The following is a 56,285-nucleotide window of genomic DNA, read 5'->3' as shown; positions in this document are numbered from 1 at the left end:
CGATGGCAGCAAGCACGTGCTGACGGTCGATGTCGGCAAGACTCATGCCGATCACTCTATGGCGTGACACCGACAGTCTTGGTGTTTACCGTGATAGACGGCTAGGTGCCGCTGGGCTTGGGGATGTCGAAGTAGCTGCTGAAGCGGACGGCGGGGGCGTACTCGCCCTTGACCTTCACCTTGCCGGTCACGAACATGGCCGCCACCGCGGCGTTGCCGGTCGCCATCCGGATGAAGTCGTCGACGGAGAGGGTGATCGTGGTGTCCGGGGTACGGGCGAGGTCGACGCTGGAAACGCAGGTGCCGTCCTCGATGACCGTCTGGAAACGATCGAAACCGTCTTCGCCGTCACCGTCGGAAAAGCGCCAGGAAACCACGAAGTCGACGTGCCGGGCGCGGTCGGGGCGGAAATGCTCGGACATTCTGCGGAATATCTCGTCGAGGAACACCGAGCGTAACTCGGGGTGATCCGCGACGGCCTTGAGTTGTTCCCTCGAGGTCTGGCCGAGTATGTCGACGAGTGCCTGTGTCGACAGGGAGCTCAGCTCGATGCCCGCACCGCGGCTTCCCAGCATGTGCAGGGTTTCCAGCACCTGGATGAACTCGTCGGGGGTGAGTTTGGCGACCTCGAGGTGTGCGGCGAAACCGTCCAGCGCGTGTCCGGGGCCGTGGCGTGACACGGCCAGCCGGAGCGGCCGTGAAATGCGCAGCCGTTTCCGCCAGCGCCGGGGTGAAGAATTTCGGGACACGAGCGGGAAGTGTAATCGCTCAGGCGGGTTTCGGAAGGTCGAAAAAGCCGATCAAGCCCGCGGCGAATGCGAGGTCGCCCTTGACCTTGATCTTCCCGGTGACAAAAAGCACAGCCGGGGTCGCCTGATGGGTGATGAGCCGGAAGAAGTCCGTCGGCGCGATCGTGATGGTCACCTTGGGCTTCTCCCGCATCTCGCGGCTGACCGTGCAGGCACCGTGCGAGATGACCGTCTCGTAGCGGTCGTAGCCGCCGTCGCCGACACCGCCCGAGAGCCGCCAGTGGATGACGGCGTGGACGTTCTTCGCGCGCTCGTGCCGGATGTGCGCGCCCATGCGGTCGAAGATCTCGCCGAGCACGCGCTCCCGCAGCGTCCGCTCGGCGACGACGCGCTCCAACTGCACCCGCGACGCGGCCGCGACCAGGTTCGCGAAGCGGACAGGGTCGACCTTGCTCAGGTCGAACGCGGGGGCTCGCTCCGCGATCCGCAGCAACGCGGCCAGCAGCCGCCGGAAATCGTCCTTCCCCAGGTCGCGTGGGTTCACCACGTCGGCGAGCACGTTGACGTCGAGGGAGTGCGCTTCCGGGCCGGTCGGGTCGATACGCTCCAGGGCGTCGATCAGCGCCGCGCCACGCAACCCGCCCAGCCCAGCCCCCGGATCGGTGCTGGTCATCCCGGTGTTGTCCGCCATCGGCCTTCCTCTCCCTGCTGTCAACTAAGCCTACTCGCCAGTAGGTAAGCTGGGCAAGGGCGCCGGAATGCCCCTTCGACCTCGGCTGCCGGTAGCGTCTTCGCCGTAAGAGGGAGGTCTGGACGTGTCCGAAGAGTCCACTGAAGAGCAGCGTTCACCCGAGCGGGCGAGGCGCCTGCCCCGTGCCGTCCGCGAACGGCAGATCCTGGACGCCGCCGTGCAGGTGTTCTCACGCCACGGCTACCACTCCGCGTCGATGGACGAGATCTCCGACGTCGCGGGTGTCTCGAAGCCGATGATCTACACCTACCTCGGCTCCAAGGAAGACCTGTTCGGGCAGTGCATCCGCCGCGAGGCCACCCGGCTGCTCGAAGCCATCCAGGACGGCATCAAACCCGACCTGCCGCCGGACATGCAGCTGTGGCACGGCCTGCGCTCGTTCTACCGCTTCGTCGCCGAGTACCGCGAGTCGTGGACCGTGCTGCACCGCCAGGCACTGACGGTCGGCGGCAGCTTCGCTACCGAGATCACCGACATGCGGACCCGCGCGATCGAGCTCGTCGCCGCGCTCGTCGTCTCCGCCGGTACCCGCAAGGGGCTCGGCGAGCAGGCCGAGTTCTCCGGCGCCGGGCTCTCGGCGGCGTTGGTCGGGGCGGCCGAGTCGCTGGCCGACTGGGCGCTCGACCACCCCGACGTCTCGGACGGCGTGCTCGCCTCGTGGCTGATGAACCTCGTCTGGCTCGGGTTCAACGACCTGGTCGAGGGCGAGATCTGGAAGCCGTCTACTACAGCTGAGTGATCGTCCCTTCGAGGTGGGGCTTCGGCTTGCGCGAGGCCCACAGCTCGAACGACCAGCCGTCGTCGGTCTGCCAGGTCGTGAACGCGGCCTTGGCGGGCAGCAGCACCGGCTGCTTGAACCGGACGTCGATGGTGAACGCCTCGGGCAGCCTGCCCTCGAACGCCGCGAGCACGTGCGCCTTCGTCCACATGCCGTGCGCGATCGCGGCCGGGAAACCGAAGGCCTTAGCGGTGAGCGCGTGCAGGTGGATGGGGTTGCGGTCGCCGGACACCTCGGCGTAGCGGCGGCCGATGTCGCCGGGGATGTGCCACAGCGCGCTCGGCGACGGCGGCGTCAGCGCCGCGCGCGGCTTGTCCGAGCCCGAGCCACCGCCACGGCGCAGGTACGTGCTCACGTCCGTCCACACAGGACTGTCGGCCACCAGCAGTTCGCTGACGACGTCGAACTGACGGCCCTGCGGATGCGGCCGCAGGTTCTCCGCCCGCACGCGCAGCGTAAACGACTCGTCCAGGCGCAGCGGCCGGTGCTGGGTGATCGTGTTCCGCACGTGGACCATGCCGAGCAACGGGAACGGGAAGTCCGCCTCGGTCATCAGCGCCATCTGCAACGGGAACGCCAGGATGTGCGGGTAGGTCGCGGGCAGCTCGTCGGTCAGCCGGAACCCGCAGACCTGGTTGTACGCGGCGAGGTCCGCCGGGTCGATGACGACGCCGGCGCGCGCGAACTCGGTGTCGGGCAGTTTGTCGCCGCCACCCTTGTGCAGCAGGCCGCCGACCAGCGCCTTCGGATACAACGAGGACAGGCTCGGCGAGCTGTGCAGCTGTTTGACCGTCATCACGCCCCCAGAAGCGCTTGGCCGCAGACGCGGACGATGTTGCCGTTCACCGCGGACGACGCGGGGTTGGCGTACCAGGCGATCGTCTCGGCGACGTCGACCGGCAGGCCGCCCTGCCCGAGGCTGGACAGCCGCCGCCCGGCCTCGCGGATGAACAGCGGGACCGCCGCGGTCATCTTGGTCTCGATGAACCCCGGCGCGACGGCGTTGATCGTGCCGCCGTACCCGGCGAGCTGCTCGGCGCCGACGTTGACCATGCCGATCACGCCCGCCTTGCTGGTCGCGTAGTTGGTCTGGCCGACGTTGCCGGCGATGCCCGCGATCGAGGAGACGCCGACGATCCGGCCGTTCTCCTTGAGCACCTTGTCGCCGATGAGCTTGTCGTTGACCGCGAGCTGCGAAGCCAGGTTCACCGCGATCACCGAGTCCCAGCCGCCCTCGGTGAGGTTCCCGAGCGTCTTGTCCCGGGTGATGCCCGCGTTGTGCACGACGATGTCAACGCCGTCGTGGCGCGTCTTCAGGTACTCGGCGAGCTTGTCGGGAGCGTCGGCGGCGGTGATGTCGAGCTGCAGTGCCGAACCGCCGACCTTGTTCGCGACCTTCGACAGATCCGCCCCCTGAGCGGGGATGTCGAGCGCTACGACGTGGGCGCCGTCGCGGGCGAGCACCTCGGCGATCGCCGCGCCGATGCCCCGGGAAGCGCCGGTGACCAGCGCGACCTTGCCGTCGAGGGGCTTGTCCCAGTTCGCCGGGGCGGTCGCGGTCTTGGTGTGCGTGCCGATGCGGATGACCTGCGCGTCGACGAACGCGGACTTGGCCGAGAGCAGGAAGCGCAGCGTGGACTCCGTCGCGTCCTCGGCACCTTCTGCGACGTACACGAGCTGAGCGGTCGCCCCGCGCTTCAGCTCCTTACCGACGGAGCGCACGAAGCCCTCCAACGCGCGTTGCGCGATCCGCTCGCGGCCCTCGACGAGTTCGGGAGGCGTGCCGAGGACGACGACGCGGCCCGACGAGCCGACGCTGCGGATCACCGGGTGGAAGAACTTGTAGACCTCGCGCAGCTGTTTCGGGTCCGAAACACCGGTGGCGTCGAAGACCAGCGCGGCGTGCTTGCCCTGGACAGGAGAGGTGACGACCTCGATCCCGGCGTCGGCGAGCTGATCCTTCACGGTCTTCTCCAGCCGGCCGCCGGGCGCGGCGCCGAGGAGTGCGGGACCCTCGAGGGCAGGTTGACCCGGCTTGTAGCGGCGGAGCGTCGCGGGGTTGGGCAGTCCGAGCTTGGGCACCACGAACTTCCCCAACGGGGTCTTCGTGAACTGCTGGTACCTGTCAGCCATCGGATGCCTCCCGTGCCGTTTGCGTCACTTCGAAGTCTAACCTACTCCCGAGTAGGTTACAGTGTGAGAGGGATGACTCAGTTCGACTAGAGAGGGCGAGATCCAATGGCCACGAGGAAAGCGTCACCGATTCGCAAGGTCGCGATCATCGGTGGCAACCGGATCCCCTTCGCGCGGTCGAACGGTCCGTACGCGAAGGCGTCGAACCAGGACATGTTCACCGCGACGCTGGACGGCCTGGTGAGCCGGTTCGCCCTGCAGGGCGAGGTCATCGGCGAGGTCGCCGCGGGCGCGGTGCTCAAGCACTCCAAGGACTTCAACCTCGCGCGGGAGAGCGTGCTCGGTAGCAAGCTCTCGCCGGCCACCCCGGCGTCCGACGTGCAGATGGCGTGCGGCACCGGTCTGCAGGCGATCATCAACGTCGCCAACAAGATCGCCCTCGGCCAGATCGACTCGGCGATCGCGGGCGGGGTCGACACGACCAGTGACGCGCCGCTCGCCGTCAACGAGGACCTGCGGCAGATCCTGATCCAGCTCAACTCGGCGAAGACCGTGGCCGACCGGCTCAAGCTGGTCACCAAGCTGCGCCCCGGCCACATCGTGCCGGAGATCCCGCGCAACGCCGAGCCGCGGACCGGCCTTTCGATGGGCGAGCACGCGGCGCTGACCGCGAAGATCTGGGAGGTCACCCGCGAGGCGCAGGACGAACTCGCCGCGACGAGCCACCAGAAGCTGGCCGCGGCGTACGACCGCGGCTTCTTCGACGACCTGGTGACGCCGTTCCTCAAGCTTTCGCGGGACCAGAACCTGCGCGCGGACTCGACCGCGGAGAAGCTCGCCAAGCTCAAGCCGGTGTTCGGTGGCCAGGACGGCACGATGACCGCGGGCAACTCGACGCCGCTTTCCGACGGCGCCTCGACCGTGTTGCTGGCGACCGACGAGTGGGCGAAGGCGCACAAGCTCCCGGTGCTGGCGTACCTGACGTTCTCGCAGACGGCGGCCGTCGACTACGTACACGGCGAAGAAGGCCTGCTGATGGCGCCGGCGTACGCGGTGCCGCGGATGCTCTCGCGGGCCGGACTGACGTTGCAGGACTTCGACTTCTACGAGATCCACGAGGCGTTCGCGTCGCAGGTGCTGGCCACGTTGAAGGCGTGGGAGGACCCGGCGTTCGCCAAGGAGAAGCTGGAGCTGGACGCGCCGCTGGGCTCGATCGACCGGGCGAAGCTGAACGTCAACGGCTCTTCGCTGGCGGCGGGGCACCCGTTCGCCGCCACCGGCGGCCGGATCGTCGCGACGCTGGCGAAGCTGTTGAGCGAGAAGGGCTCGGGCCGCGGCCTGATCTCCATCTGCGCCGCGGGCGGCCAGGGCGTCACGGCCATCCTGGAGAAGTAGCTGAAGGGGACTTTCCTCTCACAGGACGCGCTGAAGGGGACTTTCCTCGCATCTCATGCGAGGAAAGTCCCCTTCAGCACGCTTGGGGTCAGCCGCCGGGCAGGGCCTTGGCGGCCTTCTTGCGAAGCTTCTTCGCGCGCTTCTCGGCCTTCTTGCCGAGGTCTTCCGAAAAGTCGCCCGCCTTCTTCGCGGCACGACGCGCACGCCAGCCCACGGACGGCTTGCCAGCGGTGTCACCAATCGCGAGCAGCAGCCCACCGGCCAGGCTCGCGTTCTTGACGAACTGGATCTGTTGCTGCTGCTTCTCCGCCGGATCCTTGCTCTCCCAGAACCGGTGCCCGGCCAGCGTCGTCGGTACGAGGCTGCCGAGCAGGGCCAGCGACGCCAAGCGCGGCGCCTTGCCCGCGGCCAGCGCGAGCCCGGCGGTCACCTTCACCACGGCGTCGATCCGGACGAGCGTCGCGGGATCACGCGGCACGGCGTCCGGGACGATGCCCTCGACCTTGTCGAACGTGTCGGTGAGGAACGGTTCGACGGCCTTCGCGTGCCCCTGGGCGTCCCTCAGCGCACCGATCCCGCCGAAGATGAAGATCGAGGCGAGCAGTGGTCTTGCCACACGGCGGAGTATCACGGTCCTTGCCTTCCTTGTTCCGAAGTCTGCAACGCGAACCTACGCCTTGAATGCCCCCACGGCCCGGCACCAAACCGGTACTAGCGGCCTATGTCCGAATATTGCTTCAGCCCTAGATAGCGGTAGACAGCGTTAGCGAGCGAGATAGAGCGATAGCGGCACGAGGGTTGACCTTGACGCTACGTCAACTTCTATCGTGGTTTTCATCGACGAGATCAGGAAGGAGGCGGGCAGATGACGCGGTCGGAGTGGTCCATCCAGGACCTCGCCCGGTCCGCCGGGACGACGAGCCGGACGTTGCGCCACTACGGCGCGATCGGCCTGCTCGAGCCCAGCCGGATCGGCGGCAACGGCTACCGCTACTACGACGAGCACTCGCTCGTCCGGCTGCAGCGGATCCTGCTGTTGCGCGAACTCGGCCTCGGCCTGCCCGCGATCGCCGAGGTGCTCGCCGGGGAACGGGACAGCGTCGCCGCCCTGGAAACGCATCTCGAGCTGCTGGATCAGGAACGCCGGCGGCTGGAGCGACAGATCGAGTCGGTACGCACCACGGTGAAGAAACTGAAGGGAGGTGAACGACTCATGGCCAACGAAGTGTTCGAGGGATTCGACCACACCAAGTACGAGAAGGAGGTCACCGAGCGCTGGGGCGCCGACGCCTACCGCAAGAGTGCCGACTGGTGGCGCTCGCTGAGCGACGAGCAGAAGAAGGCGTTCCAGCAGGAGCAGCTCGACATCGCGGCAGCGTTCGGCGAGGCGCACTCGACCGGACTGCCTGTCGACGGCGCTGAAGCGCAGGCGATCACGCAGCGCCTGTACGAGTGGCTGCGGCCCGCGACGTCCTCGGTGTCGAAGTGCTACTTCGCCGGTCTCGGCCAGCTGTACGTCGACGACCCGCGTTATGGCAACTACGACGAGAAGTACGGCGCCGGCACGGCGGAGTACATCCGCGACGCGATGCGCGTCTACGCGGAGCGGAACCTGACCGACTAGGTATCGACCAGGCCAGGAGGGCGGGGCTGCAGACCCGCCCGTCTCCCGCGCATGGCGGGACTCGTCCATCCGGGCCAACCTGGCCAACACGCGCTAGGTGTGTATCCGCAAATATCGGGCTCACGCTAGATACCCCGATAGCGTGGCAGAGTGGACCCGATCCGCAATCCCTTCGCCCCGGGCGCCGGTCAACGGCCGCCCGAGCTGGCAGGCCGCGAACGCGAGCTGAAGGCGTTCGAGGTGGTGCTGGAGCGGGTCGCGCGCGGACGTCCCGAACGCAGCCTGGTGCTGACCGGCCTGCGTGGCGTCGGCAAGACCGTACTGCTCGGCGAGCTGCGCTCGATGGCGATCAAGCACGGCTGGGGCGCGGGCAAGATCGAGGCACGACCGGACGCGGAGCTGCGGCGGCCGCTGTCGGCGGCACTGCACCGGGCGATCCGGGACCTCGCGGTACGGCACCGCGCACCGGACCGCGTCGAGGACGTGCTCGCCGTGCTCAAGGCGTTCGCGCTGCGCGCCAACAAGGCCGACGCGAAGCTCCGCGACCGCTGGCAGCCCGGCATCGACGTCCCGGCCGCGCAGGGCCGCGCCGACTCCGGCGACATCGAAATCGACCTGGTCGAGCTGTTCACCGACGTCGCCGAGCTCGCCGCCGACGTCGGCACCGGCGTCACCCTGCTCATCGACGAGATGCAGGACCTTCAGCCGGACGACGTCTCGGCGCTGTGCGCGGCCTGCCATGAGCTGTCGCAGTCCGGGGCGCCGCTGGTCGTGGTCGGGGCGGGCCTGCCGCACGTACCCGCGGTGCTCTCGGCGTCGAAGTCGTACTCCGAGCGGCTGTTCCGCTACGCGCGGATCGACCGGCTCGACCGCGAATACGCCGACATCGCGGTGATGGCGCCGATCGAGCGCGAGGACGCGGGGATCGAGCCCGAGGCGCTGGACGCGCTGTTCGACGCGTCGGGCGGCTACCCGTACTTCATCCAGGCGTACGGCAAGGCGGCCTGGGACGCGGCCCCGGCCGATCCGATCACCGTCGAGGACGTCCAGGTCGCCGCTCCCGAGGCCGAGGCCGAGCTCGCCGTCGGGTTCTTCGGCTCGCGTTACGAGCGCGCGACCCCGGCAGAACGCGAGTACCTGCTCGCGATGGCGGAGCTGACGCAGGGCCGCGACGAGGCGGCGGGTACCGCCGATGTGGCCGTCTACCTGGGCCGTAAGCCTTCGTCGCTGTCGCCGGCGCGGGACAGCCTGATGAAGAAGGGCCTGGTGTATTCGGCCGAGCGCGGGCACATCGCGTTCACGGTGCCGCACTTCGGCCACTACCTGCTCGGCCGCGACTGAGCTTCCGCACCTCGTTATCGCGGAGTATGCGCCTGCCTAAGGCTCTATAGCCCAAAACCTAGAGATCTGTAGACAGCTCTAGGGCGTTAGCGAAACGTGACCGGCGACACGAAGTCTCTCCGGCGATAAGCCAAGTTTGCCTACGATTCATCGGCGAGTGCGCCATGTCACCGTCGATTCGTTCGCTTCCTTGTGAAAAAAGGTGCATACTAGAGACACAGCAACCGAGACCCTCGAAGGGGATGCAGAAACCGATGAACAACATCGCCGCCAAGCTCCGTGCCCGCCGCGCCGAGGCTCGCACTCGCCGGGCGCTGAACCGGGCGATTGACACCGCGGCCACCGCGACCGTTCGTCAGGAACTGATCGCCATCGCTCAGGCGCGCCAGGGCTACATGCGCTGACGCGTCACCCACGTAGTCGTCGCCCATTCGAGTGACCTACACCACATAGTGCTCAGGGTGTAACGCCACGGAAAGTCGCGTCGATACCCCCTACGACCCCGTGATGCTGGCGGACCCCCGACCTGGCAGCATCACGGGGTTTCCATATGTCCGGCCACTGTGCAAGAAGCCAGCAAATGAGTTGCCCGCGGCCTCCTTTCGGAGTAATGCTTGACCGCGTCAACGAATTTGTTGAGGTGGTCAGTGAACGACACGCAGCTCGCCGACCGGGTCGCCACGGTCCGCGCCTTCAACCGCCTGTACACCGGGGTCATCGGCGTTCTCGACGAGGGACCCGCCGACGCCGAGTACTCGCTGAGTGAAGCGCGGGTGCTGTTCGAACTCGCCCAGCACGATCAGGTCTACGTCGTCGACCTGCGCAAACAGCTCGATCTCGACGCCGGGTATGCGAGCAGACTGCTCACCAGGCTCGAAAGCCGCGGGCTGGTCGTCCGGGAACGCTGCGACGAGGACGGCCGCCGCCAGCTCGTCCGGCTGACCCCGGCGGGCACCGACGCGTTCGCGATGCTCAACGAGCGCAGCTCCCAGCGCATCGGCGGGCTGCTCGAACAGTTCCCCGACGAGGACCAGCGACGACTGCTCGACGCGATGGACACGATCGCCGGCGTGGTACGCGGGCGGCCCACGGCACCCTCGTTGGTTTTGCGGTTCCCACGCCCGGGTGACCTCGGATGGGTGGTGCATCGTCACGGAGCGTTGTATGCCCGAGAGTACGGATTCAACGACCAGTTCGAAGCACTGACCGCGCGGGTCGTCGCGGATTTCGCCGACCGCCGCGACGATCCCGGCCAGGCCGGGTGGATCGCCGAGGTCGACGGCGAGCGGGTGGGCAGCGTCTTCTGCATGCGCGCCGAGGACCCGCAGGTCGCGAAGCTCCGGTTGCTGCTCGTGGAGCCGAGCGCGCGTGGCCTCGGCGCCGGCAAGCGGCTCGTCGGCGAATGTGTGGGCTTCGCACGGGCGACCGGATACGCGGCGATGGAGCTGTGGACCGTCTCGGTGCTCACGGCAGCCCGCGACATCTACCGCAAGAACGGCTTCCGGCTGGTCGGCGAGGAGCCGACCGAGAACTTCGGGCCGAAGCTGATCGGTGAGACCTGGCGGTTGGAGCTGTGAGATGTTCGTCGTCTACTGCGCCGAATGCGATCGCCGGACCCTGCTCGGCGTGGACGAGGTCGACTGGGTCGAGAACCTGACCCCCGGCATGATCTCGGTGTCCGGGCACTGCCCGCGCGGGCACGAGGTGGTCGTGCTGACCGGCGACGCCTTCACCCCGCATGAGGACCCGCGCTACTACGGCCCCGCACCACGGATCTGGACGAAACCGCTCAACCGCGTCCGCGCGCTCTTCGGCCTGCTCCTGGCCAGATTCGAGGTCCGGCGCGATCTGCCGGGCCCGTTCTACCGGTACTGATCCGGCTCACGACTCGCGCGGCAGCCTGCCCAGCAGATAGAACTCGGCGTTGGGCCGCAGTGCCGTGAGGTGCGCGAGCCGGTTCGACATCGCGAAGAGCGCCGTGATCGCGCCGACGTCCCAAATCTCGTCGTCCGTCAGGCCCGCCTCGCGCGCGGCGTCGATGTCGGCCTCGCCGAAGAGCGCGGAATCCTGGGCCAGCGCGAGCGCGAGGTCCACGATCGCCCGGCCGCGCTCGTCGAGTTCGACCTGCCACGGATTGCTGGCCACCCGGTCGGCGAGCTGCGGGTCCTTGGCGCGGACACGCAGGATCGCGCCGTGCGCCACGACGCAGTAGGTGCAGTGGTTGGCGCCCGAGGTGGCGACCACGACGAGCTCGCGTTCAGCCTTGCTCAGCCCGTCGGCGCGGTCCATGAGCGCGTCGTGATAGTCGAGGAAGGCCCGCAGTTCCGCGGGCCGGTGCCCGAGCGCGCGGAAGATGTTGGGCACGAACCCGGACTTCCGCGCGATCTCGCCGACCCGCTCGCGCAGGTCCTCGGGCAGGTCTTCGAGGTCAACCACCGGGAACCGGCTCACCGACTCGCTCATGGGTTCCACGCTAGTCAGGTCGGCACTCACCGTAAAAGTCCGTGGGGGCCTCCTTGAGGGACTCTGGGTCCCTCAAGGAGGCCCCCACGGACCGTCCTCTGTGGACTAACGGACTAGTGGACGCCGATGGGGCGGAGGTCCTTGTCGTGCTCGTCGGCGTGGTAGTCCTCCGGCTCGGTCTGGTCCGTGCCGTTGACCACCTTCAGCTGCCGCGCGATGACGGTGACGATCACGGCCACCACGATGTTCGCGATCAGCGCCACGAACCCGGGGTAGATCTGCACGGCCGAACCGGCGAACGGGTGCCAGCCGAAGATCGACAGGTCGCCCAGCGGCAGCGCCGAACCGCCGAAGTGCTTCTTGCCGTTGGCCGGGTTCGGGATGCCGTAGAGCATGATCAGGCCCCAGCCCATGCCGACGACCCAGCCCGCGATCAGGCCCCATCGGTGGAACCACCGGGTGTACAGCGAGAGCGCCACCGCCGGCAGGGTCTGCAGGATCATCACTCCGCCCATGAGCTGCAGGTCGATGGAGAACTGCGGGTCGATGAACAGGATGAACGCGACCGCGCCGAACTTCACGATCAGCGAAGCGAGCTTCGCCTGCTTCGCCTCCTGACCCGGCGTCGCGTTCTTCTTGATGTACTCCTTGTAGATGTTGCGCGTCCACAGGTTCGCCGCGGCGATCGACATGATCGCGGCAGGCACCAGCGCGCCGATCCCGATAGCGGCGAACGCGATGCCCGCGAACCACGACGGGAACTGGGTGTCGAACAGCACCGGGACGATGGTGTTGCTGTCCGGCTTGCCGGTCGCGTTGTTGTTGATCGGCTTCACCCCGGCGGTGATCGCGACGTAGCCGAGTAGCGCCAGCAGGCCGAGCAGCAGCGAGTACGCCGGGAGCGCGACCATGTTCCGCTTGATCACGCTGCGCCCGCGCGAGGCGAGGACGCTGGTGAGCGAGTGCGGGTAGAGGAACAGCGCCAGCGCCGAGCCGAGCGCGAGCGTCGCGTACTGGAGCTGGTTGTTCGAAGTCAGCAGGATCGATCCGGACGGCTTCCCGGTGGCCGGGTTCGGCTTGGCCAGCTTCGCCGCCGCGGAGTCGAAGATGTGCGACCAGCCGCCGAGCTTGATCGGCAGGTAGATGATCGCCACCAGGATCACGATGTAGATCAGGATGTCCTTGACGAACGCGATCAGCGCGGGCGCGCGCAGGCCCGACTGATAGGTGTAGAGCGCCAGGATCACGAACGCGATCAGCAGCGGCAGGTGCCCGACGATGCCGGAACCGTTGAGGCCCATCGTGCGCAGCACCGACTCGAGGCCGACGAGCTGCAGCGCGATGTACGGCATCGTCGCCACGATGCCGGTGATCGCGACGAGCAGCGCCAGCGTCGGCGAGCCGAACCGGCCGCGGACGAAGTCGGCGGGGGTGACGTACCCGCGCGACCGCGAGACCGACCACATGCGCAGCGCCGGGAGCAACACGATCGGGTAGACAATGATCGTGTAGGGCAGCGCGTACATACCGAGCGCACCGGCGCCGAACATCAGCGCGGGCACCGCCACGAAGGTGTAGGCCGTGTAGAGGTCACCGCCCAGCAGGAACCAGGTGATCCACGAGCCGAACTTGCGCCCGCCGAGACCCCATTCGTCGAGATGGTCGAGCGTGTTACCCGCCTTCCACCGCGAAGCGACGAAGCCGAGCACCGTCACCAACAGAAAAAGAAGGGTGAAAATGACCAGCTCCGGCCATTGCAGGTTGCTCATTCGCCGCTCCCCGCGTCGAGGTCGTCCACACTCAGCCGATCCGGTTCGTCACTGACCGGTTTTCCTTTCGTGGCCCAGTAGACGATCCCGGTGCTGAGCACGCCCACGAGCACCATCGCGAACTGGAACCAGTAGAAGAACGGCATCCCGAACAGCCGGGGTCCGTCCAGATTGAACAGTGGTGTGACCAGCACCAACAGCGGGATGATCAGGAGCAGGTTCCACGGGCTGAACTGGAACCCGCGCACCTTCCCGCCCTGTTTGGCAGACGACATCAGACCTCACCTAACACTCGCGCGACACCGCGTCCGCACGACCCTAGAACCTGGGTACGACATCGTCACCCCAGTCCGGTATCGATTCGATCAGTGATGGTGACGATGCCGACGAAGGGCGGTTGCCGCCTCTGTCCCCGACGGATATCAATAGCCAGAGATTCCGACACAAAGGGGCATCCGGATGACGAAACTCCGCTATGCGGTGGTGATCCCGGCCGTGGCCGGCACCCTGCTGGCCGGGTTCACGCCCGCCTTCGCGGGCGAGGAGGCGAAGCAGCCTCTGAACTCCACGAACATCCCAGCGCAGTACGCGAACCAGAAGCTGGCCTGGCACAAGTGCACGTCGAGCGAGCTGCCGACACCGCCGCCGCCGGGCGCCGAGGACATCGAGTGCGCGACCTACCAGACACCGCGCAACTGGTACCGCGCCGACGACAAGATCGACCTGACCATCGCCGTCAGCCGCCTCAAGGCGACCAGCGGCAAGGCGACCGACAGCGTGGTCACCAACCCGGGCGGTCCCGGCGCGCCCGGCCGCAACTTCCCCGCCCGGTTCCGCAACCAGGCCAAGCTGCGGGCCAACCAGGAAATCGTCGGGATGGACCCGCGGGGCACCGGCAAGAGCACGAACATCACCTGCGGTGGCGCCATCGGCACGGGCAGCGACCTCGACCCGCGGGACCGTCGCCGGGAAAACCTGAACCTGATCCTGGACGCCACGCGGTACGCGGCGCACTCGTGCCAGGTCAAATCCGGTGAGCTGGGTCCGCTCATCAACACCGACCAGACCGTGCGCGACATCGATCTGCTGCGCGTCCTGCTCGGCCGCGACAAGATCAACTGGGCCGGCTACTCGGCGGGCACCTGGCTGGGCGCGCACTACGCGCAGCAGTTCCCGGCCCGCACCGGCCGCTTCCTGCTGGACTCCTCGACGGAGTTCACCACCACCTGGCAGAAGTCGTTCGACTGGCAGCCGCTCGGCTTCGAGCGCCGCTGGCGGCAGGACTTCCTCCCGTGGCTGGGGAAGTACGACAAGCTCTACCACTTCGGTGCCTCCGGCGAGGAGGCCCGGCAGACCTACGAGCAGGTCCGCTACGCGCTGACGCAGCACCCGGTCACGCTGGACGGCACCACGGTGTCGGCCAACGCGCTCGACTCGTTCATCGCGAGCCAGCTCTACAACAAGCGGAACTTCATCCCGCTGGCCCAGTACCTGGTCAACGTCCGGACGCTGACCCAGGGCGGCGCCTCGCAGCAGCAGAAGGCCGAGGCCGCGAAGCAGGTCAAGGCCAAGGTCAACGACAAGGTGACCGGCCCGCAGCCGCTGATGGTGCCGAGCGACGGCGACGCCTACGACGCCAGCTTCTGGACCATTCCGTGCAACGAGGGCCCGTGGACCGGTAGCCCGAACAGCGCGATCCGGCAGTCGCAGAAGCTGATCGACGAGCAGAAGCCGCTGCTCGGCGCGGGCTGGTTCATCCAGCCGTGCCTGTTCTGGAACAACCCGCCCGCCCCGCTGCCGCCGATGACCGGCAAGGGCGTGCCGCCGGTGCTGATCGTCGAGTCGGAGCACGACCCGGCGACGCCGATCGAGGGTGCACAGCGCGCGCACAAGGCGTTCGCGAACTCGCGGATGATCACCGTGACCGGCGAGGGTGACCACGGCATCTACGCCGGCGGCAACGCGGGTGTGGACAAGGTGGTGGAGGACTACCTGGTGGACGGGAAGGTCCCGAACGACCAGAAACTGCCCGGTGTCCCACTTCCGGTGCCTGCCGGCGCCTGAACCCCCTAGGGATTGTGGCCCCGTCGAGCTTCGGCTCGGCGGGGTCTTTCCACATGGGCTTTTCACACCTGTGCACAGAGTTGTCCACAGGGGGTGGATAACTCTGGTGATCGTTGGGTGGTAGCGGGGGTGGTATTAGTATTGGCCCCATGGTGCGAGTACCGCTGACGAACGAAGAGCGCGAACGTGGCGAGCGGCTGGGGCTGGCCCTGCGTGCGGCGCGGGCCGGGCGCAGCATGGCCGACGTCGCGGCGGAGGCCGGGATCTCGGTCGAGACGCTGCGCAAGATCGAGACCGGACGGATTCCCACACCGGCGTTCTTCACGGTCGCCGCGATCGCGGACGCCGTCGACCTCTCGCTCGAAGCCCTGCGAGTGGCTACTGAGCCGCCGAGGCCGTCACTGTCCCAGGCGAGTTAGGCCGCAGCCGCTCCAGGATCTTGTTCCGGTCGTTCAGGAACGCGAAGCCGGGGAGCGGGATCTCGTAGGAGTAGAGGAGCCGTTCGAGGTCGGCGAACTCGTCGGTGTTCAGGTGCAGATCCACGCTGACGGCGTGCGCGGCGAGGACGTCGACGAGTTCCTCCCACTCGCCCGCCCACAGCAACGCGCGGTAGTGCGTGAAGTCCGCCGCCGGGATCCGGTCGGCGAGCTGGTTGAGCACGCGGTCGGCGTAGTAGGTGATCCGGCTGTCGGTCAGGTCCTCCAGCGTCGGGTTCGCCGGGTCCTTCGGGGTGTCCGGATTGCGCACGACGCCGGGGCCGCCGACCGGGTAGCCGGTCCGCACCTGGCCGTCCTCGTCGGCCAGCACCACGACGTAGACGCCGTAGCGTTCCCCGGCGCAACGCCACCGGCCGTTGTACTGGCGGCGTCGTGGCTCGCCGGGAACGTTCGCGACGTCCTCGATCACCGCGATGATCTGCCGGTCGCTCCAGCCGTACGGGAACTCGCTGGTTCCCCGGCGCCCGACGCCCGGTGCGTGCCCGCCACCCACGCGCTACTCCTCTCGTCGCAGAGAGGGTAGCCCGCGAACGGCCGTGAAGAATGCCCCGAAAGCGGGAACGGGGCGGGCCTAGCCCTTCACGGAGAGCACCAAAATGCCGATGACCAGCACATCGACACCGCGGACGAACTGACGCGCCATGCTGAAACCCCGGCCGTCGGTGTAGTCCATTTCCTTCCGGGTCACCGCACGGAGCACGGCCAGCACCGCCAGCGGCACCGCGAGCCACACGACAGCGGGCACGGTGGCACCCACCAGGAGACTCACCGCCGCGAGCAGCGCCGACCAGCCGAGCGCGAGGACCGCGAGCAGCAGCCCGTGCGTCAGGCGCAGTTCCCAGTCGGACGTCGCGAGCCAGCGACGGCGGCCGGGGTTGCGCCACAGCACCCCGAGCCCGCCGCCGAACGGCACCAGCGCGATGAACGCGCCGAGCCCGACCAGGATGGCCGCGGGCAGCGTGGGCACCGCGACCCGCGCGACGGCGACGCCGAGCGCGAGCAGGACCGCCGCGCCGAGATACCGCGTCCGGCCGGCGAAACCGGCCCACGCCAGGCGCAACGCGGTCGGCCGCCGCAGCGACAGCCGTCCGACCGGGGCCGACTCGGGCAGCACGAGCATCGGGTCCATGAACGTCACCGCGACGGCACGCAACACGCGGACGTTCCAGCCCTCGACCAGCGTCAGCCGTCCGGCTCCGGTGACCGGCTCACCGCCCAGCGCGAGACCGCACGCGACGATCAGGACTCCGCCCGCGACGTACTGCACGGTCAGCGGGCCGAGCGCGGCCGCGGCGATCACCAGCCCGGTCACCGCGAGCACGAGCGGGCCCGCGACGTCGGCACGGAGCGCGGTACGGCGCGCCGTCGCGAAGATCAGCACCGCGCACGCGGCCACCAGGGCGATACCGGCGGTCCACACGCCCCGGCCGCCGCCTCCCGCGGCGACGACCAGCGCGACGGCGTAACCCGCGGCGAGCACGACCGCCGACCACACGACGAGCAGCCGGGCGCCGACCACCCGGCGCCGATCGGCGCGGGCGAAGTCGAGCCAGGTCAGTTCGGCCGGTTCGGCCCAGACGAACCCGCGCCGCAGCATGACCCGCCACGCGAAGGCCAGGCAGATCGCGAGCAGCCCCAGCACCGCCGGGAAGTCCGCTGTGGACTGTCCGAAAAGGATTCGATGCCACCGGTCGAGATTGAAGAACGCGGTGAAGAGGAAGCCGAAACCGAACAACGCGTAGAAGGTCCCGTAGTCCCCGCTGAAGATCCCGCCGAACCGCCGCCTTCCCGGCACGCGCGTCCGGACACCGAGCGTCACCATCAGAACAGCTCGAGGACGCTGTCCGCGGCTTCGAGCAGCGGTGGATGGTGCGTGGCCAGCACGACGGCCGCGCCCGCCGCTGTCGACCGGCCGATCAGCTCGACCAGCCATTCCTTGCCCGCGACGTCCAGTGCGCGCTCGGGCTCGTCGAGGATGAGCACCTGGTGCGGCCGCGCTGTCGCGCCGAGCAGCAGGAGACGGCGACGCTGGCCCGCAGAGAAACTCCCGGCGGTCACCTCCGCCCGCTCCTCGAGCCCGGCGTCGGCGATGAGCGCGCCGAAGTCGCCGAGGTCCGCTCCGAACGTCCCGGCCAGCAGCTCCAGGTGCTGCACCGGGGTCAGCTCCGCGAAGAAGTCCGAGTCGTCGAGCAGCACGGACACCTTGCGGCGGAAGGCGACCTTGCGCTCGTCCGGCGGAGCGCCGTCGACGAGCACCCGGCCGCGCTGGGGTTTCTGCATCCCGTAGAGACAACGCAGCAGTGTCGACTTGCCCGCCCCGTTCGGCCCGACGATCACCGCGCATTCGCCGGCGTCGACGGAGAAATCCAGCTCGTCGAACAGCCAGACGTCGCCGGCGCGGACGCCGATCGCCCTCGCGTCGATCATCGGCCGCGCACCAGTTCGAGCACCGGCGCCAGCCTGGTGAAATGGCGTTCCAGCACGCTGACATAGCTGAACCCGAAGCGCGCGCGAGTGGCGACGAGCTGCTCGGCGATCTGCTCCGGCGTGCCGATCAGCGCGGTCGGCACGTCCGCCAGTTGTTCGATGGTCAGCTCTCCCTTGATCCGCTCGCGTACCTTTTCCAGCCCGGCCTTGCGATCCTTGGTCACCTCGACGTAGCGGGGAGGCAGGTTCAGCTCGGCATCGCGACCGCCGAGCTTGTCGCGGACGAACTCGACGCGCTCGCCGATCGTGGCCGCGTCGACCGGAATCAACGTCCGGGTGTCGGTCTTCCGCGTGCCGGTGAAGCCGATGATGTCGGCGTGTTCGGCGGCGAGGGTGAGCACGCGGTCGCCGAGCCCGGCGATCAGCAGGGGCGGACCGGGCGATTGGACGGGCGCGGGTTCGTGCTCCTGGTCGGCGAACAGCCGCTTGAGTGTCTTGATCGTGTGTTCCAGCGTGTCGACGCGGTTGCCCGCGCTCGTCCACGGGATCCCGGCGTCGTCGAATTCCGCCTTGACGTACCCCGCGCCAAGGCCGAGTTCGAGGCGGCCTTCGGTGAGCTGGTCGGTGCCGGCGACGTCCCGGGCGAGCAGGACGGGGTTCCAGAAACCGGCGTTGAGCACGAAGGTGGTGAGGCGCACCCGCTCGGTCACTTCGGCCGCGAGGGCCAGCGCCGGAAAGGGCGAGGCCATGCCGAGGTGGTCGGCAACGCCGATGACGTCGTAGCCGAGTTCTTCGGCCTTGCGGCACTTCTCGACCCACGCGGCACGCGATCCGGGCGCGGTCATGGTCACGCCGAATCTGAACGGTCTCACCCCAGCGTCGGACATGGTCCTCACGGTACTCACCCGAACGCGGGAGATGTCTACGACGGTAAACACCGGCGCCGCGACTTCAACCGGTCGGCAACGCGCGTTACGGCGTGCATCGCAATAGCGTGGTCACATGGCCGAAAATCCAATCGAACACGCCGAACGGCGGCGGCTCGAAGCCGCGCAAGCACTGGTCGACGCCTCGGCGGCGCGGGGTTTCCTGTTGCACAGCGAGGACGAGGTCTTCAGCTGGGGCATCGAATTCCGTGACCGGAAAGGAAAATCGCACGCACTGACCAGTTTCGCCGACAGCAGCGGCTACAGCCTGCACGATTCGGCGCTCAGCGCGGTGGCGAGGGAGAACATGTTCAGGCCGCTGAACCTGACCTACCTCGACGAAATCCATCGCTGAATCGGCTGGTAAAAGCACGAAGGGGACGTCCCTCGCGAAACGAGGCACGTCCCCTTCGATCGGAATCCGGATCAGCCGAGACGCTGGCGCAGGGCGTCGAGCTCGTCACGCAGCGAGCTGGGCACCTTGTCGCCGATCTTCTCGAACCACTCCTCGATCAGCGGCAGTTCCTGACGCCACTCCTCGGCGTGGACGTCGAGCGCGGCCTGGATGTCGGCGAGCGGCTCGGTCAGGCCCTCGGTGTCGAGGTCCTCGGCCTTGGGCACGAAACCGACCGGGGTCTCGGTCGCGTTGCCCTTGCCCTCGACACGCTCGAGCACCCACTTCAGCACGCGCGAGTTCTCGCCGAAGCCCGGCCACAGGAACCGGCCGTCGTCACCGCGGCGGAACCAGTTGACGTAGAAGATCTTCGGCAGCTTGTTCGCGTCGGCGTTCTTGCCGAGGTCCAGCCAGTGCTTGAAGTAGTCACCGGCGTGGTAGCCGAGGAACGGCAGCATCGCCATCGGGTCGCGGCGGACATTGCCGACCGCACCGGCCGCGGCGGCCGTGGTCTCCGACGACATGGTGGCGCCCATGAACACGCCGTGCTGCCAGTCGCGGGCCTCGTTCACCAGCGGCACCGTGGTCTTGCGGCGGCCACCGAACAGGATCGCCGAGATCGGCACGCCCTTCGGGTCGTCCCACTCCGGCGCCAGGATCGGGCACTGCGACATCGGCGTGCAGTAGCGCGAGTTCGGGTGCGCGGCCTTCTCCTCGGACTCCGGCGTCCAGTCCTGCTTCTTCCAGGACGTGGCGTGGGCGGGCTTGTTCTCCATGCCCTCCCACCAGATGTCACCGTCGTCGGTAAGCGCGACGTTGGTGAAGACGGTGTTGCCCTTTTCGATGGTGCGCATCGCGTTCGGGTTGGTGTGCCAGTCGGTGCCGGGCGCGACGCCGAAGAAGCCGAACTCCGGGTTCACCGCGTACAGGCGGCCGTCCTCGCCGAAGCGCATCCACGCGATGTCGTCGCCGAGGGTCTCCGCGCGCCAGCCGGGAATGGTCGGCTGGAGCATCGCGAGGTTGGTCTTGCCGCAGGCGCTCGGGAACGCGGCCGCGACGTAGTGGACCTTGTTCTCCGGAGAGATCAGCTTGAGGATCAGCATGTGCTCGGCCAGCCAGCCCTCGTCACGGGCGATGACCGAGCCGATGCGCAGCGAGTAGCACTTCTTGCCCAGCAAGGAGTTCCCGCCGTAGCCGGAACCGTAGCTCCAGATCAGCCGCTCCTCGGGGAAGTGCGAGATGTACTTGATCGGGTTGCACGGCCACGGCACGTCCTGCTGGCCGGGCTCCAGCGGCGCGCCGACGGAGTGCAGCGCGGGCACGAACTCGCGCTCGGTGCCGTCGGGCGCGACGAACTTGTCCAGCGCGGCCTTGCCCGCGCGCGTCATCACGCGCATCGAGGCGACGACGTAGGCGAAGTCGGTGATTTCGATGCCCAGTTTGGGGTTTTCGTCGCCGAGCGGGCCCATGCAGAACGGGATGACGTACATCGTGCGTCCCCGCATCGAGCCGCGGAACAGCTCGGTCATGGTGGCCTTCATCTCGGCCGGGTCCATCCAGTTGTTGGTCGGCCCGGCGTCCTCCGCGCGCTCGGAACAGATGAAGGTCCGTTCCTCGACACGGGCGACGTCATTCGGGTCGGACGCGGCCCAGTAGGAGTTCGGCTTCGCGTCCAGTTGCACGAAAGTGCCCGCTTCGACCAGTTCCGCGTTGATCCTGGCGGCTTCTTCGTCGGAACCGTCCACCCACACCACGCGGTCGGGGGTGGTCAGCTCGGCGACCTCCCTGACCCAGGACAGCACGCCACTGTGCGTCGTCGGCGCGTTGTCCAGTCCGGGGATGGCGACTGCGGTCATCTCTACTCCTGACTTCCGACGACAAAAGAGCCCACACCGGAACGACGTTGTCCGGATGCGGGCCTCATTGCCGGCGACCGAATGGCTTCGCACACCGGCGGGGAGACCGGTGTGCGGGTTTTGGGATTCCCCGAGAGTAGCCGGATGACCGGCAGGTAACCGAGAGCTGACCTGTCGGTTCTCTCACAAGAACGATAAGGGAATCGATTCAGTCGTCACCGGAACGGGCCATCCGCCGAAAATCCTTCGGTGAGCGAGGCCACAACGCCGGGGCCGGGTCACACATTCGATGCCGAATTGCACCCCGCCGGGTATGGCAAAGGCCCGGCACGCGTGCGCGCCGGGCCCTCGATGAATCGCGGGAATGTGACCTGGATTACATTAATTTGCCATTAGTTGGGGCTGATCCACTGTCCGGTGCCGGAGTCGATCTTGGCCACGCCCTCCAGCGTTTCGGTGCCGGGGCGGCCCCACGCGGCGTCGCTCGCCGGGTCGCCACCGGACATCGCCGCCGACGGCGCGGACTCGGAATCCATGAGGCCGCTGCCGGTCTGCGTCCACTGACCCTTGCCGGTGTGCTCGAAGGTGGTGGTGTGCCCGCTCGCGTCGGTTTGCACCGCGATGTCGGCTTCGCCGTCGCCGTTCTTGTCGGTGAAGGCGATCGTGCCGCCGTCCTTCGTCTGCACCACGGCGGTGTCGTTGTGACCGTCGTGGTCGGTGTCGATGGTGGCGACGCCGGCGTCGACCTCGCCGCTGGGCAGGTCCGCGTGGATGTGCCCGCCGGAACCCGAGTCACGGCCGGAGTCGTCCCCGCCGGTGTGGTGCCCGCCCGAGTGGACCCACTGGCCGCTGCGCTCGTCGTATACGGCCTGGTCGACGGCGTGCCCGGTGGAGTCGATCACGACGTACTGGTCGGCGACGCCGTCGTGGTTGGTGTCGATGAAGGCCTGCGCGGTGCCGTCGTCGTGCTGGACCAGCGCCGTGTCGTTGGTGCCGTCCTCGTTGGCGTCGTAGTTCACCTCGGCCTGGTAGTCCTGGCCGTCGACGTGGACGGTCATCGCGTTCGGGCCGCTGGCGTCCGCGTCGGTGCCACCGCTCTCGTCGACCCACATGGGTAATCCCCCTTACCGACCGGGTACTGCCGGATGTCGCTGACCTGTTTGTCGAGGATATGACTCACCGTATGCCGGTTCGGTTCCGGTCCACAACAGGTTGTCCACAGACCCACCCGTGTGGTCACGCTCCGGCGCCACCAGGTGCCGGAGCGCGTCTCAGCGGGTGACGGCGAACGGTAGTAAAGGTCCCTCGCTCCCGCCGGGGAGCGGTGTCCGGGTCAGTGGTTGTCGCGGAGCGAGCGGATGTGGGCGAGCAGGGTTTCGGCGCGGTCGCGGCCTTCGCTGACGTCCTTGAGCCGCTTCGAGACGATGGCGATCTTCTTGGCCCGCTCCTGCGCGCCCATCTTGATCGTCTTGTCGACTTCCTTCAGCTCGGCCTCGATGGCGTCGATGCGGCGGCCGAGCGCCTCGTCGAGTGCCATCGACAGCTGCTGTTCGGCCTCGATGAGCTGTTCGGCGACCAGCTGGTCGAGCGTGGAGCGCGCGTCGGCGATGGCCTCGACGAGCCACTGCTTCATGTGCTGTTTGTCCGACGCGTGTTTGCGGGTGCGCGCCATCCACCAGCCGGCGCCGAGGCCGATGATGATCGTCGCGGGCAGCACCACCGGGTTGAGGATGGCGACCCCGGCCAGCGGCAGCGCGGCGATCTTGCCCGCCCCGACACCGCCCGAGATGCCCATGAAGACGAGCAGTTTGTCCTCGGCCGTCGGCGGTTTCTTGTCCGGCGGGCGCAGGACGACCGGCGGGCCGCCCGCCCGCAGGAACTGCGCGCGGATGACGTCGAGTTCTTCCGGTGAGAACAGCTCGGCCAGCGAGACGTTCGTGACCTGGTTCAGCCGCTGGGAAAGCTGCATCGAGATCCGCTGCGACGTCGTCTGCAGCGCGATGTCGACCTGCTGGGGGAGCGCGGCCAGTTCGTCGCGCTTGGCGGCGTCGATCACCTGGCGGAAATGCGACTGCGCGTCCCGCATCTCGCGGCTGCTCTCGTGCCCGATCTCGACGCGGGTGCGCTGGACCTCGGCCCGCAGCTTCAGCTGCCAGCCCCGCGTCGACGTGCGGCGGTCGGCGGTCAGCTGATCCCGGCGTTCCCGCAGCTGTTCGGCCTCGGCCTCGCCGGAGGACAACGCGCGGCTCTCGGCCTGCAGTTTTGCCTTCAGCTCGCCGAGCGCGCTGGACAACGCGCGCAGTGTGTTGGCCTCGCCGAGCATCGCGGAGCGGCCCACTAGGAGTTCCTGCAGCGCGACCTGCAGCGGCGCGATACCGGACTTTTCCCGCAGCATCGCCGCCATCTGCTCGTTCGGCGCCTTCGCCGCGGTCTCGAACATCCTCGCCGACACGGGGTGGAACACCGCGTCGGCGAAGCGGGGCGCGTGCTCGGCGAGCAGCTGGCGGTCGGCCTCCAAGACCTCACGCCAGCCACGGAAGGCGTCCACTTTGGACAGTGCGAACACGACCGTTTCGACCCGGTCGCCGACGTCGCGCAGGAACTGCAGCTCGGTCGAAGTGAACGGCGCCGAAGCATCCACGACGAACAGCAGAGCCGTCGCGCCAGCGGCGGCCTCCTTGGCGAGTTCGCCGTGCATCGAATCGAGCCCGCCGACGCCGGGGGTGTCGACGATCGTGATCCGCTCCAGCAACGGGACGGGCCCGCTCACCTCGACGTACCGCGGCGGGATCTGGCCGGGCGGCAGCTCGTGCGCCGCGGAGACCCAGTTGATCAGCTGGCCGAGGTCGATCGGCACCGGCGCGAGCTGCCCGGGGTAGCACGCCTGCGCACCCCATTGCCCGGCATGTTCGAAGACCAGATACGTCGCTGTCGCGACATCGGCGTCCACAGGGGACAGACCCGGCGCCGAGATCAGGGCGTTGACCAGGGAGCTCTTCCCGCGGTTGGTCTCGCCGACGACCACCACCGACGGACGCCCCTGCCGCGCCTTGCGGATGTCCTCGACCCACTTGGCGGTCTGCGGATCGGCTTCGCGGACGACGCCGAGCAACTGCTCCTGCGCGGCTTTGACCTGCGCGGGCAGGGTCGGCGCGCTGACCGGAGCGTTCACGGTGCCTTCTTCGCGTACACCGTGACGATGGGCGCGCGCAGCAGCTTGCCGTGATCGGCGAATCCGGCGACCTCGGTCTCGGCGACGACGCCGTCGAGCGCGGGATCCTCGGTCGCGACGGCGCCGCCCGCCTCGTGCTGTGCCGGGTCGAACCGTTCGCCGTCCGGGCGCAGCGCCTGGACGCCGATGCCGGCGAGGCCGTGTTCGAGCCGTTCGACCACGCCGCCGCTGCGGGCGCGGTCCAGTGCGTAGAGGCAGAGCTGGATCAGCGTCTGGCGGTCGGCGAGTGCGCGCTCCAGGTCGGCGGAATCGACGTGCGCGGCTACGGATACGGCGTCCACATCGGGCTTCGACGCGTCGTCGGCGTCTTCGGTTCCCGCGCGATCGGCTGCCTCGATCACGGCCGCGGCGATCTGCCCCGTCGGCTCGTCGGTGTCCTCACCGCCGCCCTTGCGAAACCACGCCATCGCGACCCCCGTCCGGAACCCCGTCACTCCGGGGAGATTCCACCAGTCTGGGGCATCTGCGCGCCACCGGGGGCCGAAACCGCGGAATCCGGGCGCAGGAACCGCGTCAAGATCACCTTGAGCATGGCCCGCTCGGCGGCGACGTCGAGCTCGGGATCCATGTTCGCCCGGCTGATCAGCGCGTCCATGAGCGCGGTGATCCAGTTGGCGGCGGACAGTGGCGGGATCGACGCGTCGATCAGCCCCGCGTCGGCGGCGCGCTGGACGAGCACCTGGAGCCCGTCACGCGTCGCGGCCTCGTTGCGCCGGATCAGCGCGGCGAACTCCTCGTCCCGCGCGGCCTGCGCGGCGACCTCGAGCACGAGGCGGACGAGGATCGGCTCGGCGACATCGGCGGAGAGCCGGTCGACGACGTCGAACAACGCCGCGAGCGGATCCTCAGCTTTCGCGGCCTCGGCGAGGAATCCGGCGGTTCGCTCCCCGTCCTCGGCGAAGATCGCGACGAAGACCGCGCGTTTGGTGGGGAAGTAGTGGAAGAGGCTGCCCGAGGAGATGCCGGCGGCACGGCAGATGTCCGCGGTCGTCGTCTTCTCGAAGCCCTTCTCGGCGAAGCACCCGACGGCCGCGTCGAGAATCGCCTGGCGCTTGGCCGCGTGCTTGGCCGGGTCGACCTTTCTCATCGCTCCGCCGGCGGCTCGTCCAGCCAGGGGAAGCCATGGCCGGTGAAGCCCTTCGCCAGGTCGGTTTCGGATAGGTCGGTCTTCTCGCGCACGAGTTCCCTGCCTTCGACGCCGAGCAGCACGAGTTCCTTGTCGTCCTTGAACACCGCGGTCACCTCGGCCTCGATGCGCCGCTTCTTCTTGCCCCGCTGGAGCCGGACGCTGCCCGGCGCGACGGTCACGATCAGCCGCTGGTCCGCCCAGACCGCGGCGAACAGCCAGCCCGCGACCAGGCCGAGGACGAGCAGGCCGACCAGCGCCCACGGTTTCGGGATCTGCGCGATCAGCTGGAACGGCTTCTGCCACGGGAACCAGGCGAGCGAAACCACCCAGCTCGCGATGGCGTAGAGCCCGCCGCCGATCGCGGCGCCGACCAATGGGCACACAAACCACGAACCCTGGCGAACCCACCCAGGCTCGTCGATGACCGTCTCCATACCGGACATTATTAGACCGGCCGCTCGGTTTATCAAACTCGGGTCAGACGAGCTCGTCGATCACCTCGCGCAGCGCGGCCTCCAGCCGCGGCCCGTCCTCGGCGAATCGCGACGACACCAGGACCTGGTCCTCGGCCGCCCGCAGCCACACCGGCCCGGCCACGGAGATCTCGATGACCGCGAGCCGGAACGGGTACGCGCGCCTGCCGAGCCGGACCTCGGCCTCCCGGACCAGCTGGCCGAGGCGTTCGCCGGCGACGATCTGGCGGCGGTAGAACCCGGGTGCCCACGGGTCGCCCTGCCGCTCGCCGGCGCCGCGGAACGCCGGTCCGCGCGAGGAGGCGAAATGCCGCGACGCCGGCGCGGTGAAGTACTCCATCGCGTGCCGCATCGCGGCCCCGTCGCCCAGCCCGCCGCGCCGGAAGCGGCCGCGCGGGTTGCGGGGGTCGGGATCGTCGCGGACCCGGAGGAACCCGAGCAGCTCGGTCCACCAGCCGGACCAGTCACGCTGGATCGCGGCCCGGTCGAGTCCCGGTGGGATGTGCACCGGCACGTCCGGCTCGACCGGTGGCAGCACCGGCCCGTCTTCCACGGACAGCGCGAGGGCGTCGCGCACGTACAGCGCGACGTCGACCTCGGACTCGCTGCCCCAGCCGACCCGCCAGGACGTCGTGTTTTCTAGGCGCACAAAATCCAATGTACGCCGGGAAACCACCGGTTCACGCCGCGTTCGCGCTGGTACGCAACCAGGAATAACGTCTCAGCCCTGCGGCTCGCGAATCTGTTGCCAGATCAGGAAGTACGCCCGGTGCACGACGTGCGCGACGCGGCTTTGCGCCGGTGTCGCACCGAAAGACGCGAACGAACGCCACCAGCCCGCCCGTTCCAGCGCGTGCGCGGTGAGTTCGGCGCGGCCCGCGCCCGGCATGCCGAGCTGCGCGCCGATGTCGGCGTTGCTGCCGACCCGCAGGACCTCCTCGGTCAGGTCCTCCGGCATGTCGACCGCACCCGACGCGACCAGCGTCAACGCCTCCAGCAACCGCAGCTGGTGCGCCTCCGGCTTGGCGAGCAGGACCTCGATCGCGTCGTGGACCCGCTGGCGTTCCGCGGGATCGCCGGAGGCGTGCGCGAGCGCGGTGACCGAGGCGAGCGCAGCCGCCGCCTTGATCCCGTCGGCACGAGCGGCGAACACGATCGACAGCCGCTGCCGGACGGCTTCGAGCCCGGAAGCGTCGAGCAGCACCCGCCGCAGCGCGCCCGCGGTGATGCCCGGCTCCGCGCGGATCGCCTCGACCGCGCGCCGGACGCCGAACAGGTCGAGCTTTTCCAGCAGCCGCAACCGGGTCCCGGCGGGGACGTCGCATTCCCAGCTGGTGAAGATGTCCGCCGAGATCAGCATCGTCTCGAGGATGTCCTCGTCGAGTTCGGCGAGCTGCCGCAGTGCCTCGGCGTCGGCCGAGGTGAAACCGCCGGACTCGGCCGATTCCGCGATCAGGCCGATGACCGGGAGGACGTCGGCGACGCGCGGTTTCAGCGTGCTCGCCTGCTTCTCGGCGAGCATCGTGGCGGCCTTCCACACGTCGCCGCCCGCGCCTTCGACCGATTCGGGCGCGATCGTATCGGCCTTGTTGAGCACCGCGATCGCGTTCACCGGGCCCGCCTCGCGGCTCGCGGTGGCCGCGGTGAACGCGGCGAGGGCCTGCTGGTCGTCGGCGCGGACGCCCTGGGTGACGACGTACAGCACCGCCTCGGCGCCCGCGACGGCGCTGCGCGAGGTGTCGTCGAGCTCGTCCGAGCCGTCTTCCTCTTCGTCGTCGTCCTTGCGGTGTTTGGCCGCGCCCAGCAGCTGTTCGGTGCGGGACACCGACGCGGCGTCGAGCGAACCGAGGCCGGGGGTGTCGATCACCGTCATGCCCTGCAGGACCGCGTTGGTCAGGTAGGCCTCGATGTGCGAGACCTGGTCGATGTCGACGCCGAGTTCGGCGGGGATCATGCCGTCCGCGGCGAAGGGCAGCACCTGCTTGCGGCCGTCGGTGAAGACGATCTCGACGCGGTCGACCGTGCCGTACTGGAACCGGGTCACCAACCGGGTGCACTCGCCGATGTCCGTCGGTGCGACGCGGCGGCCGATCAGCGCGTTGACCAGCGTCGACTTGCCGGACTTGATCCGGCCGGCGACCGCGACCTGCAACGGGCCGCCGAGCCTGCGCAGCACCTCGGCGAATCCGGCCGCGGTGCGTGGCGAGACCTGCGACTGGAGCCGGTGGCAGAGGTTCGCCACCGACATCGACAGCGGGCCCGCGAGACGCCCCTGTTCCGCCGCTGACGTCACGAAGTCCTCCCCTCCCGAAAAGTCGCGCGCACCGAATCGTGCCATGCCCGTCATCCTCGGGTCGCACCGAAGGTGCTACCGCCGACCGACGCGCCGGGGCCCGGCGGGGACCTACTGTGTCCAGGTGCGACGGTTCAGTCTCTGGCTGCGTGCTCACCCGATGGTGGGCGACTCCGTGTTGGCCGGGATCGTCGGCTTCATCGACCTCCTGATCCTCGTGGTGGGCGAGCTCGACGGCGAGTCGCTCGGCATGCCGCCGTGGTACGTCGCGCTCCCGATCGACCTCGCGGTCATCCTGGCGCTGGTCTTCCGCCGGAAGTCGCCGCTGTGGTCGGCGTACGTGCTGCTGGTGATGGGCACCATCCACAGCACACTGATGCTCGGGGTCTCCGGAGTGGCCGGGCTGGGGATCAGCATCTACTCGGTGGTCGTCTACGTCGGCCGCCGCCAGGGCCTGCTCTACGTCGCCGCCCTGACCGTGACGAGCGGAGTCCAGCTACTGGCCGAGCGGCCGGAGGACATGGCCGCCTCCGCGGTGATCGCCGTGTTCGCTGCCGCGCTGTGCTGGGTGCTCGGCGAATTCGTCGGCGCCCGCCGCGCGTACGACGACGAGGTGCAGGCACGGCTGCACCTGCTGGAGACCGAACGCGATCAGGCCACCCGGATCGCGGTCGCCGAGGAACGCGGCCGGATCGCCCGCGAACTGCACGACGTCGTCGCGCACGCGGTGAGCGTGATGGTGGTGCAGGCCGACGGGGCGTCGTACGCGCTGAAGTCGGATCCGGAGCTGGCGGAACGCGCGTTGCGGACGATCTCCGAGACCGGGCGGGGTGCGCTGGGCGAGCTGCGACGGCTGCTCGACGTGCTGCGCAACGACGAGGGTGACGGCGAGCCGCGGGTCCCGCAGCCGGACGCGCACGCGCTGGCCGACCTCGCCGAGCGGATGCGGGAAGCCGGGGTGGCGGTGACCCTGGATGTCGAAGAGGATCTGGGCGATCTGCCCGCCGGGGTTTCGCTCGGCGTGTACCGGATCGTGCAGGAGTCGCTGACCAACACGCTCAAGCACGCGGGTGTCGGGGCGAGCGCCGACGTGCGGGTGCATCGCGTCGGCGAATCGGTCGAGGTGCTGGTCCGCGACGACGGCGCGGGGCGGGCGGCGGAACTGGTGTCCGCGACGGCGTCGGCCGCGTCGTCGCAGCGGACCGCGAAGGCCCCGATCCGGCTCAAGGTGCCGGGCGGGAACGGATTGATCGGGATGAGGGAGCGCACGAACGTGTACGGCGGAACGCTGGAGGTCGGCCCCGCCGACGGTGGGTGGCAGGTGCGGGCGGCGCTGCCGGTGAGGTTGACGTCGTGATCCGGGTGATGCTGGTCGACGACCAGGAGCTGATGCGCGTCGGTTTCCGGATGGTGCTGGGCGCGCAGGAGGACATCGACGTCGTCGGCGAGGCCGGGGACGGCGCGCAGGCCGTGCGGCTCGCCGAACAGCTGCGCCCGGACGTCGTGCTGATGGACGTGCGGATGCCGATCCTGGACGGCGTCGAGGCGACCAAGCGGATCGTCGCGGCCGGGACGGCGCGGGTGCTCGTGATGACGACGTTCGACCTGGACGAGTACGTCTACGCGGCACTGCAGGGCGGGGCGAGCGGGTTCCTGCTCAAGGACACCCAGCCCGATCACCTGATCTCGGCGCTGCGGTCGGTGGCGAGCGGCGACGCGGTGGTGTCCCCGTCGGTGACGCGGCGGCTGCTGGACCGGTTCGTCGGCGCGGGCGGGAGCCCGATGCGCGACGCGACCGAGCTCGAGGTGCTCACCGAGCGGGAACGTGAGGTGCTCGTGCTGATCGCGAAGGGCATGTCGAACCTGGAGATCGCCGAGTCGCTGTTCCTGTCCGAAGCGACCGTGAAGACCCATGTGGGCCGGATCCTGGCGAAACTGGAGCTGCGAGACCGCGTACAGGCGGTGGTCCTGGCCTACGAGACAGGACTGGCGAGACCCGGCGTCAGCTGACGTGCCGGGGACGTGCCCCTTGGTCAGGCACGTACCCGGTCCGGTCCGTGGGTCCCGAGAGAATCAGAGTCCCTCGGGGCCCACGGACCCTCAGCGTCCTCGGTGTCCTCAGTGTCCTCGGTGTCCTCAGCGGAACAGCGCCGGATCGGCCGTCGCGGGGTCGACGCCCGCCTTGTGGACCTCGGCCATCCAGCGGCCGAAGTCGGGCCGCGAGCCGTCGACGTCGGTGATCCCGTACTCGTGCATCAGGGTCCACGAGGCCAGCGTCCGGCCCGCGAAGCGCGCGGCGTCGGTCGCCAGCGCCGCGACACCCCGCGCCACGTAGGCCGGCGTCTCCGAGATCGCGAAGTCGACCGGAGCGCTCTTGCCCACCGCGTCACGCCAGGTCTCCTCGGTGACGCCGAACAGGTCGAGCATCGCCTCCGAACGCAGGAAACCCGGGCTGACCGCCAGCCCGGTGCAGCCGTGCTTGGCCAGTTCCGCGCCCAGCGCGCGGCCGAGCGCGCGGATGCCGCACTTCGCTAGGTAGTACGGGATTCCGGCGCCGACGTAGTCGTCGTTGTCGCCGTCGGTGATCTCGAGGACGAGCCCGCCGGGGCGCCGCACCACGAGCGGCAGCAGGCGATGCAGGGCGATGAGATGGGTCTCGACGGCGTTGCGCACCAGCGTCAGCGCATCGTCCAAAGAGGACTCCCAGTACGGCGACTCGAAGTCCGCGAACGGGTCGCCGCCCCAGACGTCGTCGACCAGGATGTCGATCCCGTCCGTGATCCGCGCGCGCAGGGCGTCCACATCGGACACCGAGGTGAAGTCGCAGCGCACCGCGACGCCCTTGCCGCCCGCCGCGTCCACCAGCTCGGCGGTGTCCTCGATGGTTTCGGCGCGTTTCATCGGTGACGACGTCGTCCGCGTCGTGCGCCCGGTGACGTACACCGTCGCGCCGAGGCGGCCCAGCTCCACCGCGATGGCCCGGCCGCAGCCACGCGTCGCGCCCGTGACCACGGCGACCTTGCCCGCCAGTGTTTTCACTGCCCCTCCCGTCCTCGCCACGCGGACAACACCGCGTCGACGTCTTCCTCCAGCCGCCCGGCGAGTTCGCCTTCCGGACGGATCGACCAGTCGAGCGCCGTCCCGTTGACCACCGCGAGCAACGTCCGGGCCGCGCGCCGGGACGCTGGAGCGTGCGGCAGTTCCGGGGCGGCGGCTTCAACCAAAAGGCGTAGTTCGTCCTCCACCGCGGCGTAGTGCTCGCCGAGCAACGCACGCAGCGCGGGATCGCCGATGTCGACGCCGAGCTGGCCGAGGTGGTTTGCCGCGGTCTCGGCGTCCCCGAGCCCGGCGTACGTCTGCACCAGCGCTGCCCGCAGCCCCGCGACGCCGCCGTCCGCCACCTCGGCGTACTCGCGCATCCGGGTGACCGTCTCGCGGGTCGAGTGTCGGCTCACCGCCTGCAAGAGGCCCGTTTTCGAGCCGTAACGCTGACTGAAGATGCCGACCGCGACCCCGGCTTCGGCGGCCACCTGGGCGAGCGTGAAACCGGGACCGACACGTCCGATGACGGTCGCCGTCGCGGCCAGCAGCCGTTCGCCGGTGATGCTCCGCGGTCGCGCCATGCCATTAGTGAACCACAGTTCATTAACCTGCGCGCAAGAACCCCGGGGGTCGAGTTCAGGGTTGACTCAGGGTCATCACCGATCGCGCCAGTGCCCGGGAGCGAGCAAGGTACTACTCAGGTCGGGTGACAGGTTCGATCCTCAGGATGACGCGCCGAGAGCCCGCGATCAGCCACGATGGGTCCCGTCAAACAGCTGAGGGTGAAGCGGCGAGACATCGTCACGCTGCACCACGCACGTCACGACGCACCAGCCGCTTCAGAGGGAGCAGACATGATCGAGGCAACGAGCCTCACCAAACGCTACGGCGCCACGCTGGCTGTGAACAACCTTTCGTTCAGCGTGGCGGCAGGCAAGGTGACCGGGTTCCTCGGCCCGAACGGGGCGGGCAAGTCGACCACCATGCGGATGATCCTCGGCCTGGACAACCCGACCTCGGGCCAGGTGCTGATCGGCGGCAAGCGGTACCACGAGCTCAAGGAGCCGCTGCGCACCGTCGGCGCGCTGCTCGACGCGAAGTGGGTGCACCCCAACCGGTCGGCGCGGGCGCACCTGAGCTGGATGGCCAGGTCGAACCGGATCCCGGCCTCGCGCGTGGACGAGGTACTCGACGTCGTCGGGCTGACCAGCGTCGCGGGCAAGCGGGCGGGCGGGTTCTCGCTCGGCATGTCGCAGCGGCTGGGGATCGCCGCGGCACTGCTCGGCGACCCGGAGGTGCTGCTGTTCGACGAGCCGGTGAACGGCCTCGACCCCGAGGGCATCCTGTGGATCCGGCAGTTCATGCACCGGCTGGCCGACGAGGGCCGCACGGTGTTCGTGTCCTCGCACCTGCTTTCCGAGATGGCGCTGACCGCGAGCCAGCTGGTGGTGATCGGCAAGGGGCAGCTGATCTCCCAGTCGTCCACAGAGGACTTCGTGGCGCGGGCGGCGGAGAACACCGTCAAGGTCCGCTCGCCGCAGCTGGACCGGCTGCGTGACGTGCTGCTGAAGGCCAGCGCGCAGGTGACCGCCGAGAACGGCGCGATCCTGGTGTCCGGAATGGACAGTGACAAGATCGGCGAGATCGCCGCGGCCAACCAGTTCGTGCTGCACGAGCTGAGCCCGCAGACCGGCTCGCTGGAGCAGGCGTTCATGCAGATCACCGGCGACGCCGTGGAGTACCACACCGGTCTCGACGCCGAGGCACAGCACGTACTCGACCCGGCCGCCCACTGACTTCCCGAGGAAACCGAAGATCATGACTCTGCTCGCGGTAGAACGCATCAAGCTCTTCACCACCCGCTCGCCGTGGTGGTGCGCACTCATCACCCTCGGACTCGTCGTCGGCCTCGCCGGGATGTTCGCCGCCGCGGCGCCCGACGGCGTCTCGATGGACGTGCAGACCACCCAGATCGGCTACCAGTTCGGGGCCGCGGTGATCATGGTGCTCGCGGCGCTCTCGGTGACCACCGAGTACCGCTTCGGCACCATCCGGACGACCTTCCAGGCGGTGCCGCACCGCGGCTCGGCGCTGGTGGCCAAGACGGCCGTCGTGGCGCTGCTCTCGCTCGTCATCGGCGAGATCGCCGGGTTCGGCGCCTGGGGCATCGCGAAGCTGATCCGCCCGCAGGACAACCTCGCGCTGAGCACCACCGCGGACTGGATCAACGTCGCGGGCGTCGGCGTGCTGTTCGCCTTTGCCTCAGTGATCGCGGTCGCGGTCGGCATCCTGATCCGGCACAGCGCCGGCGCCATCGCCCTGCTGCTGATCTACAGCCTGGCCGCGGAGAACCTGATCCAGCTCATCCCGAAGGCCGGGCCGAAGATCCACCAGTGGATGCCGTTCAACGTCGCGGACAAGTTCCTCCGCGGTGGCGGGAACCTCGAACAGGGCAGGCCGCTTTCGGACGCGCCGCTGAGCCCGGGCTGGGCGCTGGCCTACTTCGCCGGATTCTCGATCGTGCTGCTGGCCATCGCGATCGGCGTCGCCAAGAAACGCGACGCGTAACGAAAAGACCCACCACAGGGAAAGATCCGGACCGGAATACGGCGGGGGCCGCACCGGCTGGACAGGGGAAATAAGGGGAAGAGTAGATCCGGGTCACCAATCGGGGGGTGACCCGGATCTCTCCATTTCCGCGTAAAGTCGTCCTCGTCCAAAACAAGGGAGGGGGAGGCTTCGGTGATCGAAGCGAGAGGGCTGACCAAGGCCTACGGCGCCACGGTGGCGGTGAACGAGCTGACGTTCACCGCGCGGGCCGGACGCGTCACCGGTTTTCTCGGGCCGAACGGCGCCGGGAAGTCGACGACCATGCGGATGGTGCTCGGCCTCGACGCCCCGGACGCGGGGGACGTCCTCATCGACGGCGAGCGGTACCGGCAGCTGAGCGATCCACTGAGGACTGTCGGCGCGATGCTGGACGCCACGTGGCGGCATCCCGGCCGCTCGGCCCGGGCGCACCTCCGCTGGCTCGCGGCGACCAACGGCATCCCGGACCAGCGGGTCGACGAGGTGCTCGCGCTGGTCGGGCTCGAAAGCGTGGCGAAGAAGCGGGCCGGGCAGTTTTCCCTCGGTATGCTCCAGCGCCTCGGAATCGCCACGGCACTGCTCGGCGATCCCCGGGTGCTGCTGTTCGACGAGCCGGTGAACGGGCTGGACCCCGAAGGCATCGTCTGGATCCGCCAGTTGATGCACGCGCTGGCCGCCGAAGGGCGGACCGTGTTCGTCTCCAGTCACTTGCTGCCGGAAATGGCGCAGACCGCGCAAGATCTTGTCGTGATCGGCCGGGGCAGGCTGATCTACCAGGGCACGATGGAGGATTTCGTCGCGCGCACGAGTGAGCACGGCGTCCGCGTCCGGACCCCGCACGCCGAAGCCCTGCGCACCGCGCTGAGCGAACGCGGCACCACGTTCACCGAGCACGACGGCGCGCTCGTGGTGTCCGGAATAGACAGTGACGCGCTCGGCGAGCTCGCGTTCACCGCGGGCGCGACGCTGCACGAGCTGAGCCCGATCACCGGATCGCTCGAACGCGCGTATATGGAGCTGACGCAGGAAGCCGCCGAATTCACGATGCACGGGCAGGAGGCCGCGCGATGAACGTGTTGCGTGCCGAGCGGATCAAGCTCTTCAGCACCCGCGCGCCGTGGTGGTGCACCGCGCTCGCGATCGTCGCGCCACTGGCGTTCACCGCGATCTTCATGGGGCTCGCCGGGCGGGAATTCCAGATCAACGTGGGCAACACGCAGGCGGCGTCGGCTCAGGGCCGGACGGTGGTGCTGGTGCTCGCGGTGCTGGCGGCGACCTCGGAGATCAACTGGGGCACGCTGCGGCTGACGTTCCAGGCGGTGCCTTCGCGCGTGCCCGCGCTACTGGCGAAGGTGACCGTGGTCGGCGCGTTGTGCACGTGCATCGGCCTGGTCGTCGGCTTCGGCTCGTGGGCCATTTCCCTGATGCTGCAACCGAACGCGGATCTCGCGCTGCACACCGGCGCGGACTGGCGTTCGGTACTCGGGCAGTGCTTGACGTTCCTGCTGACCGGGATTCTCGGCGTCGGTGTCGGATTGCTGTTGCGCAGCACCGCTCTCGCGCTGACCTTGGTGCTCGTCTGGACGCAGCTGCTCGAAGGCCTGGTGATGCTCATTCCCCGGGTGGGCAAGGACATCTACCAGTGGATGCCGTTCTACGCGGCCGACCAGTTCGCCGGCGGAAATCTGCTGCGGACGACGTTGCAGCTCTCGCCGCCGATGGGCCCGTGGGGATATCTGGGTTATTTCGCGGCGATCAGTGTCGTCGTGTTCGCCGCGGGCGTCGCGGTGACCCAGCGCCGGGACGCCTGAACCTCGACCACCGGGAGTGACCGCCGATCGTATACCGCAGGCAAAGGAGTTAAGACCATATTAAGAGCCTGTGGCTTCCCTCACAGGAAGCGGACATAATGCCGTGACCAGGAAATATTCGTAGAGAACAAACCGGAACCCGTCTCAGCTCCCGTGGAGGTGATCCTTGGCGGTGGACACCGGTCAGGATGTAGGCAGCACGATTCCCCGCGCCCGCACGGAAATGGCGGCACCACGGCTGGAACCGATGCTCGATCTCGAGTGGTCGCAGGCCATCGAGCTCCCGCGGACGGCGGCGTCCGCGACGGGCCCCGGCGAGCTACGGCGCGCGTGGGTGCATCGCGCCCCGGAAGATCGAGTGGTGACGTTGTTCCGCAAGGCGGGCGGCATGCATGGCCCGGTACCCGCGCCGTGGTGGTTACGCGCGGTCGCGGACGGGAAGCTGGAATCGCGGGAACTCGGTTTCCGCATCGAAGATCGGATAGCGCAGTTGCTCGGCAGGCGGCCGGGCTGGGAATTCGTCCCGTGGGCGGCCGACGGCGAATCCGGGTATTGGGAATTCATGCCGTCCGAGCGCGGCAAGTCCGGGCACGCCACCCCCACCACGGTGCTCAACACCGATCGCCACCCCGGCTGGATCGACGTCCTGCCCGCGCACAGCGGCACCACGCCCGAGCCCATCGCGGTCGCCGGGCTGGCCGGTCTGCGCGCCCGGCTCGGGGAGTTCGAAGCCGTCCGGTAGCGCGCCGTAGGGTTGGGCCCGTGGAGAGCATGGAGGCTGGCATGGGTGACAATCGCGAAGCTGCTCATGACAGCCGACCGGGTGCGGGTGTCCCGCAGAACACGGACCAGCCACGACTGCGCAGCGTGGTCAGCTATGTCAAACGCGGCGGCCGGATGACCGTCGGCCAGCAACGAGCCTGGGAAGAACAGTGGCCGTTGCTCGGCCGCACGGTCACCGAGCTGCCGCCGGGGCCGGTCGACTTCGACGCCTGGTTCGGCCGGTCCGCTCCGGTGCTGCTGGAAATCGGGTCCGGCATGGGCGAGACGACGTCGCAGCTGGCCGCCGCCGCACCGGAGCTGAACTACGTCGCCGTCGAGGTGTACGACCCCGGCCTCGGGCAGCTGATGCTGCGTGCGGAGAAGCTCGGCGTGACGAACCTGCGGCTCATGCACGGCGACGCGGTGATCCTGCTGAAAGAGCACGTCGCGCGGGACTCACTGGCCGGGGTACGGCTGTTCTTCCCGGACCCGTGGCCGAAGAAGCGCCACCACAAGCGGCGGATCGTGCAGCCGGACTTCGTCGAGCTGGTGGCCTCGCGGCTCGCGCCGGGCGGCACCTTCCACCTGGCGACCGACTGGGAGCACTACGCGGAGCAGATGATGGAGGTCTGCTCGGCCTCGCCCGCGCTGCGCAACCGGCACGCCGACGAACCGGGCGGCTGGGCGCCCCGGCCGGACTGGCGCCCGGTGACCAAGTTCGAGCAACGGGCCGACGTCGAGGGCCGGATCTCCCACGACCTGATCTTCGAACGCCGCTGAATCTCCGAACGCCGCCGTGGTGGCCACCTGCCACCCTGATGTCCTTTGTGGACTGAACGCGGCCCGGCGAGCCGCCCCACTGAGAGGGTGTCCCCCACCCGCTCCGGGGGGCGACCCCAAGACCATTCTATCGCCGGGGTACGACGAGAACCCCGGATCGCGGTTTTCGGGGCGAAGTTGTCCACAACCGGCGAATCCCTGTGGACAACCCCGTCCTGAGGGGTCGAACGCCTGGTCAGGATGTCCGTGAATGCCACATCGAGGGACTCTCTCGGCAAGGGTGAGGGTGCGGCCTCTCTGGGGACGTTTTCTCGAGATGGTCGGGTGACGTTGGTGGCTGGTGGGGCGACCTTGCGGTGGTGCCGGTGTCGCGAAAGCTCCGTTGGGGACAGTGAGCGTCCCGAACGGCGCGTTCGGGACATGGCCCCTTGGCCCGTTGATCATCGTGACGGGGCCTTCAAGGCGTGCGGGGCAGGTGAACGCCTGTCGCGAAAGCCCCGTTGGGGACGATGAACGTCCCGGACGACCCGTTCGCGACGCCCCGCCCTCTCACGGATCAGCGGCCAAAACCGCCGGGAGAACGCGCTGAAGGGGACCTTCCCCGCACCCCGAGCGAGGAAAGTCCCCTGCAGCTACCCCCGTAACTCGCCCCTCCCCCGAATCGAGGGGCGAGCACGTATCTACTCGTCGGCCAGCGGCTCCGCCTGCACCCGCTTCAGCGCGGGCGTGCAGACCGACGCCCCGAGCAGCGCCACCAGCACCCCGAGTACCACCGGCGCCGCGATCCACGGGCTGAGCACTATCGAGCCCTTGTCGACCAGGCTGAACAACCCGATCCCGACCAGCGTCCCGACCGCCCCGGCACCGATCGTCGCCACCAGCGCGGGCAGCGCGGCCTCCATCCGCAGCGCCTTCGCCAGCACCCGCACCGGCGTTCCCGCCGCGATCAGCGCGCCGAAGGTGCGCCGCCGGTCCATCACGGAGCCCGCGGTCGAGACCGCGGCGCTGCACCCGGCGAGGATCCCGGCGGCGAGCAGGCCGATGACGGTGACCCGGCGCAGGTCGCCGAGCTCCACCTCCTGACGGTGCAGCCGCTGCTCGCGGCTCCAGATCAGCTCGCCACCCGCGGCGCCGACAAGCGCGGTCCGCACGACCTCGCGGTTCGCGTCGGTGGTCGGCGCCACCACGCTGATGTATTTCGGCTTGACCTCGGCAGGCAGCACGGCCGGGTCGATGATGAACGAACCCGTGAGGTCCTTGTCCGCGTTGGTGATCTTGTGGACCGGCGTGTTCGGCGCGAACGCGGCGGCGGACAGCTTCTGTGCGCCGGGGTCGCCGGTGACCTTCCACTGGGCGAGATCGACCGGCGCGTCGCCGTAGATACCCGGAGCACCCTGGCACGAGCCCGCGACGCCGAACCGAGTCAGCTTCGCGGCCTCCGCGCAGGGCATGACCAGCGCGGACCGGGCCTGCCTGCTGCGGCCTTCACCGGACACCAGCGACACGGTCGCCACCGGGAGCGCCCGAGCCGACTGGCCGTACTTCGCCAGCGCCGCGTTGGCCTGGTCGACCGCCTGTGCCGAGTGGGCGCTGTCGGTGTCGAAGTACAGCACCGAGTCCTGGAACGATCGGCCGCCACCAGCCAGTGACTCGAACGTCGGCAGCAGCGTCAGCGCCATCGAACCGGCGAACACCGCCAGCACGATCCCGGCCGAGGACCGGTACGCGCCCTTCGGGTCCTCCCGCAGCCGACGGCCCGCCAGCAGCGCGGCCGGGCGGCGCCAGATCCGCACGAACGTGCCGCCCACCGCGGACGTCACCCACGGCCCGACCACCATCGCGGACCCGACCAGCAGGAACAGCCCGCCCATCACCATGGCCATGCCGTTGGAGTTCTCCTTCGACGTGGAAATCGCGTAGAGGAAGAACAATCCGGCCGCGGGCAGCGCCAGCAGGCGCCACCACTTCAGCGGCTTCGGCGTGTGGTTGCCCGCCGCGAACAACGGCGTCTTCAGCACCCGGCGCAGGCCGAGCACCCCGGCCAGCACCACCAGCACCGGCAGCGCGACGACCAGCGCGGCGGCCAGCCCGACCGGCAGTGCGAAGTCCGCGGTCTGCCAGGTGCCGCCGTCCCACGGCACGAACGTTGCCAGCGCGGCCAGTCCCGGGCTGACGGCGAGGCCGGCCAGCGCGCCGATCGCGGCCGACAACGTGGTCTCGGCGGCGACCATGCCGGTCACCTGGCCGGGGGTGGCCCCCGCCAGCCGGATCGCGGCCAGCCGCCGTTCCCGCCGGGCCGCGGTGAGCCGGGCCGAGGACGCGACGAGCACCAGGCTCGGCACGAGCAGCACGATGATGCCGACCCAGGCCAGCAACGTGAGCAGGCCGTCGACGCTTGCCTTGCCCTGCGGGAACGAGGTCACCGGACGGGCGCTCTCCGGTATGGAGTCCGGCGACTGGCCGGCGAACGCGACCAACTGTTCCGGGTACTTCAGCGCCTCCGGCCCCAGCTCACCGACCACCTTGCCGTAGCGGTCGCCGAGGTGGGCCGAGGTGTCGGCCTGGATGAGCTTGGCCAGCGCGGGCGACACATAGGCCTGACCCGGCCCGGGCAGCCCTGGCAGGCCGGGGGACGGCTTCAGCGCGGCGGCGTCGCCCTTCCCGGTCAGCGCGACGTCGACGCGGGCGATCTCCTGGCCGTTCGCGTAGTCCTTGGAGTCGAGCATGAGCATCGGCACCGCATTGCGCGCCTTGGACGCATCGGAGTCCTCGGATTCCTGCTGAGAACTCGAGGTGTAGTGCCCGTAGTAGTAGCCCTCCTGCCAGATCGCGCGCTGCGCGCGGGCCTGCGTGGCGAAGGGCAGCGCGGCGAGCAGGAGCACCAGCGCGGTCGCGACCGCGACACCGACCGCTGTGAGGATCGCCGAGGTGCGGGTGCGCCGGTCGATACGCAGGACCCGCAGTGCGAGGCGGAGCGAGTTCATGCGATCGCCTCGCTTCGCGAGACAGTGTTGAATCCCTTTTGGCGCATGACATCCATGATTCGCTCGCAAGCGTCGCTCATGCCGCGACCTTCGAAGCGATCAAGCCGTCGCGAATCGCCACGGTGGTAGGCAGCGATTCGGCGAGGTCGCGGTCGTGGGTCACGACGATCACCGCGGCACCCGTTTCGCGGGCCGCGCCGAGCAGCGCGTCCATGGTCTCGCGGCCGGTGCGCGTGTCGAGCGCGCCGGTCGGCTCGTCGGCGAAGATCACCTTCGGCCGGTGGGTCAGCGCCCTCGCGATCGCGACGCGCTGGGCCTGCCCGCCGGACATTTCGCCAGGACGCCGGTTCTCCATGCCCTTCAGGCCGAGGCGCTCGAGCCACACCCGGCCCTCGTCGATGGCTTCCTTGCGGCCCTTCCCGGCCAGCAGCGACGGAAGCGCGACGTTCTCCTCCGCGCTCAGCTCGGAGACGAGCATGCCGGACTGGAAGACGAACCCGAATTCGGTGCGGCGCAGTTCGCTGCGCTTTTTCTCGCCGAGCTGGTCGACCCGCTGGCCCGCCAGGTAGATCTCACCCGAGTCCGCGCGGAGGATTCCGGCGAGCACGTGCAGCAGCGACGTCTTCCCGGAGCCCGACGGGCCGACGATCGCGACCGCGTCGCCCGCCCGGATGTCGATGTCGACCCCGGCCAACGCGTACTGGGCGCCGTAGCGCTTCACCAGCCCACGGCCGGAAAGCACGGGAGCGCCGGTCCACTGTGGATTGTTCGGCTGTCGCGGGTGCACTGTGGTTCTCCTCGTCGTTCACCGTGTTTGACCAACGGCGACGAGCTTCGCCGAAACGGGAATGTGTCCACTTCGGGCAGACGGCCAGTGCTGCGTCACCCGGCATCGGCCGATCGGCCGACCCGGTCCGGGCCACACGGCCAAGGTGCGGGCCCCGCGCCATCCTCTACCGTTTCGCTGTGGCCGCCGAAAACCCCGGATCCTCGTTCTACGCACGCGCCAAGGAGTTCGCGCGACGGCTCGGCGTGCCCGCGATCGTGTTGTTCGGCGCGCTGCTGTTCGACATCCTGTTCCTCGGCAGCGCCGCGATCGACGACGCCGGCCCCAAATGGGTCGACCTGTGGCTGTTCCCCGGCATCTTCGCGATGGCGGGCTGTGTGTGGTGGGCGCGGTCACGCGCCGCCGTCGCCGCGGTCGCCGGTGCGGGCGTGCTGGTGCTGTCGAGCGTGCTGATCCGGTACACCCACGCGCCGACGTACTCGAGCCTGCTGGCGAACCTCTCCATCACCGAGGTGGTGGCCGGGGTCGAGCTGGTCTACTTCGCGGCGCTCAAGACCCGTCTCGGTGTCGCGTTCGCGGTGATCGGGTCGCTCGTCGTGGGTGCGCTGTGTGCCGTCTTCGGCCGTGTTCACACCTACTACCTCGGCGGCAACCAGGTCGTGACCAGCATGTTCGTCGGTTTCGGTCTGTTGGCGGGCGCCACCGTGCTCGGCCTGATCGCCCGGCCACGCAACCTGCCGAAGCCGAAGACACGCTGGCTGGCCGACCACCAGTCGCCGACGGTCCGGCTGGCCGCCGAGACACTGCGCAACCAGTGGCCGTTGGTGGGCATCCTCGCGCCGTTGTTGCTGATCGACTTCATCGCGACCTACAACAACAACTTGCGCCCGCTGCCGATGCTGGTCTGCTCGATCGCCGCCGCGGGCATCGTCCTGATCGCCCCGCGCTTTCCGGGACCCGCCACGGTGGCGTTGGCGGCCGTGTTCTTCCTGACCACGATCGTTTCGCCCTTCGCCGGACGCGGCATCCTCTGGGGCGGTGGGTTGACGCTGCCCGAGGTGGCGGCCGGGATGGGCATGGTCGTGCACCTCGTCCGTCTGGTCCCGGCGAAGCAAGCGTGGCCGAGGATCGGGTTGCTCGCCGCAGTGGTCGCGATCAGCGCCACGTTCGGCGGCGACGCGAAGGGTGGCCGGGTCAGCTCGGAGCTGCTGGGCATGTTGTTCGTCGTCGCGGCGCTGCTGCTCGGCCTCGCGGTGGCCACCGGGCTGTTCCTGCGCTCGCGGGACCGCGAACGCAAGCAGGTCATCAAGTCCGCGGTCACCGACGCGCAGACGTCCGAGCGGATGGCGCTGGCCCGTGAGCTGCACGACGTCGTCGCGCACCACGTCACGGGGATCGTGGTGCAGGCGCAGGCGGCGAAGATGATGGCGGCGAAGGACCCGCAGATCGCGGTCGAGGCGATGGGCCGGATCGAGCACGCCGGGACCGAGGCGCTCGTCGCGATGCGCCGTCTGGTGCGCAGCATGCGCGGGGACGAGCCCGCCGGGTCGAGCGAGTTCAGCGAGCAGGCGACCACCGATCTCGGGGCCGACCTGCGCAAGCTCGTCGAGGGCTCCCAGCACGGTGTCGAGACTTCGACCCACATCGACCTGCCACCGGATCTGCCGCACGAGGTCGGCCGGTCGGCGCTGCGGCTGGTCCAGGAGGCGCTGACGAACATCGGGAAGCACGCGTCGGGCGCGACGGAAGCCCTGGTCGTCGCCGAGGTCGCCGGCGAGGAGCTGCACCTGCAGGTGACCGACAACGGCCAGGAGCCGGACCGCCGTCCGGCCGGGGGATCGGGAGGATACGGTCTGGTCGGTATGCGCGAACGGGTCGCGCTGCTGCACGGCCGCATTTCCGCGGGCAGGGCCCCGGACGGGGGCTGGCGGGTCGAGGCCTGGCTGCCGCTCGCGGAGCAGAGGAACGAGGACGAGTGATCCGGGTACTGATCGCCGACGACCAGGAAATGGTGCGGATGGGGTTCCGCATGATCCTGGACGCGCAGGACGACATCGAGGTGGTCGCCGACGTCGCGGACGGCGTCTCGGCGGTGGCGAAGGCCAGGGAACTACGTCCCGACGTGTGCCTGCTCGATATCCGCATGCCAGGCCTCGACGGGCTCGAGGTCACCCGGCAGCTGGCTGGCCCGGACGTCGCCGATCCGCTGAAAGTCGTCGTGGTCACCACGTTCGACCTCGACGAATATGTGCACACCGCGTTGCGCAACGGCGCCAGCGGCTTCCTGCTGAAGGACGCCGGACCCGCGCTGCTCATCGAGGCAGTGCGCGCGGCGGATCGCGGCGACGCGCTGGTGTCGCCGCAGATCACCGTCCGGCTGCTGAAGCACTTCGATGGCAGCGGCAAGGCGAAACGCGACGTCCCGCCGCCGTCGGAACCACTGACCGCGCGCGAGATGGACGTCGTGAAGGCCGCGGCACGCGGGCTGACGAACACCGAGATCGGCGCCGAGCTGTTCCTTTCGCTGTCCACGGTGAAGACGCATCTGGCGTCGGTGCAGAGCAAGGTCGGCGCGCGCAACCGCGTCGAGATCGCGGCGTGGGCCTGGCGGAGCGGGGTCGTCGACTGACGGGGTGAGCCCGTAAGATCCCGTCATGTCGCGCCGTTTCCACGCTCCCGTCGTCCTGCCCGCCGATCCCTCCTGTTCCCTCCTGCGTGACGCGGTCGTAGATGTCGCCGAAGACGGCCGCATCACCTTCTGCGGTCCTCGTGCCGAGGCGCCGGAATGGTCCGGTGCGGTCACCGAGCTGGCCGGGATCCTGCTGCCGGGACTGGTCAACACGCACGCGCACAGCCCGATGACGTTGCTGCGCGGGATGGGCGGCGACCTGCCGCTCTTGCGCTGGCTGCGCGAGATCATCTGGCCTGCTGAGGCGAAGCTGCGACCGGAGGACATCCGCGCCGGGATGCTGCTCGGCTCGCTGGAGATGCTGCGGCACGGTGTGACAACCAGCGCCGAAATGTACTTCGAGGGCGAACAACTCGCCGACGCCGTGCTCACCACCGGCGGGCGCGTGCTCATCGCGCCGCCGGTGATGGACCTGCCTACGTTGGGGCTGACCTGGCGTTCGTCGCTCGACGCGATCGAGAAGTGGATCGACACCGATGGGCTGCGCTTCGGCCCCGGTGACCGCGTCGAGCTGGGCTACGGGCCGCATTCGGCGTACATGCTTTCCCCGGAAGGCCTTGCGGCGACAGCGGAATCGGCCGCGGCGCGCGGCGCGCTCGTGCAGATCCACGTCGCCGAGGCGGCGCTGGAGGACACCGCGCAGCGCGAGGAATTCGGCTCGGTGCCGAAGCTGCTGGAGCAGGTCGGCCTGCTCCAGGGCCGGATGATCGCGGCGCACGCGATCCACCTGTCCGACGAGGACATCGAGTTGTTCGCCAAGTACCGGGTCGGGGTGGGGCACTGCCCCGGCTCCAACGCGAAGCTCGCCTCCGGGATCGCGCGGATCGCGGAGTTGCGTGCAGCCGGCGTCGACGTCGGGATCGGCACCGACGGCCCGGCCAGCAACGACGACATCGACCTCTGGGAAGAGATCCGGCTGACCGCGATGTTCGCCCGCCTGGCGACCGGCGATTCGACCGTGCTCACCGCGGCCGACGTCTTCATGCTCGCCACCCGCGGCGGGGCCGCGGCACTGAGCCGCCCGGACATCGGCGCGCTGGAGCCGGGCCGCTGGGCCGACATGGTGCACGTCGACGTGGACGGTCCGGCGTTCGCCGCCGGCCTCGACGTCCCGGACGAGCACCTGCTGTCGAACCTGGTGTGGGCCGCGGGATCGCGGCACGTGCGGGACGTGTGGGTCGCGGGCGAACAGGTCGTCGCGGACGGTGAATCGACGCGGGTGGAGCGGGCCAAGGTCCAGGCTGCGGCCGGCGAGGCCGCGGCCAGGCTGCGCTAGCGGTTCGCCGCGCGCTAGCGGTTTGCCCGCGGGCGCAGTACGACTTCGGTGAGGTGTGCCTCGGGGCTCGCGGTCACCGCCGTGCGAACGGCGGCGGCCACGGACTCGGGACGCAGGTAGCGGTCGGGGTCGTAGTCGTTGCCCTCGCTCGCGACGAGCGCCTGCTGCATCTCGGTGTCGGTACGCCCCGGGTACACGGACGTCACCCGCAGGGCCTGCTCTTCCTCGCGGAGCGAGTCGGCGAAGGCGCGGACGGCGAACTTGCTGGCGGCATACGGCCCCCAGCCGGGCCGCGCGTTCTGCCCGGCACCGGAGTTGATCACCACGACGTGCCCCTTCGCCGCGCGGAGCGCGGGCAGCAGCCGCCGGGTGAGCTCGACGACGGCGAGGACGTTGACGTCGAAGTTGTCGCGCCAGTCCTGTGCGGTGGAGTCGGCGAGCGTGGCGACCTTGGCGACGCCCGCGGAGTGGACGAGGACGTCGAGTTTGCCGATCTCGGCGGCGGCCTTGTCCAGCGCTTCGGGGTTTGTGAGGTCGACCTGCCACGGCTGTGCGCCGTTCGGGAGTTCGCCGGCGACCTTGGCGAGCGCGCCGGTGTCGCGGCCGCCGAGGAGGAGACGGTGGGTCGGGGCGAGTGCGCGCGCGATCGCCGCGCCGATGCCGCGGGAGGCGCCGGTCACCAGGGCGAGGGGAAGCTCGGTCATGCTCCCCACGGTAAAGCCGGTGATGGACCGGTGTGAGGCCCGGGTGCCGAGGGACGCCCCGGGTGCGTTGGATGCACCGAGGGACGCCCGCGTCGCACCCAGCGCACCCAGGGCGTCCCTCGGTGAGGTCTGACGGTTTCCGATCGCGCGGCGACGGACCCTCGTGCCGTGAGCGACGCGTCCGGGACGCTCACCACCCAGCCCGCCCGCCACCTTGGCCCCCCCCGGATGCCGTGAAGGACTCCTTACCGGCGCTCAGTGCTGGTAAGGACCCCTTCACGGCCCTCTCGAAGCCTTGTCCACAGGCACCCCGCCGTTGTGGACAACTCCGGCCTGAACAGCTCGTTTTCCGGGTTTCGTCGTACCCCGGCGATAGAATGGTCTTGGGGTCGCCCCCCCCGGAGCGGGTGGGGGACACCCCCACGTAGCGAAGGGGTGGGTCAGGGGGTCGGGGCCAGCCGGATGCCGGGGATGAGGCCGAGGTCCAGGGCCAGGTTTTCGCGGTGGGCGGCGTCGATCGTGGTCGGCGGGGTGCAGCCGGTCGCGGGGTCGGCATCGGAGTCGCGGGCCGGGTCGCCGAGGTGCGGCCGGGTCGGCAGGTAGCCGGAGTGGGTGGGCGGCAACGCCTTCACATCGAAGCAGACTTGGTACGTGCCCGGCTTCAGCTTGTCGAAGAGGTACTTCCCATCGGTGCCGGTCGTGGTGGTGGCGACGGTGTCCCCGCCGGCGGATTTCAGCAGCACGCGCACGCCACGGACCCCGGCCTCCCCACGGTCCTGCACGCCGTTGCGGTTCCCGTCCGCCCAGACGTAGTCGCCGATCCGGCCGATCGCGGGCGGCGGAGTGACCACAATGGACGCCGAGGCCGATTTCTCCGGCAGCGTGCCGCCCGGGTAGGCCGCGGCCACCGTGGCGATGCCGACGTGGCCGTTGTCCTGCTCGGTGACATTCGCGTGCTCACACAGGACGTCCCGGCTTTCCCCTGCCGCGAGCGGAAAACCGTCGGTGGGCAGCGCGCACCACGGATCCCGCGCGGTGACGTTCTCCAGCGTCTGCGTGCCCTCGTTGGTGACCGTGATCTTGAACCGCGCGGTGCCGCCCGCGGGGATGGTCGCGATCGGGGCCCATTCGCCCGTCGCCGGGTTCTGCACCTGCAAGCGCACCGAATACGCCGCCAACTGGAGGTAGACGCAGTCCCACATCACCCACGTGTAGTTGGTGGCGGCGAAGAACTTCACCGACGTGGCGGAGTCCGGCGCCACCACCGGCGCGAAGTCCTGGCGTTCGAGCCCGCCCTGGTCGACGTCGCGGCCGACGTCGAGTTTGTGCTCGAGCACCTGCTTGCCGCCGCCGTCGTAGAACCGCAGGCCGGTGGCCAGTGCCCGATCGGGATAGGAAAGATTCGCTTTCAGCGTCCCGGTCCAGTCGGTCAGCGTGTAAGCGCCACCGGGGACGAACTTCTGGTCCTGTTCGGCGCTGCTGACCATGCCGTCCGGAGTCTGGACCAGTGCGAACCTCGCGCCGTCGGCGGGGTACGTGCCGTCGGTGAACAAGCGGGGCTTCTTCACGTCGGGCGTCCGCGGCGGCACGGGCGCGGCCGGAGTGAACAGGTAGCCCTCCGGGGCACCACGCTGAGTGACCTTTTCCACGCTCGGGTTCGCGGCGATCCCGCCGGTGCATCCCGGCGGGACCGGCCCCGGTTCGGTCACCCCCGAAGCGGTGGGGGTGACCGAACCGAGGACGAGGGACACGGCGGCGACCACCACAAAGCCCGCACGTGCCCTGTTCACCGGACGCTCCTGCCTGCCGACAGCTACCAACCGTGGAACACCACGGGGCGAAGTTAGTCGCCGGAGCGCGGCTGCGGCATCGCTGAACAGGGTCGAATGCTCGCCACGCTCGGTTACCGGACGCCGATCTGGCCGACCAGCCCGAACCGGCCCTTCTTCCACACCGACACGATCGCGGGACGCGGCTGCGCCGATCCGCCGTCCGGCCAGTGCGAGGTCGGGTTCGCCGAGCTCGCCGCGTTCTCACCGGGGTGCTGCACCGCGACCAGCACCAGGTGATCGGTCACCACCGGGCCGCAGGTCTCCGCACCGACCGGCACCGAGAGGAACTGCTTGACGTGCCCGCGTTCCGGCCCGTCGACCGGGACCGAGAACAACCCGTCGTTGGCGCCGAGCGCGTTGCCGTCGGTGGCGATCCACAGGTTCCCGTGCCGGTCGAACGCGACGTTGTCCGGGCACGAGATCGGGCTGACCTGGTCCTTGGGGAACCCGCCGAAGTAGGTGTCCGCGGCCGCCGGGTCACCGCAGACGAGCAGCAACCGCCAGGTGAACTTCGTCGACGCGGCGTCGCCGCGCTCCTCCGCCCATTCGAGGATGTGGCCGTTCTTGTTGCCCTTGCGAGGATTCGCCTCGTCCGCGGCGGCCTTGCCCGCCGCGCCGCGGTCGCTGTTGTTGGTGAGCGCCGCGTAGATCCGGCCGTTGACCGGGTTCGGCTCGATGTCCTCCGGACGGTCCATTTTGGTCGCCCCGGCCTTGTCCGCGGCGAGCCGGGTGAACACGTAAACCTCTTCCGCGGTCATACCGTCCACAAAGGACTTGTCGCCACTGGCCAGCGGAATCCACTCGCCAACGCCGTCGAATTCGCCGTCCGACGGGAGCTTGCCGGTGCCGTCGATCTCGCCGGCCGGGCTGTCGCCGGTGAACTTGCCGACGTAGAGCGTGCCGTCGTCGAGCAGCGCGGAGTTGTGCCGCCGCGCGTGTGCGCTGTCTCCCTTTTTGTATTTGCCCTTCGATACGTACTTGTAGATGTACTCGAAACGCTCGTCGTCACCCGAATACACCGCGACGCGGCCATCCGCGGTGATCTTGACGTTCGCCGCCTCGTGCTTGAACCGGCCCAGCGCGGTGTGCTTGACCGGCGTCGAATTCGGGTCGTGCGGGTCGATTTCGACCACCCAGCCGAACCGGTTCGGTTCGTTGGGCTCCTGTGCGACGTCCCAGCGCTTGTCGAACCGTTCCCACTTCCGGGTGCTCGCACCCGTGCCGACCGCGTACCGCTTGAGCCGCGCCGCGGTGGCCGGATCGGTGACCTTGTCCGCGTTGGCGAAGTACTGGTGGAAGTTCTCCTCGCCGGAAAGCACCGTGCCCCAAGGCGTCACGCCACCGGAGCAGTTGTTCTGCGTGCCGCGTACCTTGCGCCCGGTCGGATCCGCCGACGTCTTCAGGAACTTCGAACCCGCTGCGGGGCCGCGCACCTCGAACTCGGTGTCGAGTGTGATGCGGCGGTTGTAGCGGCTCGGAAGCGCCCGCAGGGCACCGAAAACCGGGTCACGGTAGGTCTGCACGACGGACAGGCCGTGCGCTGCCCAGGCGATCTTGACCTGTTCCTCGGTCGGGTTCGCCGGGTCGTACTGGTCGGCCGGGAACAGGTGCACCTCGGTGGTGTACTCATGGTTGACCACCAGCAGGTTGCGGACGCCCAGCGGATCCTGCGGGATCAGCCCGACGAAGTCGTTGTTGTAGCCGAACTGCTTCGCCTGTGCCGCCGCGGTCTGGTTGCGGAAGTCGAACTTCGGCGCGCCCGGCACGACCGCATCGCCCCACCGGATCACGACGCTCTGGCCGTAGCCCTCGGGAATGCTGACCTGGTCGAGCTTGTTCGGCGGAACCGGGTCGAAATCGGTCCCCGGCGCCGGACGGCCGGGCCGCCCCGCCACGTCGGGGCCGGGGGTGGCGGCCGCCGCCGTGCCGGAGAGAGCGGCGAAGCCGCCCGCCGTCGCGGCGAGCACCGCGCCCGCCTTCAACGCACCGCGCCGGGACACCACGTCCTTGACGACGTCACCGAAGTACTCGTTGCCGGAGGGGTTCGGTGCCGGGTGTGCGCAGGCGTTGCCACAGCGGTACTCGCAGGTGATGGGAGAACGTCCGCCGGGATGTACGGGGTACAACGGCAGCGGACGTCCACGCTCGAAGGACACGGGGCCTCCAGGGTCACTCAGTCGGGAACGAGCCGACCGTAAGTGCCCGAAGCCAGCCGATTCGGACAAACAGGTGAACAACGGGTGTATTCCGCCTGTGTGCCCGAACGGTCACGGCTGGTCAGAACTCCTGATCGCCCACCAGCGCCGCCTCCTTCGGCAGCGTGTGCGGGTCAACCTGCCGCGACCGGACCATCAGCAGCCCGCCCGCCACGACACACAGCACCGCGGCGACCACGAACGGCGCGTGTGGTGAGCCGAACCAGTCCGCGACGTGCCCGACCAGGGTGGCCGCGACGGCGCCGCCGAGCCAGCGGCAGAAGTTGTAGCCCGCGCTCGCGACCGGGCGCGGCGCGTCGCTGATCGACATCGCGGTCCCGGTGAACAACGTGTTCAGCAGCCCGGACACCAGGCCCGACAGGATGATCCCGACGACGATGACCGGCTTGCTCGGCACCGCCAGCGCGAGCATCAGCACCGCGTAGCCGAAGACCGCGAGCGCCGCCGCGTGCCGCTCGCCGAGCCGGGCCGCCAGCTTCGGCGCGAACGCGACACCCGCGACCGCGACACAGACGCCCCAGCCGCAGAAGATCAGGCCGACCGCGATGGCACTCCAGCCGAGGACGAACGGCGACCAGGCCAGCACCGCGAAGAACGCCGCGGTGTAGAGCGCCGACGCGATGGACGTGCGCAGCAGTCCGGGGTGACGCAGCGCGCGGAGCGGGTCGAGCAGCTTGATCGGATCCCGCTTCTCGTGTGCGTCGCTACGCAGATAGACGGCGCACAGCACGAGCCCGCAGGCCATCAGGATCGCGGTGCCGACGAACGGGCCGCGCCACGAGATGCTGCCGAGCAGGGCGCCCAGCAGCGGGCCGACCGCCAGGCCGAGGCCGAGCGCGGCCTCGTACAACAGGATCGCGCCCGCTTGCCCGCCGATCGCCGCACCGACGATCACGGACAACGCGGTGGCGATGAAGAAGGCGTTGCCCAGCCCCCACACCGCACGCAGTCCGACGAGCTGTTCGATCGAACCCGCCGCCGCGCACAATGCCGTGGCCAGCACGATCAGCGTCAGCCCGGCGAGCACCGTGCGCTTGGCGCCGAACCGCGCGCTCGCCGCGCCGGTCACCAGCATCGCGATGACCTGCACGCCGAGGTAGGACGAGAACAGCAGCGTCACCTGCGACGGCGTGGCGTTCAGTCCCTTGGCGATGGACAACAGGATCGGGTCGACGAGCCCGATCCCCATGAACGCGATGACCGCGGCGCCCGCGGTGATCCATACCTGCTTGGGCTGGCCCTTGACGGCGTCCAGCAGGCTCGCGTGTCCTTCAGCGCTCATCGGGGATCAGTTCCTCCTTCTTGAATCCGATCGGCTTGGCTTCGACCAATTTGGTGAGGGCGGGCAGCGCGGCCTCGATCGCGGCGCGTTCGGCGTCGGTGAGTTCGATGAGCCGCTCGCGCAGGAACTCCTCCCTGGCGGCCCTCAGCTCCTCGTAGAAGCGCATGCCCTCGTCGGTGACCTCCACGAGCACCGCCCTGCCGTCTGCCGGGTCGGGCGCGCGGCTGACGATTCCCATCCGCTCGAGCCGGCGCACGACGTCGGTCATCGACGGCATCCGCACGCCTTCCAGCTCGGCCAGCGCGCTCATCCGGCGCGGCCCGCCCTCGACCAGCTCACGCATGACCGACCCCTGGGTCAGGGTCAATGTGAGCTGCGGGGTCTGCCGGCGGATGACGTAGTACAGCCGGAAGAACAGGGGGCGGAGCTCATGCGCCAGGTCGGCCACTCGGGAAGTCACTTAGCCATGCTAACAAATTTAGTTAGGGTATCGAAGTAATTCCACTCACAGCTACCCTGCGAGGTATGGACGCGGTGATCTTCGACCTCGACGGCGTACTGGTGGACTCCGAACGGATCTGGGACGAGGTGCGGCGCGCGGTCGTCGCCGAACACGGCGGAACGTGGCGGCCCGAGTCGACCCGGGCACTGCAGGGGATGAGCACGCCGGAATGGGCGCGCTACCTGGTGGAAGAGCTGGGCACGCGGCTCACGCCGGGCGAGGCGGCCACGCTGGTGGTCAAGCGGATGGCCGCGCGCTACGCCGAGGACCCGCCGCTGATCGACGGCGGGGTGGACGTCGTGCGCGCTGTCGCGGACCGGTGGCCGGTGGCGATCGCCAGCTCGTCACCGCCGCTGCTCATCAAGGGCTATCTGGACGTCACCGGCCTGCCGGTCGCGGTCGCGGTGTCCTCGGAACAGGTCGGCGCCGGCAAACCGGCACCGGACGTCTACCTGCGCGCGGCCGAGCTGCTGGACGTCCCGGCGGCGGACTGCGCGGCGGTCGAGGACTCGACGAACGGGCTGAAGTCGGCGATGGCGGCGGGAATGACGGTGTACGCGGTCCCGAACCCGCACTTCCCGCCGGATCCCGAAGTGCTGAAGGAAGCCACCGCCGTGGTCGACGGCATCACCGCACTGCCGGACGCACTAGGCATCGCCTAGACCAAGCAAAGACCCCTCAAATTTAGCTCTGGCACTTTGGTTCCCAAGGCCCTGCTCCTGCCGCAATGAGATCTTTCCAAGCAGGGTCAACCCCACTCGGCGAGGCAAAGGAGCCCACAATTTGTAGTTTCTCAGGCTCGTCAGCGATGACCCAGAACGGGAAGTAGGGCTCGTAGACCGATTTGCCCACCGCCTTGAACCAGATCAATGGCCGCTTGTCAAGCATCGCTTGCCGAAGAGCGCGGTTGACGAACAACTGCGGATCCGTACCGCGATATTTGTATCGAATCAGCCCATCTGCACTATCTTCATTGTCCTCGTAAGGCCGCGCCTTGTTGGGCGGCGTGTAGGTAGTCCTGATCGAGAGCGGCGCCGACAGCCCTGCAGGCTTCCATATGCCCTGCTGATCAGTGAGCTGCATATCCTTTCCTTCAAAGGAAAACCCACGAAGGTCTCGAGCTGCTAGCCGGCGTCCCTTGCTGCGGATCACGTCGGCGAGCCAGACGAATGCTTGCCACCGCAGTCGCGTGTCGTGATCGAAAGAATCGTACTCCGTTGGCAGTAGCAGCCGGTCCAGCTTTGCTGATTCATCTACTTCAGGCATAACACGTTCTGTGACTGCCTTGCTTGGCCGCCGAAGCGGTGATGATCGTGCGTATGCGCGTAAGTTCAACCTCAGAGTTCTTTGAATTTCCTCCGCGGCTTGGGGATCGAAGTACTCAAGAAGTGCATCGATGGCAGAGTGCAGCGTACTTGGCTTGTTCAGCAAACGTCGCACTTCTGCACGAAGATTACCCTGACCACCTTGCTCCCTTAGCCATGCACCGCTGCGTGACGGGCTATTGGCAATGGGCTCACGGTGCCGGTCACGGAGTTCCCACAAAGTGCGTTCGAGATGCACAAATGGCAAGGAGGCCCGGTCACGCCTGGTCGCAGTTCCCTTCCCAAACTCAGCGATTAGCTGCCCCAAGGGTTCTTCCGCATCGTCATAGCTGACCACGACGCGACGCTCATTGACAAATAGGTGGAGCAACCAGAGCACCATGACGGGCTTGTGTAGAGCTCGCTCACCTTGCACGGTCGCCGTGCGAAGGCTGCTGAGCTGGGCCAGAAACTCGCTTTCGTTCACGCCCACCCCTCCGTGTGATCACTGCGACCGAGTGTAACGGCGCGAAGCACGCGTACGCAGCTGTCACACGCTTCGCGTACCGCGCCTGCTGCTCTTTCGAGGCGATGATTCCGACCTGCGGTCACTCAGTGTGTCGACCTGAGTTCTCATCGCGACCCCAGTACGGTCGGGACATGAACGAAACGCCGCCCGCGGCGGCTGAGCTGCTGGACGATGGCTTGTCTAGAGTTGACCTGGCGTCAACCGACCCGGACAGGTTGCGACGTCTTGAAGTGTTGTTGGCCGACGTTGCCGACGTGGCGATTGACGAAGTCACTGCCGTCCAAGCTCGCCAAGCCGGCGACCTGACACGCCAGCTGGGAATTACCAGCTCCGAGGTCAGAGTCGGGCTAGCGGTCGTGATCGTCGACTTGAATTCTCTTCGCGACTCTATTGAGGACATCACTCTCGAGTTACGAGAATTGATTCGCCGAGACGAACTGGACCCGGACCCAGGACTTCCCGAAGCAGGTCTCCTGCTCAGTCATGACCCAACAGGCTGGTCAGCATCGTGGCTTGGCTATACCGTCGCAGTTGCTGAGGAGACTGCCTCAAGACTCGCGGAGTTTTTTGAGATTGAGGCAGAGGAAGTTAGTCCTGCCCGAAGCCCCGAGGACCGGTTGGTTGTCGGTGACCGAATCCGACGAATGTTGCGCTTGTCTGTGCAATCGCGATCAGCGGTGATGCTTGTAGGAGCCCCCGGAACTGGAAAGACGCAGTTGCTCACCGAGCTAGTCACCGACGTGCAGCGCAACCCGAAAGAATTTGGTTTGTCTCGCCTGAGGCACCCCATGGTCGTTACCCCTGACGAATCGTGGACAGCTCGTGAGCTAGTGGGTGGTGAAACTGTCGATAACGAAGGAAAGCTAAAGTTCAGTCCTGGTCATGTCCTGGAGGCCATCCACCGTGACCGCTGGCTGATCTTGGATGAGGCGAACCGTGCAGATCTCGACCGCATTTTCGCGGGACTGTTCACTTGGTTGTCAGGACAATCCGTGGAGGTCGGCCGAATCAACACGGATCCGCAAGCTGGCCAAGTAATCTTGGGGTGGTCGGACACTCGACACAGCAGGGTCATTGGCCATGAGCGACTTCGCGGGGAGGACTCGACGAATGGTCCGGTATACTATCTCGCCGGGACCGATTGGCGCCTACTGGGAACCTACAACGCGGTGGATGCTCAACGTGTTTTCCGGTTCGGTCAGGCTCTCGGTCGCAGGTTCGACCACATCCCTATTCCGACGCCAGACGTGGACGCCTTCTCCGAGGCTTTATCGTCACGACTAAGGAATTCGTCTACAGCAGGAGAACACGAGCACCTAGACACCCTAAGGAGCATTCTCAGGGAGATATATATTGCACACCTTGAGGTCGAGGACTCTATAGGACCTGCAGCACTTCTAGCAATTCCCAAATACGTTTCTGCCGGCTTACGAGACGACGCTGATGTGCCTATTGCTCAGTTGGTCGCTGAGGCGTATCTCGCTGGGGCAGGAACTTGGCTTGGCGGCCTAGGGCCCGATCAACTTGCTCAGCTAGGTGCGCGCTTGAGCCGCGACGACGTCCTAGGTGTCACCGAGTGGAACTGGGTGCAGAGTCAACTGAAGGAACTGCAGTGACGAACGCCGCCCCAGCCTCCGGCAGGACTGCGAGGTTGTCCATCCCTTGGGAGGGGGTCCGCGAGCTCTTTCATAGCTGGTCAGGAAAAGGGGACCTTTTCAGAGGTCTAGCTGCAGTCCCCGACGACGATGGACGCCAGTGGTCGCAGAAACATATTGAGCAGCGCGCTCATCGCGTCTTGTTTCATATGTGCGAGGAGAATTTGGGGCAATTGCCAACTCAGACTCGGGACTGGTTGGCGATCGTCCCCGTGCATTCACAGGTGAGCAAGGCAATAAGCAATGGCCCTCAGGGAAGAATTGATTGGGGCACGACGCGGCGCACCGGATGGCCACCACACAAGTTTGCTACACGATTACGGAGCCGAAGCTCCGATGAAAGTTTGTTGAGCGTACTGAGGTGGACTATTGAAAGACTTCTCACGGTCTACGATGACGCACGTGCAACACAAAGAAACATTGGAAAGGATTTTCAAAAACAACTTAGCACATTGAGAGAATTAGCCGATCGACCTGAACTCGAACAGGTCGCACCAGTCGTGCCCGATCGAGCGATGGTCAAAGGAGTCCAGCGTGCTGGACCGCGATGGCGACCGGTTGCAGGTCTCGCAGATAAGTTAAGCAGGGAAGATTCTGATGACATCGTCGCGTTAGCCAAGGCGCAAATTTGTCCGGACAAAAGACTGAGCGACAAGCTTTTTCATCTCGCAGTATTCGGCGTAGTCCTCTCCGTTGTCCGCAACGAAGGCTGCAAAGCCGTCAGTATACGGCCCATCTTCGGCGGCGCAAAGGGGCCGGCATACAGAATTACAGATGGCCAGCAGTCGTGGGATCTCTGGTTTGAAGCTGCGGATGTCTGGCCAGATTACGGCTACCTAGAACCTTACGTAGCCGCTACTGCAGGCTTGCAGAAGCCGGGAAGAACAAAGAGCGCCGATATCTTCTTGATTGATCGGACACGACGTATCGGTCTTCTGGTTGAATGCAAATACAGCTCCAAGGGTAGCTACATTCGCGAAGGATACGAACAGGCTCTCACTTATCTCACCGAAGCCAAAACTGGCCTGATCGACGCAGGCGCCGCGTTCGTAGTCGCTCCCAGCGAAACGGTACGGACTCTTAGCATCGGGCAAACCCACTCCGGCCCGGTCGCATTCTGCGCTCCCGAAGACCTCAAAGATGCCTTCCGCAGCGCATTTCATACGTTACGGCAGAGCTCACGTTGAGTGTGCACGTCGCGTGAAAGTCCGTGGGGGCCTCCTTGAAGGACCCAGAGTCCTTCAAGG

At 68.3% G+C, this 56,285-nt stretch carries 55 protein-coding genes (1 of these 55 cut by a window edge); 24 read left to right on the top strand and 31 right to left on the bottom strand.

Annotated elements, in window-relative coordinates; genetic code table 11:
* The 3 genes from ACFWX1_RS03510 to ACFWX1_RS03500 form a co-directional block, all read right to left on the bottom strand.
* Window positions 1–46, bottom strand: the 5' portion of a protein-coding gene (locus ACFWX1_RS03510) for a YDG/SRA domain-containing protein (protein WP_378383377.1). It extends 1,151 nt beyond the left edge of the window; only the first 46 of its 1,197 coding nucleotides appear in the window; the start codon lies at window positions 44–46; its stop codon lies beyond the left edge, outside the window.
* A gap of 55 nt (window positions 47–101) precedes the next feature.
* On the bottom strand, window positions 102–653 hold the full coding sequence (locus ACFWX1_RS03505; protein ID WP_378383489.1) for an SCP2 sterol-binding domain-containing protein: 552 nt from the start codon (window positions 651–653) through the stop codon (window positions 102–104).
* A 115-nt stretch (window positions 654–768) separates the two neighbouring features.
* Complete coding sequence (locus tag ACFWX1_RS03500; protein WP_378331554.1) at window positions 769–1,440, bottom strand: SCP2 sterol-binding domain-containing protein; 672 nt, start codon at window positions 1,438–1,440, stop codon at window positions 769–771.
* A 124-nt stretch (window positions 1,441–1,564) separates the two neighbouring features.
* On the opposite strand from ACFWX1_RS03500, the gene ACFWX1_RS03495 reads away from it, so the two are divergent.
* Window positions 1,565–2,239, top strand: coding sequence for a TetR/AcrR family transcriptional regulator (locus ACFWX1_RS03495; protein WP_378383375.1), 675 nt, complete (start codon window positions 1,565–1,567; stop codon window positions 2,237–2,239).
* On the opposite strand, the gene ACFWX1_RS03490 is transcribed toward ACFWX1_RS03495, so the two are convergent.
* Complete coding sequence (locus ACFWX1_RS03490; protein WP_378383373.1) at window positions 2,226–3,074, bottom strand: MaoC family dehydratase; 849 nt, start codon at window positions 3,072–3,074, stop codon at window positions 2,226–2,228. The genes ACFWX1_RS03495 and ACFWX1_RS03490 overlap by 14 nt on opposite strands.
* On the bottom strand, window positions 3,074–4,411 hold the full coding sequence (locus tag ACFWX1_RS03485; protein ID WP_378383371.1) for a 3-oxoacyl-ACP reductase: 1,338 nt from the start codon (window positions 4,409–4,411) through the stop codon (window positions 3,074–3,076). The genes ACFWX1_RS03490 and ACFWX1_RS03485 overlap by 1 nt, the downstream gene beginning before the upstream one ends.
* 105 nt (window positions 4,412–4,516) lie before the next feature.
* Between ACFWX1_RS03485 and ACFWX1_RS03480 the strand changes: the two genes are divergently transcribed.
* Complete coding sequence (locus ACFWX1_RS03480) at window positions 4,517–5,806, top strand: acetyl-CoA C-acetyltransferase (protein ID WP_378383369.1); 1,290 nt, start codon at window positions 4,517–4,519, stop codon at window positions 5,804–5,806.
* An 88-nt stretch (window positions 5,807–5,894) separates the two neighbouring features.
* On the opposite strand, the gene ACFWX1_RS03475 is transcribed toward ACFWX1_RS03480, so the two are convergent.
* On the bottom strand, window positions 5,895–6,437 hold the full coding sequence (locus ACFWX1_RS03475; protein WP_378383367.1) for a DoxX family membrane protein: 543 nt from the start codon (window positions 6,435–6,437) through the stop codon (window positions 5,895–5,897).
* A gap of 234 nt (window positions 6,438–6,671) precedes the next feature.
* On the opposite strand from ACFWX1_RS03475, the gene ACFWX1_RS03470 reads away from it, so the two are divergent.
* From ACFWX1_RS03470 to ACFWX1_RS03450, 5 genes are all read left to right on the top strand, one after another.
* Complete coding sequence (locus tag ACFWX1_RS03470) at window positions 6,672–7,430, top strand: MerR family transcriptional regulator (RefSeq protein ID WP_378383365.1); 759 nt, start codon at window positions 6,672–6,674, stop codon at window positions 7,428–7,430.
* A gap of 150 nt (window positions 7,431–7,580) precedes the next feature.
* Window positions 7,581–8,771: an AAA family ATPase gene (locus ACFWX1_RS03465; protein ID WP_378383363.1), complete on the top strand. Its 1,191-nt coding sequence runs from the start codon at window positions 7,581–7,583 to the stop codon at window positions 8,769–8,771.
* A 242-nt stretch (window positions 8,772–9,013) separates the two neighbouring features.
* On the top strand, window positions 9,014–9,175 hold the full coding sequence (locus ACFWX1_RS03460) for a hypothetical protein (protein WP_345396244.1): 162 nt from the start codon (window positions 9,014–9,016) through the stop codon (window positions 9,173–9,175).
* Window positions 9,176–9,418: 243 nt separating this feature from the next.
* On the top strand, window positions 9,419–10,348 hold the full coding sequence (locus ACFWX1_RS03455; protein ID WP_378383361.1) for a GNAT family N-acetyltransferase: 930 nt from the start codon (window positions 9,419–9,421) through the stop codon (window positions 10,346–10,348).
* A gap of 1 nt (window position 10,349) precedes the next feature.
* Window positions 10,350–10,646: a hypothetical protein gene (locus ACFWX1_RS03450; RefSeq protein WP_378383360.1), complete on the top strand. Its 297-nt coding sequence runs from the start codon at window positions 10,350–10,352 to the stop codon at window positions 10,644–10,646.
* A gap of 6 nt (window positions 10,647–10,652) precedes the next feature.
* On the opposite strand, the gene ACFWX1_RS03445 is transcribed toward ACFWX1_RS03450, so the two are convergent.
* From ACFWX1_RS03445 to ACFWX1_RS03435, 3 genes are all read right to left on the bottom strand, one after another.
* The gene (locus ACFWX1_RS03445; RefSeq protein ID WP_378383358.1) at window positions 10,653–11,234 is read right to left on the bottom strand and encodes a peroxidase-related enzyme; all 582 of its coding nucleotides are present in this window, start codon (window positions 11,232–11,234) and stop codon (window positions 10,653–10,655) included.
* Window positions 11,235–11,347: 113 nt separating this feature from the next.
* Entirely contained in the window at window positions 11,348–13,003 is a 1,656-nt protein-coding gene (gene mctP / locus ACFWX1_RS03440) for a monocarboxylate uptake permease MctP (RefSeq protein ID WP_378383356.1), read from the bottom strand.
* Window positions 13,000–13,278 carry a DUF3311 domain-containing protein gene (locus ACFWX1_RS03435; protein ID WP_378383354.1) on the bottom strand — a complete coding sequence of 93 codons (279 nt, stop codon included), beginning with the start codon at window positions 13,276–13,278 and terminating at the stop codon, window positions 13,000–13,002. Before ACFWX1_RS03435 ends, mctP begins: the two co-directional genes overlap by 4 nt.
* Before the next feature lie 184 nt (window positions 13,279–13,462).
* Between ACFWX1_RS03435 and ACFWX1_RS03430 the strand changes: the two genes are divergently transcribed.
* Window positions 13,463–15,067 carry an alpha/beta hydrolase gene (locus ACFWX1_RS03430; protein WP_378383352.1) on the top strand — a complete coding sequence of 535 codons (1,605 nt, stop codon included), beginning with the start codon at window positions 13,463–13,465 and terminating at the stop codon, window positions 15,065–15,067.
* A 149-nt stretch (window positions 15,068–15,216) separates the two neighbouring features.
* Window positions 15,217–15,486, top strand: coding sequence for a helix-turn-helix domain-containing protein (locus ACFWX1_RS03425; RefSeq protein WP_378383350.1), 270 nt, complete (start codon window positions 15,217–15,219; stop codon window positions 15,484–15,486).
* Here the strand turns inward: ACFWX1_RS03425 and ACFWX1_RS03420 are convergent.
* From ACFWX1_RS03420 to ACFWX1_RS03405, 4 genes are all read right to left on the bottom strand, one after another.
* On the bottom strand, window positions 15,446–16,057 hold the full coding sequence (locus ACFWX1_RS03420) for an EndoU domain-containing protein (protein ID WP_378383348.1): 612 nt from the start codon (window positions 16,055–16,057) through the stop codon (window positions 15,446–15,448). The genes ACFWX1_RS03425 and ACFWX1_RS03420 overlap by 41 nt on opposite strands.
* A 78-nt stretch (window positions 16,058–16,135) precedes the next feature.
* Window positions 16,136–17,386 carry a hypothetical protein gene (locus ACFWX1_RS03415; RefSeq protein ID WP_378383346.1) on the bottom strand — a complete coding sequence of 417 codons (1,251 nt, stop codon included), beginning with the start codon at window positions 17,384–17,386 and terminating at the stop codon, window positions 16,136–16,138.
* Complete coding sequence (locus tag ACFWX1_RS03410; protein ID WP_378383344.1) at window positions 17,386–17,991, bottom strand: ATP-binding cassette domain-containing protein; 606 nt, start codon at window positions 17,989–17,991, stop codon at window positions 17,386–17,388. The genes ACFWX1_RS03415 and ACFWX1_RS03410 overlap by 1 nt, the downstream gene beginning before the upstream one ends.
* Window positions 17,988–18,878, bottom strand: a complete 891-nt coding sequence (locus tag ACFWX1_RS03405) for an LLM class F420-dependent oxidoreductase (RefSeq protein WP_378383342.1) — start codon at window positions 18,876–18,878, stop codon at window positions 17,988–17,990. The genes ACFWX1_RS03410 and ACFWX1_RS03405 overlap by 4 nt, the downstream gene beginning before the upstream one ends.
* 115 nt (window positions 18,879–18,993) lie before the next feature.
* On the opposite strand from ACFWX1_RS03405, the gene ACFWX1_RS03400 reads away from it, so the two are divergent.
* A complete protein-coding gene (locus tag ACFWX1_RS03400; protein ID WP_378383340.1) occupies window positions 18,994–19,272 on the top strand; it encodes a hypothetical protein in 279 nt (92 codons plus the stop codon).
* 71 nt (window positions 19,273–19,343) lie between these two features.
* On the opposite strand, the gene ACFWX1_RS03395 is transcribed toward ACFWX1_RS03400, so the two are convergent.
* The 8 genes from ACFWX1_RS03395 to ACFWX1_RS03360 all read right to left on the bottom strand — a co-directional run bounded on the left by ACFWX1_RS03395 (window position 19,344) and on the right by ACFWX1_RS03360 (window position 28,339).
* Window positions 19,344–21,167 (bottom strand): phosphoenolpyruvate carboxykinase (GTP), encoded by a 1,824-nt coding sequence (locus ACFWX1_RS03395; RefSeq protein WP_378383338.1) that lies wholly within the window; start codon window positions 21,165–21,167, stop codon window positions 19,344–19,346.
* A gap of 392 nt (window positions 21,168–21,559) precedes the next feature.
* Window positions 21,560–22,279, bottom strand: a complete 720-nt coding sequence (locus tag ACFWX1_RS03390) for a hypothetical protein (protein WP_378383336.1) — start codon at window positions 22,277–22,279, stop codon at window positions 21,560–21,562.
* A gap of 221 nt (window positions 22,280–22,500) precedes the next feature.
* Entirely contained in the window at window positions 22,501–24,339 is a 1,839-nt protein-coding gene (locus ACFWX1_RS03385; RefSeq protein WP_378383334.1) for a dynamin family protein, read from the bottom strand.
* Window positions 24,336–24,806: a nucleotide exchange factor GrpE gene (gene grpE, locus ACFWX1_RS03380; protein ID WP_378383332.1), complete on the bottom strand. Its 471-nt coding sequence runs from the start codon at window positions 24,804–24,806 to the stop codon at window positions 24,336–24,338. The genes ACFWX1_RS03385 and grpE overlap by 4 nt, the downstream gene beginning before the upstream one ends.
* Before the next feature lie 23 nt (window positions 24,807–24,829).
* Window positions 24,830–25,486: a TetR/AcrR family transcriptional regulator gene (locus tag ACFWX1_RS03375; RefSeq protein WP_378383330.1), complete on the bottom strand. Its 657-nt coding sequence runs from the start codon at window positions 25,484–25,486 to the stop codon at window positions 24,830–24,832.
* A complete protein-coding gene (locus ACFWX1_RS03370; RefSeq protein ID WP_378383328.1) occupies window positions 25,483–25,962 on the bottom strand; it encodes a hypothetical protein in 480 nt (159 codons plus the stop codon). Before ACFWX1_RS03370 ends, ACFWX1_RS03375 begins: the two co-directional genes overlap by 4 nt.
* A gap of 43 nt (window positions 25,963–26,005) precedes the next feature.
* Window positions 26,006–26,650, bottom strand: a complete 645-nt coding sequence (locus ACFWX1_RS03365) for a hypothetical protein (RefSeq protein WP_378383326.1) — start codon at window positions 26,648–26,650, stop codon at window positions 26,006–26,008.
* Between the two features lie 72 nt (window positions 26,651–26,722).
* Window positions 26,723–28,339, bottom strand: a complete 1,617-nt coding sequence (locus ACFWX1_RS03360; RefSeq protein ID WP_378383324.1) for a dynamin family protein — start codon at window positions 28,337–28,339, stop codon at window positions 26,723–26,725.
* 115 nt (window positions 28,340–28,454) lie between these two features.
* Between ACFWX1_RS03360 and ACFWX1_RS03355 the strand changes: the two genes are divergently transcribed.
* Both ACFWX1_RS03355 and ACFWX1_RS03350 read left to right on the top strand, forming a co-directional pair.
* Complete coding sequence (locus tag ACFWX1_RS03355) at window positions 28,455–29,651, top strand: sensor histidine kinase (RefSeq protein WP_378383487.1); 1,197 nt, start codon at window positions 28,455–28,457, stop codon at window positions 29,649–29,651.
* Complete coding sequence (locus ACFWX1_RS03350) at window positions 29,648–30,304, top strand: response regulator (RefSeq protein ID WP_378383322.1); 657 nt, start codon at window positions 29,648–29,650, stop codon at window positions 30,302–30,304. Before ACFWX1_RS03355 ends, ACFWX1_RS03350 begins: the two co-directional genes overlap by 4 nt.
* 126 nt (window positions 30,305–30,430) lie before the next feature.
* Here the strand turns inward: ACFWX1_RS03350 and ACFWX1_RS03345 are convergent, their stop codons facing one another.
* Both ACFWX1_RS03345 and ACFWX1_RS03340 read right to left on the bottom strand, forming a co-directional pair.
* Window positions 30,431–31,324, bottom strand: coding sequence for an SDR family NAD(P)-dependent oxidoreductase (locus ACFWX1_RS03345; RefSeq protein ID WP_378383485.1), 894 nt, complete (start codon window positions 31,322–31,324; stop codon window positions 30,431–30,433).
* 5 nt (window positions 31,325–31,329) lie between these two features.
* A complete protein-coding gene (locus ACFWX1_RS03340) occupies window positions 31,330–31,917 on the bottom strand; it encodes a TetR/AcrR family transcriptional regulator (RefSeq protein ID WP_378383320.1) in 588 nt (195 codons plus the stop codon).
* A 273-nt stretch (window positions 31,918–32,190) separates the two neighbouring features.
* Here ACFWX1_RS03340 and ACFWX1_RS03335 point away from each other — a divergent pair, with 273 nt between their 5' ends.
* The 6 genes from ACFWX1_RS03335 (at window position 32,191) to trmB (ending at window position 37,278) form a co-directional block, all read left to right on the top strand.
* A complete protein-coding gene (locus tag ACFWX1_RS03335) occupies window positions 32,191–33,132 on the top strand; it encodes an ABC transporter ATP-binding protein (protein WP_378383318.1) in 942 nt (313 codons plus the stop codon).
* 22 nt (window positions 33,133–33,154) lie between these two features.
* Window positions 33,155–33,904 (top strand): ABC transporter permease, encoded by a 750-nt coding sequence (locus ACFWX1_RS03330; RefSeq protein ID WP_378383316.1) that lies wholly within the window; start codon window positions 33,155–33,157, stop codon window positions 33,902–33,904.
* A gap of 174 nt (window positions 33,905–34,078) precedes the next feature.
* On the top strand, window positions 34,079–34,996 hold the full coding sequence (locus ACFWX1_RS03325) for an ABC transporter ATP-binding protein (RefSeq protein WP_378383314.1): 918 nt from the start codon (window positions 34,079–34,081) through the stop codon (window positions 34,994–34,996).
* Entirely contained in the window at window positions 34,993–35,736 is a 744-nt protein-coding gene (locus ACFWX1_RS03320) for a hypothetical protein (protein ID WP_378383312.1), read from the top strand. Before ACFWX1_RS03325 ends, ACFWX1_RS03320 begins: the two co-directional genes overlap by 4 nt.
* Window positions 35,737–35,959: 223 nt before the next feature.
* Window positions 35,960–36,478 carry a hypothetical protein gene (locus ACFWX1_RS03315; RefSeq protein WP_378383483.1) on the top strand — a complete coding sequence of 173 codons (519 nt, stop codon included), beginning with the start codon at window positions 35,960–35,962 and terminating at the stop codon, window positions 36,476–36,478.
* A gap of 155 nt (window positions 36,479–36,633) precedes the next feature.
* Window positions 36,634–37,278: a tRNA (guanosine(46)-N7)-methyltransferase TrmB gene (gene trmB, locus ACFWX1_RS03310; protein WP_378383481.1), complete on the top strand. Its 645-nt coding sequence runs from the start codon at window positions 36,634–36,636 to the stop codon at window positions 37,276–37,278.
* A 680-nt stretch (window positions 37,279–37,958) separates the two neighbouring features.
* Here the strand turns inward: trmB and ACFWX1_RS03305 are convergent.
* Both ACFWX1_RS03305 and ACFWX1_RS03300 read right to left on the bottom strand, forming a co-directional pair.
* Window positions 37,959–40,262: an FtsX-like permease family protein gene (locus ACFWX1_RS03305; protein ID WP_378383310.1), complete on the bottom strand. Its 2,304-nt coding sequence runs from the start codon at window positions 40,260–40,262 to the stop codon at window positions 37,959–37,961.
* 76 nt (window positions 40,263–40,338) lie between these two features.
* The gene (locus ACFWX1_RS03300; protein WP_378383479.1) at window positions 40,339–41,004 is read right to left on the bottom strand and encodes an ABC transporter ATP-binding protein; all 666 of its coding nucleotides are present in this window, start codon (window positions 41,002–41,004) and stop codon (window positions 40,339–40,341) included.
* A gap of 224 nt (window positions 41,005–41,228) precedes the next feature.
* Between ACFWX1_RS03300 and ACFWX1_RS03295 the strand changes: the two genes are divergently transcribed.
* From ACFWX1_RS03295 to ACFWX1_RS03285, 3 genes are read left to right on the top strand one after another with little or no spacing between them, the layout of a single operon-like run.
* On the top strand, window positions 41,229–43,028 hold the full coding sequence (locus tag ACFWX1_RS03295; RefSeq protein ID WP_378383308.1) for a sensor histidine kinase: 1,800 nt from the start codon (window positions 41,229–41,231) through the stop codon (window positions 43,026–43,028).
* Window positions 43,025–43,678, top strand: a complete 654-nt coding sequence (locus ACFWX1_RS03290; RefSeq protein ID WP_378383306.1) for a response regulator — start codon at window positions 43,025–43,027, stop codon at window positions 43,676–43,678. Before ACFWX1_RS03295 ends, ACFWX1_RS03290 begins: the two co-directional genes overlap by 4 nt.
* Before the next feature lie 25 nt (window positions 43,679–43,703).
* A complete protein-coding gene (locus ACFWX1_RS03285) occupies window positions 43,704–45,014 on the top strand; it encodes an amidohydrolase family protein (protein WP_378383304.1) in 1,311 nt (436 codons plus the stop codon).
* A 14-nt stretch (window positions 45,015–45,028) separates the two neighbouring features.
* On the opposite strand, the gene ACFWX1_RS03280 is transcribed toward ACFWX1_RS03285, so the two are convergent.
* From ACFWX1_RS03280 to ACFWX1_RS03260, 5 genes are all read right to left on the bottom strand, one after another.
* Window positions 45,029–45,718 carry an SDR family oxidoreductase gene (locus ACFWX1_RS03280; RefSeq protein WP_378383302.1) on the bottom strand — a complete coding sequence of 230 codons (690 nt, stop codon included), beginning with the start codon at window positions 45,716–45,718 and terminating at the stop codon, window positions 45,029–45,031.
* A gap of 440 nt (window positions 45,719–46,158) precedes the next feature.
* Window positions 46,159–47,508 (bottom strand): SdrD B-like domain-containing protein, encoded by a 1,350-nt coding sequence (locus tag ACFWX1_RS03275; protein ID WP_378383300.1) that lies wholly within the window; start codon window positions 47,506–47,508, stop codon window positions 46,159–46,161.
* A gap of 113 nt (window positions 47,509–47,621) precedes the next feature.
* A complete protein-coding gene (locus tag ACFWX1_RS03270) occupies window positions 47,622–49,706 on the bottom strand; it encodes a PhoX family protein (RefSeq protein ID WP_378383299.1) in 2,085 nt (694 codons plus the stop codon).
* A 121-nt stretch (window positions 49,707–49,827) separates the two neighbouring features.
* On the bottom strand, window positions 49,828–51,048 hold the full coding sequence (locus ACFWX1_RS03265; RefSeq protein WP_378383297.1) for an MFS transporter: 1,221 nt from the start codon (window positions 51,046–51,048) through the stop codon (window positions 49,828–49,830).
* Window positions 51,038–51,508 carry a MarR family winged helix-turn-helix transcriptional regulator gene (locus ACFWX1_RS03260; protein ID WP_378383295.1) on the bottom strand — a complete coding sequence of 157 codons (471 nt, stop codon included), beginning with the start codon at window positions 51,506–51,508 and terminating at the stop codon, window positions 51,038–51,040. The genes ACFWX1_RS03265 and ACFWX1_RS03260 overlap by 11 nt, the downstream gene beginning before the upstream one ends.
* Window positions 51,509–51,573: 65 nt before the next feature.
* Here ACFWX1_RS03260 and ACFWX1_RS03255 point away from each other — a divergent pair, with 65 nt between their 5' ends.
* A complete protein-coding gene (locus ACFWX1_RS03255) occupies window positions 51,574–52,212 on the top strand; it encodes an HAD family hydrolase (RefSeq protein WP_378383293.1) in 639 nt (212 codons plus the stop codon).
* Window positions 52,213–52,234: 22 nt separating this feature from the next.
* On the opposite strand, the gene ACFWX1_RS03250 is transcribed toward ACFWX1_RS03255, so the two are convergent.
* The gene (locus ACFWX1_RS03250) at window positions 52,235–53,341 is read right to left on the bottom strand and encodes a hypothetical protein (protein ID WP_378383291.1); all 1,107 of its coding nucleotides are present in this window, start codon (window positions 53,339–53,341) and stop codon (window positions 52,235–52,237) included.
* 173 nt (window positions 53,342–53,514) lie between these two features.
* On the opposite strand from ACFWX1_RS03250, the gene ACFWX1_RS03245 reads away from it, so the two are divergent.
* Both ACFWX1_RS03245 and ACFWX1_RS03240 read left to right on the top strand, forming a co-directional pair.
* The gene (locus ACFWX1_RS03245) at window positions 53,515–54,999 is read left to right on the top strand and encodes an AAA family ATPase (protein ID WP_378383289.1); all 1,485 of its coding nucleotides are present in this window, start codon (window positions 53,515–53,517) and stop codon (window positions 54,997–54,999) included.
* A 386-nt stretch (window positions 55,000–55,385) separates the two neighbouring features.
* Entirely contained in the window at window positions 55,386–56,225 is an 840-nt protein-coding gene (locus tag ACFWX1_RS03240; RefSeq protein WP_378383287.1) for a hypothetical protein, read from the top strand.
* The last annotated feature ends 60 nt before the right edge of the window (window positions 56,226–56,285 follow it).

This window comes from Amycolatopsis sp. NPDC059021 (genome assembly GCF_042739895.1).
Classification (GTDB): Bacteria; Actinomycetota; Actinomycetes; order Mycobacteriales; family Pseudonocardiaceae; genus Amycolatopsis.
The sequence above is the reverse complement of the archived record's forward strand: the minus strand, read 5'-3'. Positions and strand labels throughout refer to the sequence as shown.

Bases quoted from the DNA above. Each gene is read 5' to 3' on its own strand.
- ACFWX1_RS03370 (WP_378383328.1), bottom strand. From the start codon at position 25,962: ATGGAGACGGTCATCGACGAGCCTGGGTGGGTTCGCCAGGGTTCGTGG.
- ACFWX1_RS03490 (WP_378383373.1), bottom strand. From the start codon at position 3,074: ATGACGGTCAAACAGCTGCACAGCTCGCCGAGCCTGTCCTCGTTGTAT.
- ACFWX1_RS03255 (WP_378383293.1), top strand. From the start codon at position 51,574: ATGGACGCGGTGATCTTCGACCTCGACGGCGTACTGGTGGACTCCGAA.
- ACFWX1_RS03480 (WP_378383369.1), top strand. From the start codon at position 4,517: ATGGCCACGAGGAAAGCGTCACCGATTCGCAAGGTCGCGATCATCGGT.
- ACFWX1_RS03265 (WP_378383297.1), bottom strand. From the start codon at position 51,048: ATGAGCGCTGAAGGACACGCGAGCCTGCTGGACGCCGTCAAGGGCCAG.
- ACFWX1_RS03360 (WP_378383324.1), bottom strand. From the start codon at position 28,339: ATGGCACGATTCGGTGCGCGCGACTTTTCGGGAGGGGAGGACTTCGTG.
- ACFWX1_RS03415 (WP_378383346.1), bottom strand. From the start codon at position 17,386: ATGGTGACGCTCGGTGTCCGGACGCGCGTGCCGGGAAGGCGGCGGTTC.
- ACFWX1_RS03285 (WP_378383304.1), top strand. From the start codon at position 43,704: ATGTCGCGCCGTTTCCACGCTCCCGTCGTCCTGCCCGCCGATCCCTCC.
- trmB (WP_378383481.1), top strand. From the start codon at position 36,634: ATGACCGTCGGCCAGCAACGAGCCTGGGAAGAACAGTGGCCGTTGCTC.
- ACFWX1_RS03335 (WP_378383318.1), top strand. From the start codon at position 32,191: ATGATCGAGGCAACGAGCCTCACCAAACGCTACGGCGCCACGCTGGCT.
- ACFWX1_RS03470 (WP_378383365.1), top strand. From the start codon at position 6,672: ATGACGCGGTCGGAGTGGTCCATCCAGGACCTCGCCCGGTCCGCCGGG.
- ACFWX1_RS03305 (WP_378383310.1), bottom strand. From the start codon at position 40,262: ATGAACTCGCTCCGCCTCGCACTGCGGGTCCTGCGTATCGACCGGCGC.
- ACFWX1_RS03390 (WP_378383336.1), bottom strand. From the start codon at position 22,279: ATGTGGGTCGACGAGAGCGGTGGCACCGACGCGGACGCCAGCGGCCCG.
- ACFWX1_RS03410 (WP_378383344.1), bottom strand. From the start codon at position 17,991: ATGATCGACGCGAGGGCGATCGGCGTCCGCGCCGGCGACGTCTGGCTG.
- grpE (WP_378383332.1), bottom strand. From the start codon at position 24,806: ATGGCGTGGTTTCGCAAGGGCGGCGGTGAGGACACCGACGAGCCGACG.
- ACFWX1_RS03435 (WP_378383354.1), bottom strand. From the start codon at position 13,278: ATGTCGTCTGCCAAACAGGGCGGGAAGGTGCGCGGGTTCCAGTTCAGC.
- ACFWX1_RS03280 (WP_378383302.1), bottom strand. From the start codon at position 45,718: ATGACCGAGCTTCCCCTCGCCCTGGTGACCGGCGCCTCCCGCGGCATC.
- ACFWX1_RS03355 (WP_378383487.1), top strand. From the start codon at position 28,455: ATGGTGGGCGACTCCGTGTTGGCCGGGATCGTCGGCTTCATCGACCTC.
- ACFWX1_RS03320 (WP_378383312.1), top strand. From the start codon at position 34,993: ATGAACGTGTTGCGTGCCGAGCGGATCAAGCTCTTCAGCACCCGCGCG.
- ACFWX1_RS03450 (WP_378383360.1), top strand. From the start codon at position 10,350: ATGTTCGTCGTCTACTGCGCCGAATGCGATCGCCGGACCCTGCTCGGC.
- ACFWX1_RS03425 (WP_378383350.1), top strand. From the start codon at position 15,217: ATGGTGCGAGTACCGCTGACGAACGAAGAGCGCGAACGTGGCGAGCGG.
- ACFWX1_RS03340 (WP_378383320.1), bottom strand. From the start codon at position 31,917: ATGGCGCGACCGCGGAGCATCACCGGCGAACGGCTGCTGGCCGCGACG.
- ACFWX1_RS03460 (WP_345396244.1), top strand. From the start codon at position 9,014: ATGCAGAAACCGATGAACAACATCGCCGCCAAGCTCCGTGCCCGCCGC.
- ACFWX1_RS03375 (WP_378383330.1), bottom strand. From the start codon at position 25,486: ATGAGAAAGGTCGACCCGGCCAAGCACGCGGCCAAGCGCCAGGCGATT.
- ACFWX1_RS03445 (WP_378383358.1), bottom strand. From the start codon at position 11,234: ATGAGCGAGTCGGTGAGCCGGTTCCCGGTGGTTGACCTCGAAGACCTG.
- ACFWX1_RS03400 (WP_378383340.1), top strand. From the start codon at position 18,994: ATGGCCGAAAATCCAATCGAACACGCCGAACGGCGGCGGCTCGAAGCC.
- ACFWX1_RS03395 (WP_378383338.1), bottom strand. From the start codon at position 21,167: ATGACCGCAGTCGCCATCCCCGGACTGGACAACGCGCCGACGACGCAC.
- ACFWX1_RS03405 (WP_378383342.1), bottom strand. From the start codon at position 18,878: ATGTCCGACGCTGGGGTGAGACCGTTCAGATTCGGCGTGACCATGACC.
- ACFWX1_RS03315 (WP_378383483.1), top strand. From the start codon at position 35,960: ATGGCGGCACCACGGCTGGAACCGATGCTCGATCTCGAGTGGTCGCAG.
- ACFWX1_RS03330 (WP_378383316.1), top strand. From the start codon at position 33,155: ATGACTCTGCTCGCGGTAGAACGCATCAAGCTCTTCACCACCCGCTCG.
- ACFWX1_RS03245 (WP_378383289.1), top strand. From the start codon at position 53,515: ATGAACGAAACGCCGCCCGCGGCGGCTGAGCTGCTGGACGATGGCTTG.
- ACFWX1_RS03500 (WP_378331554.1), bottom strand. From the start codon at position 1,440: ATGGCGGACAACACCGGGATGACCAGCACCGATCCGGGGGCTGGGCTG.
- ACFWX1_RS03430 (WP_378383352.1), top strand. From the start codon at position 13,463: ATGACGAAACTCCGCTATGCGGTGGTGATCCCGGCCGTGGCCGGCACC.
- ACFWX1_RS03485 (WP_378383371.1), bottom strand. From the start codon at position 4,411: ATGGCTGACAGGTACCAGCAGTTCACGAAGACCCCGTTGGGGAAGTTC.
- mctP (WP_378383356.1), bottom strand. From the start codon at position 13,003: ATGAGCAACCTGCAATGGCCGGAGCTGGTCATTTTCACCCTTCTTTTT.